This window comes from Novosphingobium marinum (genome assembly GCF_013408095.1).
In the GTDB taxonomy this organism is placed as follows: domain Bacteria; phylum Pseudomonadota; class Alphaproteobacteria; order Sphingomonadales; family Sphingomonadaceae; genus Novosphingobium; species Novosphingobium marinum.
The window spans coordinates 1-51,848 of sequence record NZ_JACBZF010000010.1 but is presented as its reverse complement, the minus strand read 5'-3'; the positions used below and the strand labels follow the sequence as shown (position 1 = coordinate 51,848).

Genomic DNA, 51,848 nt, shown 5'->3' with positions numbered 1-51,848 from the left:
TGGGGCTTAGCGACCTCCGGCGGTAACGGCCATCATGCGGTTCTTGAAATGTTCTCGCTTAGCGTTGTCTGGCGTACCTTCCACGCGATGCCCTCAAGAGGTTCTCGATATCGGCTGTGGCTGGGGCGGAATGGCGATCTACCTCGCCCGAAGAATGGATCTGAGCGTCACGGGCATCACGCTCAGCGAGGAACAGCTTGGCTTGGCACGTACACGCGCCGATGAAGCAGGCGTCTCCGATCGCGTGAAGTTCGAACTGATCGACTATCGTGACCTCGCCGCCAGCGGGCAGCGTTTCGATCGGATCGTCGGTGGGCATGTTCGAGCACGTCGGACGCCCGCAATTCGAGACATTCTTCCGCAGCTGCGCCAATATGCTTGCGGACGACGGGGTGATGCTGCTCCATACGATCGGCCGGATCGGCACACCGGGTACAACCGACGCTTTCACGCGCAAATACATCTTTCCCGGTGGCTACATCCCGGCTCTTTCGGAGACGGTAGCGGCGAGCGAAAAATATCGTCTCATTGCCAGTGACGTCGAAATGCTGCGGCTGCATTACGCCAGAACGCTGCGCGCATGGTATGCCAATTGCGAAGCCAACCGCGAGAGGATCGAGGTAATGTTCGATGCGCGGTTCTATCGCATGTGGATCTTCTACCTGGCCGGCGCCACGGCGGCTTTCGAAAATGGCGGAATGTGCAATTACCAGATTCAGTATTGCCGCGATCGGCGGGCTTTGCCTTTGACCCGCGGGTATATCGGCGAGGGGGAAGAGGCGTTGCGGGGCAGGTGAGAGCAGCCCACACGGGTCTCGCGCAACCGGTTTCGATCGAACAGGAAACCGTGCGGACACTAAGCCAGCTTATTCTATGCGACAGGTCTCGAAGATCTCTTTGGAGGGTTCGCAACCCTCAAACGATCAGCGGCGGAGAAGAACCCGGCGACCGGCAGGGATCGGCGGTGCCTGCTGAAATCCCGCTGCTCCGCCTTCCAAGCCAGCTTCGGGTAAGGATATCGCTGGCGATTTGAACGAGGAGAAATGCAAGCCACAGGAACCCTAAAATAACGGACATAGGTTGCCAAATGGCCCTATATGGCCAATACGATGCCATATAGGAGTATTATGATGACTGCATTTCAGCCTGTCGACACCGCAATTCGCGATTTTCGGCCCGTGCCGATTACCGATGACGAGGCCGCTGCGATGTTTCGTGCGGTGGTAAACCTGTTCGGAAAATGGGATGTGACCGACGAACAGGCGTCCACACTGCTCGACGTCCCCGTGCGGTCTTACCGCCGCTGGAAAGCGGACGGTGAACCCGGCCGGATCGACCGCGACGGCAAGGCGCGATTGTCCAACCTGATCGGTATTCACAAGGCGCTGCGCTATATGTTTCGTGAGACACGGCGCGCCCATGACTGGATCAAGGCACCCAATAGCGCATTCCAGGGTCGCTCCGCGCTCGATATCATGCTGGGCGGCGAACTGACCGATCTGATGCGGGTTCGCCGCTATCTCGACGCCGAGCGTGGCGGGTGGTGATCGATCCCGAAACGGTCCCGGTTTCCACTATCGAATGGCAAAGCGCGGTCCGTATCATCCGCAGCATCCACCCGCCGATCGATCTGTTCGAGGATATTGCCGATCCCGCCGACTGGCCGCTCCTCATATCGGCGGAGCAAAAGACCAATCCGCGATTGATGGAGAATATCGGCAATCTCGACCTCGTACCGCAAGAGCGGCGTGTCGGCGGACCGGGGGCGACGTATCTTATGGCACCGTTCACCCATGTCAGCCACGACCGCCCGACGCGATTCAGTGACGGCAGCTATGGCGTGCTCTATGCGGGCAACAGCTTCGAGGTCGCGCTGCTCGAAACCATTCATCATCATAGCCGCTTCATGGCGCGCACGAACGAAGCACCAGGCTGGACTTCGCAATTCCGCGAGGTCGTGATGGACATCAATGCGCGGCTCCATGATCTCCGCGCGGATGAGGGACGATTTAGTGAAGCCGCGGACCCGAATGACTATTCGGCAAGTCAAACGCTGGGAGGGCAATTACAGGCAGCCGGGTCGAACGGGGTGACCTATCCAAGTGTGCGCCGCGAAGGCGGCGAGTGTGCTGGCCTCTTCTATCCCTACCTCGCCTCAAATGCGATCCAGGGCCGCCATCTTGATTATCATTGGGATGGGGCGCGGGTTGATCTCTACCGCGATACCGGGACAGGGGAAGTGTTTCGGATCGTGTGACATGTGAGATGCAAATTTTCGGCAGAGATTTCAAAGGGAAGCGGCGCTGACCATACGCCGACAGTTCTGGTTTAATATTGCTGTGAGCGGCCTGTCGATATCCCCGCGACTGCCTGCTCCATCATCAAGCGTGTCGAACGCAAAGCGCAATTCAACAAAATGCAATCTTCTTGAGTGCAGCCGATATAAATTCGCGCGTCTTCGGGAGCGACAAGCATATCGATCAGAGCGGTTTCGTCGCCGCTTCGATCGCCATCTTCGCCGGCAACAATGGATCGTTTCATAGCCGCTTCGCAAAGAGTCATCAGGCTATCAAAAACCGGGACGAGAATTTCAAGCCGATGCCGCGCCAGCGTCTGGTATATGTAGGGCTGAACCGCTTCGCCATGATCCTTGGCATCGCGCCAGCATCGCATGACGTCCAGAATTATGCCTTCCGGCATATCCAATGCTTCATCGAAGCGGACCGCGTGAGCCTCCGCCATTGTCTAAAGCCTCTCTAGTCTCTCGAACAGAGTCTTGGATCAGGACGCGCGGAACCAATTCCTTGTATCACATACCGAGCGTTCGCCTAAATCGACAAAGCTCCAGTACGGCGATACCGGCGATCAATCATCCTTGTCGGCGTGCTCGGGTTTCCCCTGGCGCTCGCCCTTGGCGAAATCCTCAAGTTCGTCCTCGCTCATCGAGTCATACATGTCTTTCGAAGCGCCTTGCAGATCGCTCACCTTGGTATCGCCGCGCTTCGCGGACAGAGCTGCTCCTGCGGCCTTTTGCTGGGCTTTCGATTTTGCCGGCATGGTATCTGCTCCTTGCCTCCACTCAATATGCTTCTCGGCACTGCGTGCGCGCGAAGTGCGTGGCTTCCGTCACCAGTAAGGTGTGACCGCCCAATAGTCGTACGACCGCGTCTGGTAGTCGCGGTCATAAGCGGTGTCGCGCTCGCTTTCCTTATAGGTCGGCGCGCCCTTCAACTGATCCTCGGTCACGTCGAGCTGATAGCCACCCAGATCGGTATTGTAGTCGAACTTCTCCCAAGGAAGGCTGTGCAACTCGCCGCCCATACCAAGGAAGCTTCCAACCGAAATCTCGACATCGCGGGCCTGCCCGCCGCGCTTTTCGATCAGGACACGTTCGACAGTACCGATCTTGTCGCCATCTGAGCCATACACTGCGGTACCTTCGACGCGGTCGCTGCCAATCAGATCGCTGTTCCTTACGTTTTCATGCGACATCGTGAGAACTCCTTTCCGACTGAAATTGACCAGGAGAGACTTGGTCACAGCGGGGTAACGCTCGCACCGCGATGATAGTTTCTCCGCTCGTCGCAAAAATCTGCTTTGATAACAAAGGTTAGTCACTGAAGCAGTAGGCTGATCGTCAATTTATATGAGCAAGGCGCTCGAACGGCGCGCCGGTTTTCTCGTCGAGAATGGTCTGGCAGCGCGGCAGGGAACCGCGTCAAGTTTGCGCGCAACTTGCTGGGGGCGCTGCGCGATCACATTATGGCGGCGCTGCGAATCCCTTTATCGGTAATCCGCGCACAAGCGTTCTCAGGAAGGGTGCTGAAAGGCAGGCCGAGTTGATCCGCTAGAGCGATAATACATCTTATGTTAAATCAAATACTTATCGTTAGCATGTATGAGTGCAGGTAAAGTTCGCTGACGCAAGAGCGTCAGCCTTAGAAGACCGAAGGCCCTGTTAGCAGTGCCGGGTTCCATCTGCCGGTTGACCTCGGCAAACCATCTGGTGACGTGTTCTTCATTGGGCTCGTCGATGCAGAGACCCGGAAAAGCGTCCTGCAAGTAGACCCGCCGGTAGCAGCCATTGATGTCCTTGGTCTTTGGGACACCAGCGCATTGCCCATTTCTCCCAGAACTCGTCGAGGAACTGGGTGAGCAGAAGGATTTCGGCGAACTGATCGACATCTGCGAAAGTGGCGGGAGCGCGGCGTAATGACCGCTGGCACACTTTCACGCACTGAGAAAATTGTCCGGCTCAATGACCGGGCGCGGCAGGCGATCGGGCTGGCCGGTGTTGCCGTGGCGACAGAGGGATTCCGGGCCTTGCCCGAGGCAGATCGGTCTCGGGTGCGTGAGTTGATCGAGACCTTCGACGCCTTCGTGCCGGACAACGATCCGTAAGGCGAGCGTGATTTCGGAACGATCTATCAGGGCGGCGATGGAAATTGGACGAGCATGCGACCGGCACAACTTGCCGAAACCGTGTTCTGGAAGATCGATTCCTACGACCGCGATTTGCGGTTCGGCAGCGAGAACCCGGCCAACCTAGCGACTGCCCGTCGAGTGCTGACGATCATGGTTGCCAGCGAATATTGAGGGGTGGAGCATGACCAGGCGCAATCCACCGGTCCGCATCGCCGGACCCGACCCCGACCAGATCATCATGCCGGGCGTGCGCCCGGTCACTCTGGGCGAGAAGCTGCAATGCGGCGCCGACATGCCGATGCTGCCGCGCCGAAACCAGAAGCCGCGCGATATCGGCTTCTGGGATCCGCTGCGCGATAAGCTCGATCTGTTCTGACTGGTGAAGTTGGTTGCGCGGCCCGCCCACGGGCGGGCCGCTGCAATTACTGAACGGGTTGCTTCATGCCGCGAGGTGCTCGGGCCGTGCAGCAACCGATACCTTGACGCGAACATCGCGGTCGAGCCGGTCGAGGATGCGCATCAGCCGGTCCACGGTGAAGCGGTCGAGCTTGACCTGGCGGATGCGCGAAAAATCGGCCGCCGCAATACCGGTGCGGGCCTCGGCATCGCGGACGGTCAGTTTTTCCTTGTCGAGCGTCTTGACCACTTCGGCGGCGAGGATCGCGCGGAGCTGACGCAGGCTCGCATCGGCCACGTCGAAATCGGCAAAGACATTGCCTGACCCGCGCACCAGTTCGATGTCGTCCTTCTGTTCGGTCATTCCAGCATCTCCTTCAATCGTCTGATCCGCTCGCGCACGAGGTCGATCTCGCGCTGCGGCGTCGATATTCCCTACGTCGACTTCTTCTGGAAGGCATGCACCACCCAGATATCGTCATCCAGTTGCAGGGCGTAGACGACACGGTAGGCATCGCCGCGCTCCTTGATCGCCAGCTCCCAAACACCGGAGCCGAGACCAGCGAGCGGCTTGGCGATGTCCGGCGCCCCGCCATCGGCCACGATCGTCAGCGCATCGAGCGCCTTGTCGATCGCACGGGCCGGGAACGCCCCGAAATCCTTGCGCGCTGCCTTGATCCACGAAATCGGTCGAAGCGTTGGGGCGCGACATGATCCTATGTAGTCATATCTGACAACACTTGTCAATCGGGTATGTCGGGATGTTTGCCAGCGTGATCGAAGCGAAGCTTTCGTCTAACCATGTTTTCGGATTCATCCTGGTAGGACGTTCCCCACCTTCCCTGACCGCCCTCGTGCCGTGCGGAGATCAAAACCGAAGCCTTCCATCCGGCTCCGCAGACGCCCTTGGCGATGCCGAACGGCAGCCAAAGGCGCTGCCAATTCCTGCGGTGAATATAGACGTCAATCTCCGCATCGCCCAATATATTCACGGCAGTTCGTGTGGAGATTGGGGAGTCTATTCTCCGCCAACCGCATGGAACCAGAGCGACCGGATGCGAAAAGTCGGTCGCTTAAGCCTTTTCAACCGACCGATATGCCACTCCGATCCGGTGCTTGGCGCTTTCGCGTCGACGACGAACTGCATCGACAAAACGCCGCGCCGACGCCGCATTCGGAAAGCTGTCGCGCGCGCCCTTTCCTTTACAACCTATGCGACCCCAGTGACGATCGACGACGGTCCAGCCAAACAGGTCAAGCGTGACCGTGAGCTGATAATCGCGTGCGATGTTGCGCGCAGTATCGACAGCCCGCCAGTGCTCGCGGCATTCGAAGTGCTTTGCCATGAATAAACATTACTCACACCGAAACCCGCAAATCCAACGCAGAAACTGAATCACCGCCCTGCCCTGTGATTCAAATCTTCGATTAAGCATCGCAGGGGTCCTGCTATCCGAGCTTGGGCCACGCGGCCTGACATTTTCCGCAAGGACCTAAAGCATGCGGCGGAGGCCGCGCTTTCGCCGTCGATGCGACAAAATGATGACAACGTGGGCTATCTGAAGTTGATATCATCCCACTCGTTGAGGGTTGGCTTGACCCAGGATCTGATCGCGTTGGGCGCTGACGGTGTCGCGATCTTGAATGCAATGCGCTGGGATTCTGCATCGACGGTGCTGCGATACGGCAGGAAGCTGCAGGCATACTCGAGCGCAACCGCACGGTTTCTGGGAAACGATCCGCAATAAGACCAGGGTTTGATTCCGGACAACGAAGTTTCGATACTAGCTTTATTGAAACAGCATCTTCTCGAGTGCATCCGCCAGTTCACATCGCTTCTTGGCAGGGAGCCGGTCCAGATTGCGTTGCTTCCACAGGACGGCAGACAGGTGCCAAGCTTCCGGTATGCCGAGAAGTTGCCAGTCCGGCTCTCCGCGTTTGAAGCCGACCAGAAACCGCCGATGCGCATCGGGCATGTCGGCAACCATCGCAGCGATGATCGCCTCGCGCGCTTCTTCAAGATCGGCCAGCGCGATCGGCTCATGCGTCATTCCGACAAAACCGCGCTCGAATTCCTCCATAAGCGGTTTTCGTGTCGGGGCAAGAACTTCGCCAATCGGGCGATGGTGACTGATGACGTAGACAAGGAATGCGCGCCGCAGCTCGTCGCCTATACCTTCGTGCGCCAGGAGATCGCGCACGTCGAAAAGATCGCGAGGGTGCTGGCGGTCGAGCGCCGCGACGATCTTGCCCGCATAAAGGTCGCCGAAGGATACGACCTGCAATTCGGCAAAGCCAAAGGCGTCTTCGACTGTTGGCACAACGCTCTTCACGGCAGGATCGTAGACGGTGCCGCGCAGTACCGGCGTCACCTCAATCTTGATCTGCACGCCTCCGGCGCGGACGACCAGCTTGGTGACGATTTTCTCGTCGGCCGAGCGCGAAGCATGGACCTTCGCATCCGGTATTCCGCGTTCGATCCGTTTCGCTATTCGCAGCATGGCCGCGTCGATCGCGGCAAGTGACCTGGTGCGATCCTCGACCGGCAGATAGGTCAGGTCGATGTCCACCGACAGGCGCGGCATGTCGCGCACGAACAGGTTGATCGCGGTACCGCCTTTGAGGGCGAAGGCTTCTTCCTGCGCCACGAAAGGAATGGTGCGGATGAGAAGGGCGACCTGTTGCCGGTAAGGGTCGAGAAAGGCCATGATGCCCGCTACCCCGCCAGATCGGACGGTACGGTTATGTGGTAGCCGGGGTCGAGCGTGCCACCTCTGACCAGGACGCGCTTCCCCGATCCAAGATCGACACGGGTCACATCGAGCCGGGATCGCCAGGCATGCCGGTGGCGGTCCGCGAAGAACAGGAATAGCCGTTTTACCTTCACGCTGGCACACGTCTCCAGCAGGGTTTGCAGGCGACGCGGGCTGAGATCGCTCAGCCCTTCCATCAGGGCATCGACTTGATGGAAACTCTCATGCTTGGGCAACTCGTCGAGCAGCTCGAGCACGGCGCGTTCCTTGCTGGCATAGCGGATGGGCAAGCTTAGGCCAGCGGCGCTGACCATGACCGGGCTGGGTTCCGGCGGCGCGCCGGCATCGCCGGGAAACAGACGCAGACTGTTGTGCCAGCGGAAGGCTACGTCGAGCGGCAAGCTGTCCAGCCATGTCGGCGGTCGCTTCGGCCCGTAGAGGTGAACCTCGCGCATCTCCGCCGAAAGGTAATGGGCATAGCCTAGCTGTTCGAGTGCGGTGCGCCCGCCGACGGTCAGCGGCAGGTCCAGCACGGTCTGGAGCGAGATAACCACCTGCGGCCATGTCAACGGCGCGCGCGAGCGACGATAGACCCGCCGCGCCGGACTTTCGAGCCAGCCAGCGCGGACATACTGGCTGCGCAGCGCCGATGAATAGCCGTGAGCCTCCATCCACGCGGCATCGGCCAGGAGTCCCTCGGGGAGTTCCCGCTGGAGCCGGTTTAGCTTGCCGTCCGAACGCTTAGTCATGCTTCGTGTTTTGGCATACCTTCAAACCAAAATCCAGTTTGAAGCTTTCCGCTTTTGCCAAGCCAAGCTTGGTGTTTGGCGAAGTCTACAAACCTTAGCTCGGACTCAGGGCCCAAACCTGCGGTCGAACTCACGCCTCAGCCGCGAGATCTCGGACGTCTAGTCTGCGAGGTATCCGCGCTGACAATGTTTCGGCATCCCGCTCAAAAGCAGACCAGTTCTCTTAATCTCCGCATTGCGCAATACATTCGCGACAGTACATGCGGAGATTGGAAAGCCTATTTTCCCAAACTGCCTGAAACCATGGCTACGGGATGTGAAAGGTCGCTCGCCTATGTTTCTTCAACGGACCGATATGCCACTCCGATCCGGCGCTTGGCGCTTCCGCGTCGACGACGAGCTGCATCGACAAAACGCCGAGCCGACGCCGAATTCGGAAAGCTGTCGCGCGCGCCCTTCCCGTTACAACCTATGCGACCCCAGTGACGTTCGACGACGGTCCAGCCAAACAGGTCGAGCGTGACCGTGAGTTGATAGTCGCGTGCGATATTGCGCACGGTGTCGACAGCCCGCCAGTGCTCGCGGCATTCGAAGTGCTTTGCCATGGAAAAACATTGCTCACACCGAAGCCCTCAAATCCAACGCAGAAACTGAATCACCGCCCTGCCCTGTGATTCAAATCTTCGATTAAGCATGCAATGTGTGCACTGCCTTCCAACCCTGTCCCATGCGCAGGTTTGGAATTGCCCGCAAGGACCTCGATCAAAGGACTCCGTAACGGACCGCCCGTCCTGATTTGAACGCAGCATTCCGCCAGTTATTGTTTTTAATGACCTAGAATGCTATGCCCAGACAGGAGCGAATGATGGAAACCTTTGATCCATACGCAAATGACGGACCGATCGAGTACGTCGTTAAGACCGGTGACCCATCGCGTGGCGCATCGATGCGAGATGAACGAATCCTCCTCGATGATGGCTTTGATGCTTCTTACAGTTCTGGCGAAACAAGCTCTGGCTCTCTGACCGCTCTCGTTTTAGCTATCCTTTTCATGATCGTAGCTTTCGCCAGCATGTAGGCTGGCCGGGTTTCTCTAAAAAGGCTCGGTTTCATCTTTGATCCCGATCATAGAATCTCCGGTCAAAGCGTTCCTCCGATCCATCGGGCGATCTCTGATCCTCATCAAATTCACGTCGGCGCTGACCATATCGCTGGGTATTCGCATCGAGCCGCTGTCCTAGCGAGGTGCCTCCGTCGTCGATTCTCTTGCCAATCGAACCGTCGGACGAGCCACTTGCCAAGTTGCGCGCTCCCCCATGTGAACGACGCGGCGCGGACCCACGAAGGTCGGCTTCGGAAAATTCCCCAGGAACAGAAACATTTCCGATGATTGACCCACTCTGGGGGATCAAATCCTTATACGGGGCGACGCGCTGATCGTAATAATCGGAGATGATTTCGCGGGCCACCAGATCGTAAGCAGCCTGTTCCTGAGGGGAGTAGTCTGTGCGGGCAAGACTGGGCGCCGTAATGCCCATTTCAGCGGCTTTCTCCTGATAACGACCTGCCACGATCTGGCTCATGTCGAAGTTCACGATCGCGCCGACGCCATCCCGCGTGGATGTGTTACTGCTAAGAGAAAGCGCAGTTTCATCGATCTCCGCAATGCGCCCATCAATCCTTCGGATCTGTTCGAGCGCCTGCTCACGAGAATGGGAGTTGTCGGTGTATGCTTCGCTTCGGTTAAAACTGCCGCTCTGCGAATATGTGCCGCTGTCCTGCGTAACATTCGATCCGTTCGAGCGGTTGTCCGATGTCGATGAGTCGAAGCCATTCGACTGATCGCGACGACCTCCGCGATCGACACTGTCCACATAGACGCCCTGGCCCGAAACTCCTGCCTGTACTCCGCCGCTGATACCGGGTCGCCCACCGCCTCCACGTTGATTGCTACCGCCTCGGCCACCACCGGCGCCGACGCCGATACTTCCTCCCCGGCTAGTTTCCAGCCTATCGGTTTGCGTCTGCTGCTTCCCGGAAGTGGTCGTGATGCGTTCACTTTCGTTGACGCCGTCTCGGGCATCCACCGACTGGTTATCGAAGCGCTGAATATTCTCGCCAGAACGATAACCGGCCGAACTCTCCGACCCACTCGAATTTCGAACACCACTGGTTTGCCTGGTCGAGGTGCGATCAAGAAAAGAAACTGCGCGCGAACGTTCCTGGGTCAATGTATTTCGCGCCGTCTCCAGCTCCGAAAGCGTCTGCTGCCTTTCCGCGTTGTTGAAAGAACTGAGCGACGAGCCGAACGCAAGGCGGCTCATACCCGGAGAGGTGTCGAAGACCGACGAACCATCGGCCATTGTTTTGGTGAACGTTCCGTTCGAATTCACCATCGACTGGACCGCGGCTCCACCCGTGAACGAAGGCGCGGTGTTCCACTGGTTGGCTTGCCGGTTGGAGCTCGACAGGTTCATGTAGCTCTCGTTCCCGTAGGAATAGTTACCGGTCGTTCGCTCGACAGCCGCCGCTTCCGCTGCAGCCTGTGCTGGCGCGAGCATCGACGTCGCTTGCGATGATACGGCCATCGCTCCCCGCGCCATGCCGGCAGCAAGGAACGGAATCGACATCATCAGGAAGCCTGCAATCGTCGCGGTATCGGCGTTGACAGCATCGATACCGGCCATGCCTGCCATCGTGATGCCGCCCGGCGCGGTCGCATTCAACGAGTCCGACGCGCGATCCATGATGAACATGTGCAAGACCACATAGAGTGGGCCCCATGCGGCCAGATAGAAGAAGCCGGTGAAATAACCTTTCAGCGCGGTCACCCCTGTGCGCGGAAGAAGGAAGAGCGGAAAGAGGACCGGGAACATCGCATAGAAGACGACGGTCAGCACGATGTTGAGAAGCGGGACCCACGTCATCGCTTGCTGTGTGATCGACGTGTAGGTGTTGCGCGCCTGTTCCTCGGCGCGGAGCATGGCGAATGTATCGCCATCAGCCGCACCGAGATTGGCGCGCGCTTCGAGGAAGGCACTCACCAGCGAGCGTTGATGGAAAATCTGTTGCGCGGTCTGACTGCTACCGTGGAACTGATTGGCGATGACTGGGAGGTCGGCGATCAGTTTGGCGCGAGCAGCCGCGGGCGTGAGGCCTGGAAAGAGCTTGCGGCCCTCCTCCTCGAGCTGCGCATCGGTATAGGTGACAATTCCGCTCTGAAGGCTCGTGTATCCTGCCTGGCAAGTCACGATCGTCGGGGTGCCCGTGGCAGGGATCCACTTCATACCTCGCGCCGGCGAGCCGGGGCCCATATCGGTCAGGATGTCGTTCGAGTTCGCGATCGTGTCGAAAGACGCATGGCCGAGCAAGATGTCATAGAAGAGGCACTGCTTGAAATACTCCTCGAGATTGGCGCTGATGCGGGGGTCGCGGATCTGGAAGTCCCGGGTGCGATCCCAGAGCCTCGCTCCATAGATCATACCGTTGTTCGACATCTGCAGGGTGCCAGGCATCGTGAAGACGGTCTCGGCCGTGCGCGTCAACCAGTCGCCGGCAGTCGAGCTGACCGACGCGATGAGGGCCAGACCAACCGGGACGTTGCCGACCGTCGAGGGTGCCAGACTGGGATTGAGGCGATCGGTGACCTGCACGGTGGTCGTCGGAACGATGAGTGCCCCGTAAATGAGTGTCGCACCCAGGAACCAGTTGAGCCAGGCGCGCCAGTTCAAACTGAAGGCGACGATCAGAAGCGTGTATATGAAACCCATCACCATCACGACCCGGAGAAGCGAACGGAAGCCCCCTCCCCCCGTCCATGCGGAGACCGCGTTGAGGACGTTGACGATGTATTCCCCGCCCCCAATCGTGAAGATCTCCATCATGGTCCCTGATCCTTACTGGACGCCTTGGTTCGACAGCGACGTGCTGAAGGACAGCGCCGCCGACATCTGCGGGGAGAGATTGTTGCGCAGCGTGCCCTCCAGGAAGACCGCGCGCTGGATGACGTGCTGCGTTCGATCGAGGCGCAGGTTCATGCCTTGGGAATATCCATCGAGGACGTGGCGCACGGAGACGATCTGGTCACGCCATTGCGACAGCGCTTCCTCGTTCGCGTTCTGGAACGTCCCGACTCCCCGCGATGCGTAGCCGTAATATTGCTGCGCAAGCGCATCGAGCAGATCCATCGACACAATCTCGGCCAGATCGTTCATGTCATTGGCTGTCATTCCGCCAAGCGTCGCCGCCGCGTTGACCGAAATGATCTTGTATAGCGGGATCGTGGTCGCGCCGAGCAGTCCGATCTCGTCCGACGTCAGCGCGGTGTTCGACCGGATCTTGGCATTCATGCTCTCGATCATCGCACGGACGCGAGGCTTCAATGCCTGCGCCTGGTCGACCGACATGGTCTGAGTCGTCGGATTGAGACACTTGTCGATCGTATCGCACTTCAGCATCGTGACCGAGTTCGTGCCGTCGAGAAGCGCCGTCAGGAGCGCGCGATCGCCTTGCCCGAAGAACTGGTAGCCGCGCCTTCCGCTCCCATCGCCATCCTGATAATAGATGACGGTCCCCACGAACGTCATGAGGTACTCGCGGAATTGGGGAGAGAAGCTCGGATAGCTCTGCTTCAGCATATCCCACGTGAAGTTGTAGCTTTCCGACGGAATGTTCGGATCGCTGTTCGCAGCGATCGTCGACTCCCGCTGACCGCCGGTCCCGCATTCGTGACGGCCTTTCGCCCAGTCCGAAAAGAGCCCCTGGCTGTTGCCGATCGACTTGCAGATCTCCGACGACATGCGGTCCGACTTTCCCCACAAACCGCCGACGAGATTTTGAGCGGTTTCGCAGCTGTTCATGTTGAACTGGTTCATCTGCTGAGCCTTCTGCGCCATCTCTTCGATCGTCGAGGCGATCTGCGGGCTGATCGACTTGATGGCGAGCTGGAAGGCGAAGCCGAGCGCATTGTTGGCGGTCGCCTTCATCATCGCGACGATCTCGTCGGTGTTGATGAAGGAGAAGCTGCCCGAGAAGACGTCGATGCCGCCGCAACCCGCCTTGATCGAGGGCAGTTGCAGATTGACCGGGTTCACGCTCTTCTGCGGAAACCGTGTCCAGATGTTCCCACCCGAATAATAGCCCGCGGATTGGCCCTGATAGGCGGTCGGCCCGGTCGCGTTGGCCGCCGCACCCATGTCGTTGAAGAAATCGTTGAGCTCGGCCCCAACCTGCGCGCTGACCGGCGCAGCGGCCATGCCTGTCGTCGCCACCGCGCAGAGAGCGACACCGGCGCGTTTTGCGAAACGGGCGGCGATGCCGCCTCTCGTCCGAGTAGACATCAGTAATCGCTCCCTGGCTCGATCTGCGTGAGGTAGAAGATGCGCTGCATGACTTCGTCGGCCGCCATGACGCCGTAGCCGATCGGGATCGGCTGCTTGGTTTGCGTGTCGAACAGGACGATCGCCGGCACGGTGCCTCCCTGAAGACCCATTCGCTGGTACTGTCCGCTGTCGATCACGTAATTCGGGAAGAGCTCATTCGGACCACCGTCCATTGATACAGCCAGCACTTCGAGGCCGTAGTTGTCGGACAACGCGCGCATGACCGGCGAGAACGTCCGGCACGCCGAGCAGCTCGAAGAGTAGAAGTAGAAGACGCCGTAGCGCTGCGTGAGCGCCTGCATCGATCCCTCGCGCTGGTCGCGGCGGTCCGTGAGCCAGGTCTGCTTGGCCAAGGTGCCCACTGGCCGTTCGAGTGTGTAGTCGAGCTCGGGGTTCTGCCAGATCGACCTGCTCCACGTATCGGCGAAGGTCGACGCACGATCGAGCTGCTCACGCTGAAAGCGGATGTAGTTGACGATGTTCTCGGAGGTCGGTTCGAGGATCGCGAGCGCCTTGAGTTCGTCGAGCTGCTTGGTGATCGCCGCCATTCGCTCCACGGCGGGTACGGTTTGGGCGGGCTGTTGCTCCCTCTCCTTCGCCTCGCGCTTCACCTTCTCGGAATTGCAGTAGAACCACGACCCGAGCTTGCGCTCGTGGCAGTAGAAGGCATCGCGCTGGGACGCCGTGTCCGCCGTCTGCGCCAAACTGGGGGCCGTGGCTGCGGCGACTACTGCCGCAAGGCTGAGCAAAGCGAGCTTGTTCATGAGCGTTTCCCTTTGTCGAGGTCGAGCATCTGCAGGAGGAAGGCGGTCTTGAGGTGACCCCGACCACGGTCGATCATCCGGATCATTCCGCCGGACAGGGTCGTCGCGCCGTCGATGCCGGCGTCGGTGAGGCAGAAATCGAAGGCGCTCTCGCCCGCCCGGGAGATCCAACCGCGTTCGAGCAATCGGCCGATAGCGGCCACGAGCTCCGCCCTTGATGCTGGCCGCAGGAACCAGTCGTGGATGCGCGAGAACATCTCCTCCTCGCTGGCAGCAAGGTTGCGTCCGATCGCGACGCTGATTGCGAGATCGAGCACCTCGGCAGCTGGGAACGGATCCCCTTTCTGAAACGCAATGACTTCGCCGCCCGACACTTCAAGTCCCTCCATTCAGAGTGTAGTAGTCTTCAATCTTGGTCTGGATCTGGAGCGACATTTCGATCTCGTCGGGCAGCTTGGCCGCATCGACGAACTCAGCGTAAACCTCGCGGAAATCCATCCGGCTGAGGTCGAGCTGCTGGAACTGGGCAATGAGGAAACCCTCGCAGTCGGGCTCCTTGGCCTTGCCCCATCGCATCCCTAGCTGAGCCTTGCCTTGCTCGTTGAGGATGCGGACCAGCTTGCTCCCGTAGCAGCAGTAGGATTGCTTGCGCGTCACGCAGACGCCGAGGATCTTGTCCGAGCAGTAGGTGCCGACATAATGGCAGAGCCCGGCGTCATCCTTCTTGTCGACGTCCCGGTCCTGGCTGTTGCAGAGCCACGGCGTGAGAAGGGGAACGCCCTTCCCGCTGCAGCAATTGGACAGCCCGAACACCTTCTTCGTGCATTTGAGGTTCTCGCCGCTGAAGATCTTGAGCTGGTTCGGGTCGAACTCGTCCCTGAGTTCGCCCAGGACGTTCATGGCGACCATTGCGTCCTTGAACTCGGTCGACGCCTCGCGCGTGACACTCGTGCATTCGCCGTCGATGCAGTAGAGGTCGCCAGCACAGACGTAGGCAGGCGGCGGAGGCGCGCCCGTGTCCGGTGTCGTGCACTGGAACCAGCGATCATAGACGTTGCAGGTGATGCCATCGGCGTCGTAGCTCAGACATTCGTCATGGCTGAGCGAGCATTCCGGACGTGCCTCGAGCGCAGCACAGTCGTTCGCCGGAAGCAAACCCTGGCACTGATACGTGCGGCTCCACTCCCAGCACGGGCGGGTTACGGGCAAGCCATTGATGACGCGCGTCTCGCTGGGAGCCGTGCAGGTCTCGCCTTGGAGCGAGCACGTCGCTCCACCGATCGTGGCTTCGCATTGTGTTTCGTCGACGGACTCGCTGACAATCGAAATCGTGTTCCGCTCAATGCCGCCGGAGACCGCAGTTTGCGCGGGGCAAGAATAGGTCAGACGGTAAATTGGGTCGCCGGGTTCGGAGCAGTAGCGAGTGCGTCCATTGTCGTACCACTGAAGGCACCCTTGGCCTATCCGGACCCGGTTGATCTCCTGACAACCGCCGGCATCGAGCTGGCCTTGAATGGCGGCGCATTGCCGCGCGCCTAGATTGACATCCCTGTCGAACCCCTCATCGCAGGTGTACTCCCAATACCGGGAACCCTGTGTCTGAATTGTCAGGAGAGCCCTGCACGTCCGCGCTTCGTCGAAAGGCTGCGAGCCCTGGTTGCAACTCTCGAGATAGGTGGTCGAGCCACCGCCCCCGGGAGGCAGTGGATTGCATGAACCGCTCGATCCACCCGGGCTAGCGCCGGGACCAAGATAGGCGTCGGGATCGCTTTCGATGGCGGATGCCGCGGAGAGATCGATCGTCGCAGGATCGACGACCTTGCGGTATGGATCTACGACGATGCGATAGTCCTGCTGATAGCGCTGCGCTTCGCCGGCCGTCGTCAGGCCGACCGCATCGTCAGCATACTCGAGCGATGGAAAATCGGTCCCTCCGTATGTCGGGACGTTCGCTTGCGCACCATCGGCGAGGATGGACCCGTTGGTGGCATCGCGGACGCCCTCCCCGATCGCCTCGCCCTCTGCGCGCGCATCGGCCGAAGTCATCTGGGCATGGGCGAGCTGACCCGTCGCAACGAGAACGGCGCAAGCAAGAACGAGGCCGCGGATGTTCACCGCGCAGACCTGTAGTTGGCGAGCGCAACCCGCGAGACCGGCGAGCCGGGGCCGTTGGCGTTCGAGAAGGTCTCTAGCACGTAGCCAACGCTGACGTTGCCGGCGATCCGGTCGTGCGGAGGCGGCGTGGTCACGCAGTCGAGCTGGTCGCAGGGTTCGAAATCGCTCGAAAGCGCGACGTAGGTCGGTACCCGGTCGACCCGAAACGACCGGAACAGCCGCGGATCGATCGCGACGTTGCTCGCGCCAGCCTGGTCCACAACATTGCGGATGCCGGTGATGAACGCCTGCGGGTTTCCGGCCGAGAAGCCACGGAACACGACGACGCCACCAGCTTTGGTCGTGTCCTCGATCATCTTCGCGAGAGATTCCTCGGGCATCGAAAGGCTCGCGAATGCGATGAACAGTGGAGCACCTTCGGGATTGGCCATGCCCGCTTTCGCGCCGGCGACCATTTCGTCGAAGTCGAAAGGCCCGTCACCGCCCGCAATATCGGACACATCGAGACCTTCGATCGAAGCGTAACCCTCATTGACGATCGTCTGCGCCTCTTCCTGATGTTCCTCGCCATTGGAGGTCACGTAGTCGAAGAGTTCCTGGGCATCCTCTTGGAACTCTCCCGCGCGCGCCTCGATAGCTTGGGGGTCGAACCCGTCAGCGCTCTGCGCGAAGACCGCCGTTACACAGCCGATGAGGCTGAAGCCGGTGAGCGACATAGCGATTTTTCGGTTCACGGCGAGCCTCCGTCCTACAGCACGCAGCAATTGCGTTTACGCCAAAGGAGGAAGCCGACGTCCTCTCCCTTGACCGGGTAAACCTGTCCGGATTTGGGCAGGATGGTTGTCGCCCCGATCGGCGAGCAGCTTTCGCGTCCGCTGACCATCGGCGTGGGGTTGACCTGCTGAAGCCGATACTGGCTCTTCTTGAGGATCGGCATGATGTATTTGGAGCAAAGGGCCTTCGAGCCGCTGGTTCCCCAGGCGAGGCCCTGACGATGCATCTTGTAGATCATTCTCTCGGCCGCGAGCCGCGCCGACTGCTTGATTCCGACATTGGCTCCGATATTGCCGTTCATCGGATACATCGGCCCTTGGCAACCCGAACACCAGAACAGCTCGTCGATCGGCAGTTTGGCGGTCGAGGCGATGCAGTCGGCCGAACACGCGGCCTGCGCGATCGGCGAGGTGAAGAGCGCCGCTTCCGGGTTTAACAGCGTCGTCAGCTCGTCGTCCTGCCAGAGCGGATCGATCTCGCTCATATAGGCAATGTCGAAGGAGCTCGCCTCAAGGCACAGGAAGTCGGTTACGACCTCCAGCCAATAGAGAAGCGGATAGATGTAATAATGAACGTGATATTTGGCGGTGTTCTGCGATTGTCCTCCGATCTGCGAAGAGTTCGACGCATAGCCGTTACCGATCGGGAAGCCAGGGTCGAGCTTGATGCCTCCGAGATTTGGAAAGCACCACGGTTTTGTCGAGACATCGACAAGGCGCACGGGTTCCCAGAATCCCATCGCAAGCCCGACGCGCGGCACGGGCGTTCCGCACGCGCAGATCGGCAGATCCGGATTCTTGGTATCGGCGCGCGAGGATGGCCAGATCTTGAGCGATCCGAGCGAAAGTGGAAACATGCAGCCCCAGCACACATCCGTGATCGGATTGACAAACGATCCGGAACAACGCCCCGGACCGGAGGGCAGTCCTTGGGCGGACGCCGGCGCGACAAGAGCAAGGGCGGCAAGCGCCGCAACAACGGTAAGCCACCTACGCAACATCGTCGGTCTCCCTGAAGAGCCAGGCATCGTCCGCGGCGTTCTTCAGCCTGGCCCATGCCCAGCCCTGAACGGCCATGAAGGTGAAGGCCGCGGCCAGGCTCGGGAGAGCGGCGGACCCGATCAGCTGGCGAAGCTCGCCAAGGAACAGAAGTGCGACCGCGAGAACCAGGCAGGCTGCGATGACGCGGAAGCGCGCAGCCCGCAGCTCCTTGGTTTCCGGAGCGGCCAGCGGAACCGGGATCATATCGCGCCAGGACGTCACGATTGCCTCCGGGGGATAGCTTTTTCGGTAACCAGCAGGAGATCGCCCTTTGCCTCGACGAGCGCGGGCGTGCGGGTGATGCCGAAATGACTGGTGAGCTTGCCCTCCTGGTCGAAGTAGAACCGACGCTGGTGAGTTTTCATGGATTCGAAGGGCGAACCGTCGACGAAAATGATCTTGGCGCGTTCATCGGGTCCGTGCCCGAGCGCCCATTCAACCTCGGCGGGATCGTCGCCGTCCACGAAGACGAGCTTCTTGGATAGCCCCGAAGTCGTTAGCGGATTGACCCGCTGACCACGCGCCGCGATCAGATTGCCTTGGTGGTCGCGAATGTCGTTCTCGACCACGATCGCGGGATCGAATTCCCACGAACGCGTCTCTTCGGCACGCGCCATTCCCGGAACGGGAACCGGACGCATGACGCGATCCTTCACTTTCGCGGCGAACTGCTGGTTCATCTCGTCGAGCTTGCCGGTCGCCTGCGCATGATCGAGACGCGCCTTGATGACGGACAGGAGGTCGGGCTCGATGACGGGCCAGGTCTGACCCATCTGGCCATGATCCTGCGCCTGCGCCTGCGCAGTCGGCATCGACGGCGCCGTCGCAGCCGCGGTGACGGCGGCGCATGAGAGGATGACGAGACGATACCTCACAGGATCGCCACTCCCGTTCCAACGAGGCGGTCGCGGCACACGAAGCCGATGTGCGAATAGCGGCTGTCGAAGCCATCCTTGTGGTGAGTGGCCGCGAACACGCAGCCTTCCGGAACGACGCCGAGAGGACCTTCGGTCAGGGGATCGCCCCGTTTGGTGAGCGGCTTGATCGATGCGATGCGCTCGCCATTGACCAGCACGTCGCGGCCTTCGCGGGTCACGAAATCGCCGGGCAGACCGAAGGCGATCTTGGCGAAGGCGCCAGGCTCTTCGCCGAAATACTTCTGGGTGACCGGATCATGGCCCGGGTGGAATATCACGTAATCCCCGCGGTCGGGAAAGCGGCCACTTTCGACAAGGAACGCCCAGTTCGGCAGCGAATCCGTTGCGTTAATCATGAAGGCATGGGTCTCGCTCCATTGCTGCAGGGACGTCACCGCCGTTCCGACGCCGAAAAGCGCGGCGATCGCGAGTAGCTTGCCCTTGGTCGACAGCCGCTTGGCTCTATTGTTGAACACCGCCCTGCCCTCCCCCGTTCGCGGCCATGAACGCCTGCATTTCCTGCTCGACACGCGCGTCTTGCGTTTGTTGCATGTCGATCGAAGCCTGGGCGATTTGCGGGCGCGGCACCTTCGCGTAGACAGCCGCCTTTACGCTCTGGGTGACATCCGGAACCTCGCCGCCGATCACAGCCTCGTGCACGAGAACGACCTTCCCGCTCTTCGACAGGCCGGCGACGGTCCGATCGAGTGTAGCCATGAAAACGGCCGTTTCCTGGGCGGCGGTCTGTTCGTCGGAACTCGATCGCGCCTGGGCCTGCAGATATTCGCCGATGATGCCTTGCAGCTGAAGCTGCACGAACTCCTGGCGTCCCCCATCTTCAGAGACGAGGTTCTTGGTGACCCAGGCTCCCCAGATGAAGATGGCGGCGGCGGCAGCGAGCAGCGCGATCTCCCGGGGTGAAAGACCCGCGAAAGCGCGTTTGGCAGCCACTGTCTTGGGCCTGCGAACTTCGCCGGTCGCCGCACGATCGGCATTCTCGAACAGATCAGTCATTGTCACCTCCAGCGACTTCGAAAACGGAGCGAAGGCTCGCGCGGCGAAAGAAAGCGATGAGAACCCAGGTGCCGCCGAGGACCGTGAATACGATCGTTTGGAATTGCGCCTGTCGAGCCGCGTCGGCCGCGAGGAAGCGCGCGGTCAAATTGTCCAGCTGAAGCATCGTCCCAGAAAGGGTGAAGCTGCCGAGGAGGACGAAGAACAAGGTCGCGACGCCAAGGGTCGCGAGGCCCGTCGTGGCGAACCACCCGATCAGGCGGAGCGCAACGGCCATTGCGTCTTGGCCGCGTGCGATCCGGGTGTGCGGGGATCCGGCGTGTGCAAATGCGTTCATTCCGCGGCCTCCAGCATCTGATGGGTTTCGGGAAAGGCTACCGCCTCGATCGCATCGTGCATCGGGAAGCCACGGTGGACGTATTCCTCGATGTCCGCGAAGACGTCGGGGCTCGAGGAGTAGAGGGTCGCCGAATAGCGGTCGAGAACGAGCCGCCCGATGCTCTCGGTGTCGGGGCCCCGGATGAAAACATCCGAGTAGTCCACGCCGTTTCGCTTCAAGGACCGCAAGAGCGCCTCGGTCATGTTGTCCATCTCGAAGCGATCCGAATTGCGGAAATCGGAGATCGTCTCGCCCTTCTGCTGAAGGATGAGGAACCAGTCGGAGTTCTCGAGCGCGGCGCGCGACCCCTCCGACTTGTAGTAGTCGTGAATCGATTGCGTCGCCGTGATGAGCGAACCGCCGTATTTGCGGCAGGTGCGCGAATAGGTCTCGACGAAGTCTGCCATCGCCCCGCCCTTCAGCATCTGCCAGGCCTCATCGATGATAAGCGGCTTGGGGATCGAGCGGTCCATCCGGCGCATCACCTGCGAAGCGATGAACATCACGGATGTCAGCACCACGCCGCGCAACTCCTCGCGCGTCGCCAGATCGGAAAGCTCGAAGATGGTGAGGTCGGCCGACAGGTCCAGATTGGCATCGCCGAGGAAGAAGCGACCGAATGTCCCGGTCGAGGCGAACGGCAGCAACGAGGTCGCAAGATCGTAGGCGAAGGGATGTTCGGGCTGCTTGAGCGCCTCGATGATGTGGTCCACCGTTCCATCGCGACCCTCTGCTTCCCAGACGGCGTTGACGGCCTGGTCGATGAGCCCGCGCTCGGTGTCGTTCAGTCGGGTCTCGTTTCGCGCCATCTGCGAAATGATCGACTTCAACATGGCGAGGCAGTCGACCAGATAGTCGTCGTCGCCCTGGGCCAGCTCTTGGTCGATCATCCGGAAGGGGTTGATCGAAATGCCCGAAGAGAGCTTGAATTCGGTGAAGGTGCCGCCGAGCGCCTTCGCCATGTGCTCGAAACTGCGACCGTCATCGATCACGATCGTCTTCGCGCCGACGCCGGCGAAGCTCGCCGTCAGATCCTGAAGGAGCACCGATTTCCCCGAACCCGACTTGCCCGCGATCGCCACGTTGTGGTTGCCGGCACCGTTCTGGAACGGCGACCAGAATTGCGGTTGTCCCCGGCGCCCGATAAACAGCAGATGCGGAATGTTGCCGCCGACATATTCACCCTGGATCGGTGCGATGGCCGCGACGTTCGTGGAGCGCATGGTGCGCAGCCGCTTCATGCGCTTGTAATCGGAATCGAGCCCGTCCGCGAGCATGAGCGGGAAATGGGCCATGAAGGCGGGCAGCTGGATATGGGTCTCGTCGATCAGGTCCCACCCGCTCGCCTTGTAGAGCGCCTTGAGCGTTCGCTCGCAGGGCTCGCCACGTCCCTTGGGCGCGAGGATCGAAACCGCATAATAGCATGAGACCAGCTTTTCGCCCTGCTTCACACGGTCTTGGACGAACTGCCATTCGGCGGCCTCTGTGCGAAGCTTCGGGACGAGCTTGACGCCCTTTCCCTCCGCCAGCGAGCTCGTGCGCGCGAACTTGTATCCCGCCTTGCTTTCCGAAGACTCCTGCCCGGGGATGACCCCGCATACGGTCTGGAGGACCGGGCACGGCAAGTTCAGCTTGGGATTGAAGATATCGCCGATGATCTTCTGCGTGTCCCACGGAGCCCAGCGATCGGGGAAATTGCGCACCGCCATCGTCCTTATGTCGAAGCGCTCGGGGACGAAATCCTTCATCTCCGGCACGCCCTCGACGGAGGCACCCGTTGGGCGGAGCGACTGCGCATGAAGGATAAGGCGATCCTTCTCGACATGCGTGACGAGATCGCGGCGGACGCATTGTTCGTTGATTGGATCGAACCGGTTGTAACCCGGAACCTCGTCTCCAGCTCCGGTCGACGGAGCCAGGATCTCGTCGAAAAAGCGGATCAGATCGGTGGGCTCGAATTGCTTGATTGGAACGTCGATCGATTCCAGCGCCGAAATGATCCCGTCGCGCATCGTCACCAGATCATCGGTCGTCAGCCCGGAGCCTTGACTGACGCCGACCGACATGACGACACGGTAATTGCGGACGAAGAAAGGGCCGTCGCTCGCGAGGGTCGACCACGCGCCGTTGCGGAGCTTGTCGAGACGATGTCGGGCAAGGGTCTGGAAGACGCCCGAGGCGCTGAAGCGCGGCAGCGCCCAGTCCTGCAGCTTCTCCGCGACGCGCGGAGAGGAATAATTGGTTACGCTGAATTTGGTCCCGGGCAGGAGGATATCCGAGAACAGCGAGCTTATGATGTCGTTGACGCGATCATTGGCCCCGACCAGCGGTGCAAGCTCGAGGATGAAGCCTTTCGAGCGGACCTGGTGGAAGACCCGCTTTTCTTCGTCGTAGGAGCGATAGCCCAGATAGTGCGAAAGCATCGGCACCTGCGGCGGGTTCGATTTCTGCTCGGGTTTCCGGCTGTCGCCGACCACCAGGTCCACGATGTTGCTGAATGCTCTCATCATCGCGGTTCACTCCACCACGCCGGGAAACGATGCGGCCTGCCGCCGCGGCTTCGCCTGCTGGCCTGCAAGGCGTTCGGATACCTGCGCCTCGATCGCCGCGATGGGATCGGTCCCTGTCGCGACGGCGACTTCCTGCGGCTTTGCCGTAGGATCAGCCGCGGGCGGGAGGATATCGGGGGTGATCGCGAGGAACGGCGGGGCACTCTCCGCAGCCGCAAGCAGCCCCTGGTTGCGCGTGGGATGGCGCCCGCGCATCGCCATCGCGTCCATCGCATCACCGCGACCGGGCAAGACGGCCTCGGTCCTGACGGTCCGCCGTGCGTGGATCATGCCCGTCGCATCGGTGTAGCCCGGAAAGACAACGGCAAGCTCGTAACTGGGGGCACTGGTCGCCGTCATGGGAACGGACGCGAGAACGGTGCTGTGGACCGGAGCATCGATCCCGTCATCCATCTGGTAGGGACCGGTGGGATTGAGCAGATCGGTGGAGCTCGTTTCCTCGATCCGCGATATCGCGTTGTCGTCGATCACGGTGGAGGGGGCGCACACACCGTCGGGAGCATCGCACCGGAAACTGCCGCTCACATTGGTGCCCAGTGTGGTGCAGGCCGAGAGCGCGCCGCCAAGCGCGGCGATGGCGAGAATGGCTCTGCTGTTCACGATGCACTCCCTTGGATCCAGCTTTCGAGGAATTCGCGGGGGCGGTAGCCGTGAACGACGGCACCATCCTCGCGGACGATTACGGGGGTTCCATTGAAGCCATGCCGGTGCGCGAAAGCTTCGTTGGCATCGAGCCCCGACGTGTCGCATTCCGATCCGGTGGTAATCGACCCGCCATCATACGCCTGATTCACGGCACGGCGCTTGTCGGGGGAGCAGATCACGGCTTCGGAAATCGGGCGTGTGCCGAGCACCGAGATTGGGCGCTCGACGACTTTCACGTTGAGCGTCTCGAGGGTCTCGTGAAGCCGCTTGCAATAGCCACAGCGGAAGTCGCTGAAGACGGTGACCGTCTTCGTCCCCCGGCCCATCACGACCGCGCCGTTCTGCGGCAACGCAGCCAATGCGCGAGGGTCGATCTGATCGTCGATCGAGCCGCGCGTGGCATCGCCTGCGGCGGTCGCTTGCATGTCGGCGCCGGGCGAGGCCGACTCTCCGCCCCCTCGCCCGATCAGCATGTCGGGGTTAATCTCGAGCAGCCGCGCCGCCGTCAGATCCTGCTTGGTCTCCATGTCGTAGACGCGGCCGATAATGAGATAGCGAGCGCCGTGATCGATGTAGAAGAGGTTCTGCCGAGCCTGCACCTCGCATACGCCCTCGATCTTCTCGCAGTCGATCGCCGTGATCTCGGTTTTGGGCAGGCGTTCGGCGAGGGCCTGTTGCACGGCGGAGTCCGAGGAACTCTGCGCGAGAGCCTGGGCTCCGAGGGCAAGAACGCCTCCCGCGCCAAGGATCCCGACCGCTTGAACGGTCCGGACGAGAGAGGCTTTATGATCGCCGTGCATGAGCCGCTTGAGGGTCAAATTCTTCAGCATGATTGCCTCTCAGTTCCTGATGAAGGTGCCGTCGAGGAACACGACCTCGACACTTGCGCCGGTGGGCATCTCGACGACGGGCTGATATTGCTCCGCGCGCTCGATGAGATATTCGGAGAGGGTCGTGCCGGCCTGTTCGGCACCGCCGCCAAGAGCGCGCAGTCCGACCTCACTTGCATCCGGGTCTTCGCGACCCCCCGAGATGATGGGCGCGTTGAACGAGCCGTTGAGGGCGCTGCCGGCGCTGCTGACGAGACCAGCGAGGAAGGCCTGAGTCGTCAGAGACCCTTCGCGGCTGACCACCCGGCCGCGAACGCCGACCTTGCCGCCGAAGGCGATGAAGCCCTTCACCTCCGACACCGCGAAGCGGCCGCCAGGCTGCGCGCAGGTCATGCGCTGGAGCTTTACGTAGACCTTCTCCGAGGAAAGGTCGCCGTAAGCCGCGCCGTTCACCATGCAGCCCTGTACGCGAGTGGCGAGAAGCCGGCCCTCGCTGTAGACCGAGCGCGCTGGTCCGGTGATGCGGAGAAGGACCGGGAGCGGATCGCTCTGGCTGCGTGTGTTGGTGGTGGCGTCGACCCCGACGACCACCGTCGCCTTCGCGATCGAGTTGGGAGGCAAGTAGTTCGGAGAGTCTGTGTAGATGGCGGGCGACTTGGAAGCGTCGATCCGCGAACCCGTGCCATTCGCCGTGAACGAGACCATCTGCACATCGTTGGCGCGCCGCGGCGGCTGCGGCGTCGCCGCGACAGGCGATGAGGAGGGGGCGACTCCCAAAGCCTGTGCGGCGGCGACCGGACCCGGAGCACTCGGTCGGGCGTTGCCGCGGCTCGCCTGCTGGCGTAGCTGCTCGTTCTCGCGCTCGTATGCTTCCAGAACACGCTGGCCATCGCGGGCCATCGCGGCGTTCTCGTTGCGCAGGCTCTCGACCTGCGACTGAAGCTCCATCATCTGGCCGGCCTGCGCCTCGACGCCCTTCAGCCGCTGCCCCTGGGAGTTGATCTCGCCCTCGTACATGGCGACCCATTCCTGGTCGACACGCTGGCGGTTCATGAGAGCGTCGGTCGAAACCGTGGTCTCAGTACCGTCGTCCATCGCCTGTTCGATGGTATCGTCAGTATCGAGGACGTACATCGACCCCGCGATCGCGATGAGGCCCACCAGCCCGTACATCAGCATCTTCTGACGCTTCTGGGTCTGGTCGTTCTCCGCGATCGAACCCCTCTCGTCGAGCTCATCGTGCTCGTCATATCCGGCGGCATCCAGATCCTTGGGTTTGCGCTTCAGGAGATCCATCTCAATTACCTTCCTGTGGGGACGACGACATAGACGGCAGTCGCCTGCCCACTCGCGAGGTCACGGTTTGAAATGCTGACGGCGATCGCACCGTCGCCGGCGATGAGCTCTTCCTGCAGCGTCATGGGAGCGGCTCCGGTGTTCTCGATCCGAAGAACCTTGCCCGTCATGGTCGGGCTGCGATATTCGCTGACCAGCTGGACCTTGATGTCGCCGACGTTCACCGGCGCGCGAGCGGCGTCGCTGATTTCGAAGCCCGTCACGGGACGCTGTTCGAACATCGCCCGAACGAGGCCCACCGCACGATCGTCGAGCGAAGCAGCTTGCAGCGTTTCGGCCTGCGGCTGCGGATGCTCGATATCCGCGTTGGCCACGAAGACCTGCAACGCGCCGTCACCCGACACCTGACAGTCGAACTTGTAGACGTATCCCTTCTGCGTTGTGCCGAAGAAGGAAATGTTCGGCTTGGTGTAGCCTCCCGGCACCGACAGATAGATGTCGCCGCGCGTGGGTTCGTGGACAATCGAGAAGTCCTCTGCCTCGATACCGCTCTGGACGCGCGACACGGCGACGAACTGATCGTCCTTGAGCGCGATCCGGGTAAGGTCTGATTTCGACGCCTGACAACGTACCTCGCCGTTGTCGACGGCGAGAATGTGTTCCTGCGCGAGTGCGGGCGCAGCCGACATGACGAACGCGCCTGCGATAAGCGCCGCGCCGCTCAAGCGCGTAAGGTAGCAGTCGAGGCGCGAGGCCAACAGCCCGCCGGAGACGATCATGAGCGAAGAAATGACGGGGTTCATTCTTCCTCTCCTTCTTTCACGACGACGCCGAAGCCCTTCAGGCGGAGCGAGACGCCGGTATATTTCCAGTGGAACTCGAAGACCTTGTGTTCGCGGCGGACGTCGCGCGAACCGACGATCGTATGGAGGACGCCGCCGACCTGGCTCGTGAGTTCGTCGGGGTTGGTCCTGATCCAGTCGATGGTAACGAACTGCGTGACCTGCGAGCCTTCCTGCTCGGCCATGATCTCCATCAGCTTGGCTTTGAGCGCGCCGCGCGATTCCGGCGCGGCGATCGCGACGATCCCGTCGAGCCAGTACTGGAGGGTTTCAGGCGAGCGATTGAGCGCGAGCTGCGCGGTGTCGCGCGTTACCGCCTCGAGATACTCGGGCGTGACCGACGAGGAGCTCAGCGTCATTTCGCTAGGGAGGATCGGCTGAAGGACGACCTCCCGATCGCGCGTCGAGGCGGCCGTGAACATCACAACCACAAGGATGCCGAGAACGATACAGATGAGCGCGAGGAGATTGCGCTGTTTCAGCGTCCGTTGCGACGCCTCGTGAGCAAGAGAGAGTTCCATTTCAGCCCGCCATCACACGAAGATGAGAAGGCGGAGCGACCTTCAGACCAAAGAACCCACCCGGCAGATGCCAATAGGCAAAATGCAGGACCCAATACATCGAACGCCCGGCTTTTAATTTGCGATAGAAAAACCATGCAGCGGCGCTGAAGAAAAGTCCGATAACGATGTGCTGCGCTAGAATTCCCCATCCGAATGGAATCAACATTATGAGGAATTCATCAAGCGTCCAGAACCCGATCAACTCGGGATCGTCGAGGTGTCTTGGGATTGAATACTGGTCCAAAGGTCGTCTCCGCCAATTTGGGGGCGGCTGCGTATCGCGAGGCAATCAGCAGGCCGCATCCCGTGGTGAGAGTCCGATCGAAAAATCAGACCGTACCGGTAATCGTCGAGGTGACGATCGGCACGCCCGTGCCGGCACCGACGCCCACACCAACCGGGATCGCGACCTGGCCAAGCGAAAAGCGACCGGAGGCAAGCGCCACGATGCCGCCGGCAAGCGACAGGACGGTGATGATCTTACCGCCCGAGCCTTCGAGGAAATTGGTGAACTGCGTCAGCGCGGTATCGAACGTGGAGTCGGTACCGGCCATCGCGGCGTCGATTCCGAATACGCTCATCCCGGCTACTGCAGCCAAAGCGACGGCAAGGTTCGCGCCGCCCTTCTTGAGGTCGAGTGCTTTCATTGTCTTTCCCTTCTGGTTTGACGAATGGCGCGATGCGCCAAGGCCAGAAGGGGAGATCGGGAACCATTTCTCAACTATTGCGTCGGTATCTTTAGCTTTACCCGACTTCGAATCACCGTTTGCATGGCCACCCGGCATCGAAATTCGTCCCGGCCGGGTGCAAAAACGAAGCCATTTGGCTACGCCAGTGTGCCTGCCTGGCAAGAAATCGGACCCACGATGGCCCGAATACAGAGCCAGCTGGCCTGTATGCAGCGCCACCTCCCCCATCTAAACAAAAAATCTGATTCTCTGACCTTTCGAGCCGCTGACAGGGCGCGCCCGCACAAAGATTTGAGGGGGCGAGGAGGTTCTATGTCAGACGACAGCGAGGTTGTGCATGAGTTGCTGATGGGCGAGCAGCCCTTCGCGATAATCGCGGACGCGATCCGAATCCTCACGGTTGAAAGGTTGAAGTTTCAGCGCCTGAAAGACGTTATTATTGAGGCCATTAACTCCCGCCCGAAACCTACCAAGGAACAGCTCAAGCTTTTCGCGGGGCAGCTCCCGCTGGACGGCCGAGTGCGGATCTATCTTCGCCTTTCGCGCCCACTCAACGCCAGATTGGACGAGATAAAGACTGATTTGAGTGAGCGTCTCGGTGGCCCATGCGGTGTCCGGGAGACGGTTGTTTTCTGCGCGCTCGTCATTTCTCAACGATAAAGTTTAACTTGCCAAACATCGCTACCCTCTTCCAAGGTATGCGTATGCATAGGGCGGGGCATCGGAGGAACTATGTCCGAGGGGTCACAGCGAGCTGAGATAAAAAGCTGCAGTCAGCTTCAGGAGGAATATTCGGTCCTCATCAGAGATCAGATGCAGAAGCGCGGCGTGAGCGTGCGGAAGCTGGTCAACGAAGGAGTCATCCGACGTAGCCATCGCAACCGTTTCTTCGAACGCATTGCCGAAGGATCGCTCCCGATCGCTGTGTTCCATGCCGTGTCTGCACGACTCGAAATCGATCCGATCCGCGCTGCGATCACAGTTCAGTGTTTCTCGGACCCAGCTTCCTATGAAGATCCGTGCTGCGAGACCTCGGCTCTCGTTGCGATCGCGATGGCCACCCATCTGCCAGGCGAGCTCGCTGCCTGCGAAGGCACCTTCGAGACCATTCGCGACGAACTCTGCAACGGAATTGCAAAAAACACGTCTTCCGCAATCGCCAAATACCACCGCAAGCTCGAAGACCGACGCAACGGTGGAGACTTCGATTTCGCCTACGGTTGAGCGTTGCTCGGACTACCTGGCTGGTCTCTGCTGGGCATCCGGCGCCCCTGATGTCGCAACATAGCGCTCTCATTGCCGAACAGCGATCTGGCGCAGAATGAAATACGGAAAGCAGCGGAGGTCTAAATGAAAGCCCTCGTCGCCAATCAAGCGAAAAACGGCGATGTCAATTTCAAGCATACGCGGTTCGGACGGAACGAGGCGATGTTCGGTGAGCTGGATCGGACGGCTTCGGGCTCGGTCACCATATGCAAGAGGCACGCTGGTAGCCAGGAGTCATGAAGCAAGAAGCTCTCATCGCCTGGACGTCGCTCTACATTGCCGTCGGTATCATGGCGCTGATGTGCGCTGTCCTCGCCGTTCTGGTAACCGCACACGATTGGCGCACCGGAAGGTGGCGTCCCGCCCTCGCCACCCGTCTCGACAAGACGCTGCTTCTGCCAAAGATCTGGCTTCGCTGGCAGATCAACTATCTCAAAGGCGCACCGGTCATCGTCGGGGTAGCTTTGTATTACGCCTGGAGCGTGGGGTTCTCAGTTTTCTGGGATCTTTGACGCTCGAGAGAACGTAACGAGCTGGATCCTCCTGAACGGGTTTGGAGCGAGTAACCGCCGAGACGGCACTTCGGGAGCCGCTCCGCCATCAAGCGTCGACATGATCGCTCGCACATAATTGCGGGTCTCCCGGAAAGGCGGGATCCCGTCATACTGCTCAATGCGGCCCGGACCAGCGTTATAAGCCGCCAGCGCAAGTTCCCACGAACCAAACCGATCGAGCTGCTCGCGCAGATAACGCGCGCCACCAGTTAGATTCTCACGCACGTCCCAAGGGTTGCGGACATTCAGATAGCGCGCGGTCCCTGGCATGAGTTGCGTGATTCCCATCGCGCCTGCATGACTTCGCGCGTGGGGACGATACCGGCTCTCTTGCGCAACCAATGCATCGAAAAGCCTTACGGGAACACCCGCTTCGCAGGCTGCTGTAAGGATGTCGTGAAAATAAAGGCGTCGGCGCGATTGGGCGTCCGCGCTGATGCCGTACCGAGGAAAGTATCCTTTCGTGAGGCAATCCGGATCAGGAAAGTATGCTCTGCGGCGATAGACGCTATAGTCGAATTTCGGGCGCCCTCCCCTCATCCAATCCGGCACGAAGGTCGCTGCCGGAACAAGGTCGAGTGACGGCTCGGCCCCGGGCTCCATAGTCGCGTCGAGGTTCGCGAAGTCGGCCTCGAGTGCGGAAGCTCGTGATGGCAGAGCCTGGGAATCGTTCAAAGGCGAAGCCGCCGATGGAACACCCGGTATGAGCATTACAAACGCGGACGAGCGTTCTGGCGAGAAAGTTTGCAATTGCGCTTGCTGCGCGGATGCCGGGACAGACAGGAAGAGGATTGCAACCAGTAGATTTTTCATAACCATACCTTTCGGCATGGTTTTTCTATCGCTTCGCTCTTCTAGATGCGCCCAGACTGATAGGCAATACTCCGCAATCGATCCGCTCTCATATCACGGGTGAAGCCGCGTATCGAGCGCGAAGCGTTCCTGCTCGACCAGTTCATAAGCACCGGCTGCTTTCACGGGATCGAACATCAAGTTCCAGCTTTTTGACGACACGGCGCTCGGTATCAGCAAGAATGCATGGTTCTCGAGTAGTGCGTTGCCGAACGTCTGCTGCCCTGCACTCGGTATCCCTGGTGACAGCCAGTTGGGATTGGGTACGTCGCCCGGTTGCACGATCTTTACCGTCAAGGGATCCTTAACGCGCAACGCAGTCAATACGTGTGGAACGGTATCAAGCACGCGGAAGGTCTTATGGACCGCAACCTCAAGAATAGCGGTAGACGGATCTATCGCGCAGTAAACCACTCTCTTGCCTGGAGCATTCCACCGGCCTCCGACGCGATAAGCGCCTTCGCCGCTATTCCATGTCGCTCTGAAATCGTCGTGGTCGAGACGCCAGGCGTGGATGTCCTCAGACCCCAGCCCTCCCGGTAGCGGCGTCACGCGTATACGCCATATTTCAGTCGTTCAAGGTGGGTTTCGACTAGCTCCGTGCCTGCCGGCGTGCTGAGAAGATCGATCGGCAGACGCTGATTCAGCCCCAAGGCTGGGCGGTTGAAGAATGCCTCCGCGTCCTCTTGATTTCCGAACACCTCGATTGCTTCCTCGAGCAGCTCAGCGAATTTCCACGCCCGTCCGCTTTGTTCAAGGCTCAATCGCTTCGGCGAATCCTCCCTTTTTCGACGCTGCAGGGTACGAAGACTGATACCCATCGCCTTCTCGAAAGCGCCGGGCTGCTGCAACAAGGCAACGTTCTCGGACAAAAAGATCAGTGCTCCGCCGGGGAAACCCTTTTCGATCACCTCGTGCGCGTCGAGACGATTGCGGAGCGGCCGCTTGAAGGTTGATTTGCCCCCAAGCCGGCGGCCCGCTCGGGTAACGATCGCATCATCCTCTCGTTCAATCACTGTCGCCATATGTCACCTGTCGTTTGTAGAGCGACATATGGCATCGAGAGCGATCTTGTCAATTCACTGTGAGCCCCAAGAGACTGATGCGTGCAGGCGATTTGGCGGGGTTTCAGTCTCGCTCAGTGCCTCACACGGCCGGGTGCGGAATAGCTGGCGTCAGGCTTTTCGTTTCATAAAGCTGACTTCCACCACTGCGTCCGGTGTGCCTGTCAAGTTCCCAATTGCGCGGACGTCTCCGGTAGCTCGCCAGTTCCGCTCAATAGATTGAATTTACGCGATTATTTTCGGAGCGAGAGCAAATGGGGTTTGCTGGGACAACGCGAGATTTCGGTCGAAAAATGCCCTGGGCTACAAGCTGGCCTTGGCTTGGCGGAAATTGCGCTCTTTGAACCGTAACCTGCCGGACTCTGCAACCGGCTCGAAACACATGACAAAATCCCAGGTTTAAACGCCCAAGCACTGATGATCCGAGGGCAGCTTCCAAAGCTCAAAGGGTACGATTGCTCACGCTACTGGCATTGCGGTGGGGACCAGATGGCCATCGAGAGACGCGATGCTGTCGGATGCTTGATGCATTCCCAATCGCGCTGCGATTTCAAGACTTCTCTCTGCGAATTGGTCACCCAACTCGCCCCTGCGAACAACAAAAAATGGGCAGGAACCGTTGCCGGTCCCTGCCCTGTTCGTGCGGTCAGAACTCGTCTGACATCGCCCCGTGGATTGTGTGCACCACGCGCGCTGCAAGGTGTGCCGGAAGAGCATTGTAGTCACCCTCGTCCAGGGCAAAGTATCCAAGACGTTTGTCCTCGACGATGTGTTGATCGAAGAAGCTGTGCAGTGCCCGTCGCTCTGCAATAGCCAGCGCGGCAAAGTAGCGATCCGAGTTCGAATTGATCCGAGCAATTGAAGCCATTGTATCCTCCTGATGTCTGCCGTTGACGGCAGGAGCAGGACGGATGGGCGTGCGGCCGGCGGGTCAGGGATCGCCCACTTGGGCGACCGCGAAGCGGCGGTAGGGGTAACGATTTTGTCGGACCGTAGCGTAGCGAAGGGGAGTCAAAATGGTGGGACCCTGCCGTCCTTGACGCGCCTGTTGCACGGCCATCAGAATGGGAGAACGTGAGCCAGGCCCCTCCCCTCCGGTCCCAAGCTAGATAGCTCCCGAGACCTTCTGCGCGACCTCTGTCAGCGTCGCCTGCAGGCGGTTGATCTCCGATAGGCTGGTCCCGCTGGGCACGTATCGCGTCACAAGAAATTCGCGCGACTGCGACATGGCATGCAGGTGTTCCCGCGTCCGCTTCCGCAGCACCAGCCCAAGCTCGACTGCGAGGTCCGCCCTTGCCGCGAGGTTGTGCTGGAGACCCCGGACCTCGCCCGCGCTGTGACCCGATCGGAGAAGGAATGCGTTGAGGTAAAGCTCGACCGCATGAATCGCGACCATGCGAAACGGCGCCCGCGACCTGGGTTCTCCGGGCCGTCCATTCTGCACGAGAAGCTGGGCCGCGATCCGATACTCATTTGCAAGTGCCACAACCTCGGCTGCAGTCGCGGCCTCACCCGGATAGCAAACGATCGCCTGGTCAGTCATGGCGCTCTTCGTAGCACCGCTTTTGCAAACGATTACTGAAAGTTCTTCGGCGTTCCATACGCGAGGAAGGGGCCCTGTCCGGCTGGGACAGGACCCCTTCGGGAGGCGAGATCGAGGTGAGAGTTCAGTCGATCTCGGGAGCGTCCTGGTTGTCGTGATCGTCACCGCTGCCGTTGCCGCGCGAGAGGAAGTCGACCTTGTCGGCGAGGATCTCGGTGCCGTAGCGCGTGCCCCCGTCCTTGTCCTCCCACTGGGTGTAGTGGATGCGGCCCTGAACACTGACCAGCTGGCCCTTGGAACAGTACTGGCCGACGGTCTTGGCGAGGCCGTTGAAGCAGGTAACCCGGTGGAACTCGCTTTCCTTGGCGGTGTAGCCGTTCTCGTCCTTGTAGGTCTTGCCGTCCTTGTCCCGCGCAGGGCGATCGGTGACGACAGTGATCCCGGTGACATTGGTGCCGCCCTTGGTCTCGCGGGTGTCGGGATCGCGGGCGATGCGGCCGGTAATGATGGCGATATTGGTCATGATGGTAGTCCTTCAGTTCCTTAAACCGGAGACCATCTCCGGCTTGCGAACATCCAGAAGAAGCAGGGCATGGGAGGACTGCACCGCAGGGGCAAAGCTCCAAGGGAAACCTGTTCATGACGGGTGGTGCGGGCAGGCAGCGCAGCTGCCAACACGGCCGGAAAGGAACGGGTTGCCGTCCTCAGCTGACCTGGTTCAGGACTGTTCGCGACTAAAGCCGGATGGGTATCGGGTGTGGGTCTGCAGGCTCACTTGACCTTTCCTGCAATCAGCTAACGCCATCGCCCTCCGATGCCTCCAGGAGATCCATGAAGTTGCAGGCTGCTTCTCGGTCTTGCTCGTTCTCGAACGCCACATCGAGATCGGGGGCTGACCCGAACATGTGCAGGAACGATCACAGGGCAAAGTGCTCAGCGGCAGCGTAATTTGAGGCAGATAAGTCCGTACTGCGCCCTCTAGGTAGCCTTTCGACATGGCTCGCATCGTCCTTAAAAGTGGTCGTCCGTCGGGCCGATGGACCGCAGTGCAGGAGCAGGATCAAAACGCCGTCGCTGCTGGTGAATCGGAAGTCGCGGTTGGCACGCGCATCGCTGCATAGTTGAACGATGACCTGGGGCTCGTACTAGCGGCCTGTCCAACATGCGCTGCCACTTGATCACATGGCTACCGCGCTGGCCCCGAAAAGCGCCTCGATTTTGGCCTGGGCCCCAACCCCGAGGTCAGCCACAATCAGCTTGTCTTTGGCGCGCGAGCAACAAACATAGAAGAGGTGGCGGGTTCTCCGCTCCCGGCTTTCGCTGGTGTCGGTTCCTGCCAGCAGCTTGCCAAACGAGTATTGGTTCCAGTTCGCGCCAGCGTCATCCAAAACCACGATCACGTTCTGAAATTCATCGCCTTTCACGCCGTGTTTGGTTGAGAACGGCATGCTGTTTTCCAGCACGGCGCGGTAACGACTGACTTCCAGATAGGGCACCGCCAGAAGAAGATCCAGAAAGGCCTGATGCGCTGCCTCGGGCGATCCTGCCTCGGCAGCCACCACAGGGCCTGCCACGGCCGCTTCCAAGTCATCAAGGAGTGTGACCAATTGCGCTGCCCGCAGATGCATTAAGATTGCTTCAATCGTTCCTCCGGCATCAATTAGTTTGATGAGGTCATCTAGGGCCGCCTTCACTCGCGCCTTCTCGGCTGGCCCCGCGATCGGGATCGGGCGTTCCTTCAATGAACTGATAGCGCGCCCCACCCGCCCTTCACGCCAAGCAGTAATAAATGGCTCGACTTTTTTAAGGAAGAAGGCTGCAATCGGGTCTTCGCCGCTCTGAAACTTATCTTGCGTAAAGCTTCCCCGACTGGCGAAGGCTGCCAATAGATCGGCATATCCGGCCTTGCGGGCGATAAGGCGGTGAGTGAGGAATAGAACCTTCAACTCGCCCTGTACACTCCAGCCGAAGACATCCTGCGCTTTCTGGACGGCGAGTTCGGCAATGTCCGCGTCCGGAGCCGTGCCGGTGAGACTGACATACACCGCGCCCCCCGGTAAATTGGCACCCGCTGGCTCCTGCTGAATGTCAGTTCGGACCTTGTTGAGAACGTCGATCACCGCCTTGGAGCACCGATAGTTCTCCTCCTTCTTGATTTGAACCAGCTGTGCCTGCTGATCGGCCGACAATTCGCCGACCCCTCCCGAATAGATGTTCTGCATCTTGTCGCCAAAGAAACCGATCAGCGGGGGATGCTCTGTCTTAAGAAGATGATCCAACAGGGCGGAGACAACCAGCGGATCAGTGTCCTGGTATTCGTCTACAAATATGAACGGGAATCGAGCGGCGACCACTTTCGATAAAAGCGGATGGTCGTGGAACATAATGTGAGCCACGCCCAAAAGGTCGTCGTGAAAAATTCGGCCTTCCAAGAAGTTTGCGCCGCGATCGGAGTAGGCGATCGTCGGTACCGTCTTTAAAGCTTCTGCCAATTCCTCCTGATCTTGCTTTCTGCGGCTGCTTGCAGGCAACCGGTCATTGAACGCAAGAAGGGCGGGCCTCAGCTCTTTCTGAAAGTTTTTGATCGAGGCCCATAAGAAGTCGTGGATCGTTGAGACCACAAACAAGGGGTCGTGCTCTGTACGCTCGATGATCTCATTCTTTGCTACATTCGTGAAAGTAATGCAGGCCACACGCTGGCCTTCCCCGATAACGCTCGAACGGTCCGGTCCTCGAATGAAATCAAGAGCGCGAATGAGGGACGATGTTTTGCCCGAGCCCGCCCCGGCGTCGATCAGGAAGCTCTGTCGCGTGTGCAGACAATCCAGGATTTTTTCGTCCGCTTCCGTCATCATTTTGCGGGATGCTCGGCCAGCCATTGGAGGCCTTGTTGAATATAGAGGGGAATCTCCCAGCCTGGTGCGCCCATCAGATCGAGGGCGAAATCGACCTTCCCGAGCTTGCCGCTCAACTCCCACGCTTGTGCTGTCAGGCCTGCGTCTATCGCTTTCTTGACGGCAGCCTTAGTCGTGCTGAGCTTGGCATGATTGTCAGTCAGCCAAGTGATGTTGGCGTAGATGAATGCTTCCTCGAATGAACGACCACAATGCCCGTCCTGGGTGACCTGATAGGCAACCCGAATGCAGCCTTGCGTCTTGGCCGCATTATCGCAGGCTTGCAATTCTTCGACGGTTTCCTTCTCGGGAATCCATTTGCGGAGACAGGCGTTGCTAGTGCTTTTCCCCGTCGCGACCGGGCATTTTTTTCCTCCGTCATCGACCGAGTCCAGGTCGGTAATGATCAGGCTCGGAATGCCAAGAAAGTCGATGATCGGCTTAAACTTATGGGCGTGCCCCCCGCCCACCTCAGAAATGCTGACATACTGACTTCCGAGCGTCTCGCAGCCAGCCACCTTGGCTTGCTCCTCAATCATCATTGGGAGCAGCAGCCGCTCGACCTGGCCTTCCACGAAGATGGCCTTGTCCGCGAAAAACAGATCGCAATGAGTCAGTCGAACATAGCGGCGCAGGAAGTCGAGAAGGTCGGGGTTGTGTGGTGGCAGCGGTAGCTGCGAAAGGTCCTGCATGACGACCTGACGGCCAACCCTGCGGAAATAGCGCACGGGCTCGAACTCAGAATGAGCGATCATGTGGGACGAGTGTGTGGAGAGCAGAACTTGTGCTGTCGTCCCTCCGTCCGTTTCCAAAACCTTCGAAATCTCGCTGATGAAAACCGTCTGCATCTGCGGGTGCAGGTGCGCCTCGGGTTCTTCAATCGCGATTATATGAACGCGCGGCTTGTCGCCCATCGTCGCGTCGATCGCAGCGCGGAAGGACTCCAGCTGCAGGACAATGTAAATCAGGTTTTTGTAGCCGAGCCCGTTATATTTTTCGGGCAGCTCGAACTCCTCCATTACTCCTTCTTTTTCGGCGTGTTCGCTGGCATAATATATTCGCGCATTGTCACGGTAAATTGTTTCTGCGCTCAGTTCAGCACGTACCCTCAGGTCCGGCGCTTTTTGGCCTGGCGGATAGCCAAAACTCTGAAGGCGCTTCGTCAAACGGCCAAAGGCTTTGCCGTACATCCCCGTAAGGTCGCCTGCGCTCGCCGTGAGTGCATCTTCGATCGCTTGATAACCGGCAGCGTCATCGACCCGATAGAAGCGTTCGTAATGATCGTGGAGAAGTTTTGAGAGCTTCGCGGACCGGCTTCCCTCATCGTCATCGACGTGCCGCTGAGCGGGCACGATGTCGATGCGCAGTAGGGATTTCAGCAAATTGCCGTCTTCGAGTTGTTCCACTTCTTTGCCGTCAGGGGACACTTTGAAGAAAACGCGTTTGAAATGATCTCTGAACGTCTCTTTCAGATAGTCGCACAGCGAGACGTCTTTGCGAGGCCTGGCCCCAAACTCGTCGAGAAGCTTTTTCGCGTTCTCCAGTCGATAGTCGATCCGCATGCGCACTCTGCTTGTGCCAGGCGTAAGGTCCATCAAAAGCTTGGTGGCTGCAACGAGGTCGGCGGGATCTTCGCCATAGGAAAAGGTCAGATCGAGCCGCATACGCGGTGTAAGCCGCCTAAGCAGCTCAATCTTCTTTTCTGGATCAGCTTCAGCCGCAACCTTTCGCTCGATCCGCTTCAGGTCCCGGTGGCGAAGCTGAGAGAGGTCGTGGAAGGAGATTTTAGGAGCCTCGGCTCCTTGCCCGATAAACAGCCGGAGAGCCTCCATTACTGAGGTTTTCCCGCTATTGTTCGGCCCCACCAAAATGGTCGTCGTTTTGTCCTGGGCGAGATCGATTGAGAGTCGGCGCAGCAACCTGAAGTTTCGGATCTTAATGTTCTCAAGGCGCATGCGGTCATTATCTCAAATGGCTCGAAGATCTCGAAGGTGACTGTAGGGCCATCCTGACACAAGGGGGAAGTAGTTTGCTATCGAATTGAACCGGAATCGCCTGTCACTCGATCCCGGGTGGCTTGATGAATTCCGTGATCAGCCGGCGAGCGCGGTGCACTGATCGCTAAACGGGTCACCTGGCTACGGTCCGCTTTCGGTCCAAGGCGTGGCATATCCCGCTCGGGCTCCTTTCCTCTGGGCTTCGAGGCAGACCTTGGGCGTGGGACGCGGTCGTTCATTGTGCATGACAATCACAGTTTGGGTGTAAGTCGATGTAAGTTCGGCTACTCCACTCAAGGTATGGAGGGTCTTAGTGTTCCAAGGCGCATTGTTCACTCGTGATTGGCTGAAGCAAGGGGTCACCGAATCCCCTGAGTGGCAGAATCTCGAAATTAGTGAAGTTGAGCAGCTCTACGAAAGCGCCCAGCATTTGCTGCATGAACATTCAGGCCACAAGAAGCCAACCGAAGCAGAAACCGAAGACCAACTTATTTATCCGCTGCTCGAATTGCTGGGCTGGCAACACAAATCCGTTCAACAGAACATGACGACAAAGGGACGCAAGGACGTTCCCGATGCCTTGCTTTTCGCCGATGGCGACGCCGCAGAAAAGGCGAAGACACTCGAGCCATGGCAACGCTTCCGTCATGGCGCTGCTCTTGTCGAAGCGAAGCGCTGGAACCGCCCGCTCGATCGCGAAGGGCAAGGCGACCAGGGTGTTCCGTCGACCCAAATCATGCATTATCTGCGCCGCGCTGCCGTCGTGGCAGATGGAAAGATGCCGTGGGGCATTCTGACTAACGGACGGCACTGGCGGCTCTACTACCAAAACGCTCTTTCTGTCGCTGAGGACTTCTTCGAAATTGACCTGGGCAAGGTCTTTGGTCTGCCCGGATGCGAACCGGATCTACTCGACGAACCGATCGATCCAGATTACGCATTCCGATTGTTCGTGCTGATTTTTGGTCGCGAAGCGTTTCGTCCGAGCGAGCAGGGCCGCAGCTTTCACCTGATCGCGATCGAGGATGCGCGCCGGTGGGAGGAAAGGGTCCGCAAGGATCTGGCAGATACGGTGTTCGAAACCGTCTTTCCCGAACTGATTACTGCCATCTCGTTGGCAGACCCGGATCGCCCCGAGACGCTCGATGATGGCTACGCCGAGCAGGTTCGCCAAGCGGCCATGTTCCTTCTCTATCGTCTATTGTTTGTGCTTTATGCCGAAGATCGGAATCTGCTCCCCGACGAGCGCGGTCCCTACGCGGACTATTGCCTGACCCGTCTTCGAGAGGAGATCAAGGAACGGCATGTGCAAAGGCAAGCACAGCTCGCCCGCAGCACTGCCTACTGGTCGCGCCTCGAGACAATTTTCGGCGCAATTTCCGAAGGCGACGATGATCTTGGCATTCCGCCCTACAACGGCGGCCTGTTCGCAGCGGAAGGCAATTCGCTACTCAGTCGCATCAAGCTGTCGGACGAGACGCTAGCCAAGGCTATATTACCGCTCTCACACCGCGAGGAAGAAGGGCGGCTTCGCTACATCAACTACCGCGACCTTTCGGTTCAGCAGCTCGGCTCGATCTATGAATCGATCCTCGAATACGGTGTCGAGATCGAGGAAACCGGGACCGTCCGACCGCGCTCGGACAACGAGGCACGGCACCGCTCGGGTTCGTATTACACACCAGAACCGCTCGTATCGCTGATCATCGAAAAAACGGTCGGCCCGGTCGTCGAAGAGAAGCGCGAGGCATTCGAAGCCGCTCTAGCAAGCGGCGCAAAGGGTGATGACCTTCGCGCACACGATCCGGCCATGGCACTGCTTTCGCTCCGCATCGTCGACCCCGCAATGGGAAGCGGGCATTTCCTCGTCAGCTTGGTCGATTGGCTTTCGGACAAGGTCTTGACCGCAGTCGGCGATGCCGAAAGCATGGCCGAGGGCGATTATACTTCTCCTCTCGTGAAGCTCATTGCCGAGTTGCGAGAGGGGATCGTCGCCAACGCGCGGGAGCATTACTGGCCGATCGTCGAAGACCAGCTGGATGACCGCCATATCGTGCGCCGCATGGTACTCAAGCGCTGCGTCCACGGGGTCGATCTCAACCCGATGGCCGTGGAGCTCGCCAAGGTCGCGCTCTGGTTGCACAGCTTCACCGTAGGTGCGCCGTTGTCGTTCCTCGACCATCATTTGCGGTGCGGTAACAGCGTGCTTGGCGCGTGGGTGCGCCCGACGATGGACTGGATGCAAGAACGCGGTGCCCTTATTTCCAACCGCCACCTCGCCCCGCTCGCCAACATCGTGCGCGAGATGGAAAAGATCGAAGGGCTGACCGACACCGACATTGCTCAGGTTGACCAGTCGAAAAGCCTCTTCACCACCGTCTCCGAAGCCAGCGCTCCGCTCGAAGCGATCCTCGATCTGGCAAAGGCGGATGATCTGATGGGCGTTCTGGAAACGAATGTCCGCCGACCCCGCGAACCGGCTGATGCCATTCGCAAGGATGGTGACAAACGCCTCGCCGACATGCGCAAGGCGCTGGCCGACAGCACCGACGAAGCAAAGGCGGAAAAGGCGCGGGTCGCGCTCGAAAAGGAATCTGCGAAGATTGACCGCGCGGTCGCCAAGGCGCGCGAAGCCGAACGCAAGTTCGACCGGGCTGAAGCGATGAAGCTGGTCCACGAAGGAACCTTCGGCGATCCCAGCCGGATCGCAAGCGGTGAAATCGAAGTGCTCGCAGCCGACGCGCGAACCGAGCTAAGCTTGGATGCACCAGAGCCGGTCCAAGGCAGTCTGATGCCGAGCCATAGGCCCGATGATCGCCGCCGCGCGCTGGCAGACAGCCTAGTGCGCGAGGCGCGCGCAATCGCGGCTGAACAGCGGTTCTTCCACTGGGAAGTGGCCTTCCCCGGCGTATGGCGCGACTTGTCCTCTTCGGGTCGGTCAGGCGGGTTCGATGCGGTCATTGGCAACCCGCCTTACGTCCGGCAGGAAGAAATCTCCCCGATCAAGCCCGCCCTGTCGAAAGCCTTCGACACCTATGCCGGCACCGCCGATCTCTACGTCTATTTCTACGAACAGGGGACCAAGCTGCTCAGGCCCGGCGGGCGAATGGGCTATGTCGTCACCAACAAGTGGTTGAAGGCTGGCTATGCAGAGAAGCTTCGGCGGATGTTCGCCGAGGATGTGTGGGTCGAATTTCTGGCCGATTTCGGCCACGCGCGCCATTTGTTCCCGGATGCCGACGTCTTTCCATGCGTCATCGCAGTGCAGAAGCCCGATGCAGACGCTGTGCCCGAGCAATACGATCTTGCGGTAATCCCGCGTGACGATGTTCCGCGTGAGGGTCTGTCGGCAGCAGTCCACGCCGCGACCTATCGTGCCGAACGCTCCGACCTGACCGAAGAAGCATGGGTGCTGGAGCCGCCAGACGTAGCCGCCCTGCTCAAGAAGATTCGTGAGCGCGGCGTATCGCTTGAGGAATATGCCGGGGCTAGTCCGCTTTACGGCGTGAAGACGGGCTTCAATGAGGCATTTCTGATCGACACCGCCACACGCGATCAGCTTGTTGGCGATGACCCGAAAGCAGCCGACATCATCAAGCCCTACCTGCGCGGTCAGGACATTGGCCGCTGGCTGCCGGAGTGGAACGGGCTCTGGATGATCTTCGCTCGGCGAGGTATCGACATTGAAGAATATCCGAGCGTACTTCGGCATCTCGAGTCTTTCCGAACACAGCTAGAACCCAAACCAGCTAATTGGCAGCCTCCGAAGAAGGATGCGAAATGGCCAGGTCGGAAGGCCGGAAGTTATCGCTGGTATGAGATTCAGGATGCTGTCGACTACTTTGAGGATTTTGACCGCCCGAAGGTCCTTTTGCGGCGCATCGCTTTCTATGCCCAAGTCTGCACTGACCAAGGCCAATACATGGTCAATGACTCAGCTTTGATACTGCCGACCGTTGATGAATGGATCGTCGCCTGCCTCAACTCACCGATCGGCTGGTATTTCCAATTCAAAAAGTTCCCGCACAAGAAGGATGAGGCGCTCGCTTTTGATATTCCTTATATCCGTGAGTTCCCAATTCCGCAGCTTGAACACGGAAAGCGGGAAGCGTTCCAAGATAATGTTGAGTGCATTAAGACGAACACCGCCATCGTGGAAAAAGCGGATCGAGCCATTGCTGACTGGCTTGGGTTCGAGTTCCCAAGAGTTACTAGCACCGCCCTTTCCGAGGCCAGCAAGCTCGACAGCGACGGCTTTGTCTCAGCGGTCCGCGCCGCCCTGCCCAAACGTGAAGGCTTGACCCCGACCCAACTCCGTCGGCTGCGCGAAGCGTTTGCCGAGACCGCCGAGCCTGCCCGGCAGGCACGGATCGAATTGCTGGCCCATGAGCGCAGCCTCGCTGCCATGGTCGAGCGCGCCTATGGCCTGACCGACGAGGAAGTTGCTCTCATGTGGCGCACGGCCCCGCCCCGCATGCCGCTGGCCCCTCCACCCGGGTTAGATCTAAGCGATGACACTGGTGACTGAACTACTCTAGGTTTTTGCTGTCACTGCTAAAGTCCGCAACCGGCGCACTTCCTGACCTTTCCGCAACCGAACTCCATTGGCTGACTGTGGGCCGGAAGCAGAATGGCGGCTCTAGAGCGGCCAAACCCAAAAAGCGGACTTAGGATGCGCCGACTTACACGCACACTGTTGGAAAAGTTCGTCAGTGCTCGCTATCGGGCTCTATGGCCACGACACCAACAGCAACAAACGCAACGAAGAAGGGGCACTGTCCCACCTGCGATGGCGAGCGCACCTGCGAAATCCACGGCTCGATCTACAAGGCTTGGGACTGGGAGGACAAGCAATATGGCCATTCGGTCAACGGCGGTGTCGACCACTCTCTGCTCGAATGTCAAGGGTGCGAGACGGTCTTCTACGAAACTTCCAGCTGGAACAGCGAAGACACCGATCACTACTACGATGCGGCGGGGCAGGAGCAGTATGAGCATCCGAGGGAGATACAAACTTATCCGAAGCCAGAGGCCAAGACGAAGCCGGTATGGTTCGACGCCATGCAAAAGGCTGACCCCCAGCTGCGCAATATCCTGAGCCAGATGTACGTAGCGCACGACAACCAGGCACACATCCTCACGGCGATAGGACTCAGAACGGCACTGGACCGTGCAACCGAAGTCATCGGCATCGACCCGGCCAAGACATTTGATGAGAAACTGAACGAGCTGCGCAACGGAGGGTGGATCGGGCAAACTGAGCGGGACATCCTCGGCGTTGTTACGGATGCGGGTAATGCGGCTGCGCATCGCGGCTGGGAGCCCGACAGTCAGGAGGTTTCCGAACTGCTCTCATCGCTAGAGGTGTTCCTCCATCGCGCTTTTATCGTCGGCCAGAAGGCATTAGGCATCAAGAAAAGTATTCCCGCAAAACCCGAGCGGCTGCTCGCCGTTGGGAAGAAGACTACTCCCTGACCACAATTGGGGCCGGAAGCGGAAAGGCAGCTTTTATATCTTTGAGCGGATTAAGCGGACAGCGACTGCTGACCGAATCGCAAGCCGGTGCATTAGAGAATGGTCTGGAGAAACCCCTCTTGGAATAGACTTTTGCCGTCGTTAAAACGCACTTGCAGGACAGCCAACACGGAGCCGAGAGCCACAAAGTAAATCGGTTTACTATTTAGCGCGCCTTTCCTACCATCCAGTGATGGCGAGAGAAACCTTTACGATTGAGGGCGCAGGCGCAATTTCTCTTACAGCCGAGGCTGAGGGGGATGCCTACGCCATACCCGTCCTTCTTGCGCACGGCGGCGGGCAGACACGGCGCGCGTGGAGAAGGGTGGTCAGCGAGCTGGCTCAAGCCGGCTTTCGCGCAATCGCCTTCGACATGCGCGGTCACGGAGACAGCGATTGGTCGCCATGCGGAGCTTATGAAATGCGCGACTTCGCGGCGGATCTGGTCGCTGCAGCGTCGCGCCTGGACCAGAAGCCAGCGCTGGTCGGCGCTTCACTGGGCGGGCTCGCCGGACTGATTGCCGCAGGGGAGCTTGCTCCAGGTAGCTTTGCTTCACTCACATTGGTCGACATTGCCCCGCGCATGGAGCCTAGCGGTGTGATGCGCGTGGTTGGTTTCATGGAAGAGCATGTCGATAGCGGCTTCGCCTCACCAGAGGAGGCGGCCGACGTGATCGCTCGCTACATGCCGCATCGTCCCAGGCGGGGCGCGAGCGATGGTCTGAAAAACTATCTGAGGCAGAAGCCGGATGGGCGCTTCTATTGGCACTGGGACCCTGTGTTTATCCGTAATATAATGTCAGCCAGACAAGGCGACCCAGACAGCCAAGAACGTCAATCGGCAATGCTGAGCCAAGCTGCGGCGAATCTCACGCTTCCGCTTCACCTCATCCGAGGCGGCTCTAGCGATCTTGTTTCCGAAGAGGCCGTTTTGCATCTGCGACAACTCGTCCCCCATGCAGAATACACCGATATTGCCGATGCCACGCACATGGTCGTGGGCGATGCGAACGATGCCTTTTCCGCCGCTATCGTCGATTTCCTAGGGCGCCATCACTCTCGCGATACGGCTCAGCCACAGGGGACGAGGGAGCTATGATCGATCGAGAGCGCTTGCAGGAAATGCTGCATATAGCGCCGTTTCACCGATGGCTTGGGCTGGAGATTGCAACATGCTCCGACCAGGGAATCGCGATCACCATGCCATGGCGCGAAGAGATCGTGTCGAACCCTATGATTGGGTCGGCGCATGGAGGGATCCTGGCTTCACTGGTCGACCTCACCGGGCTTTATACTCTGCTTGCGGCGGGCGTCGCGGCGAGAGCGACGGCCGATCTGCATGTCAATTACCACCGTTCTGCAACCTCAGGACCTCTCACTGCTCACGGACAGATCGTGAAGCTCGGGCGACAGATTTCGGTGGCGGAAACCCGGGTTCTCGAGCCCGACGGCAAGTTGGTCGCCAGCGGCAGGGGCGCCTACTTCTCGTCAACCGGATCAATTGATCAGCGCGGCGGGACTATTGATCTCGAACAGGCTCTTGCCACCCAAGGCCCAGCGACTTCTGCAGCGCAATCCACGCCAGCGTAAGGGCGCCTTTTGCCCGGACGAGGTCTGCTGAGGCCTGCTGCTGTTCTCGCAGGGCCCGGTTGAGGTCAGCCTTCGAGATCGCTCCTGCAGCAAAACGTTGGCGGTTCAGGTCCGCCGCGACGTCAGCCTGCTTCTTGATTTGCATACTGGCAGCGAGCGCAACACGCTGCTGGCCGAAGCGAGCCAAGGCACGTTCGGCGTCTTGCAGTGCCAGAAGCACCGTCTGCTGGTAATTGGCGACTGCTTCGTTGCGCGCCGCCCCGGTTTGGTCGATCGCAGCGTCTACCCTGCCGAAATCCAGAAAATTCCACTGGAGGCGCGGGATCGCGAGTGCGGAGAATTCGCCGACATCGACAACGTCGTCCAACGAGGATCCGCCGAGGCCCAGGATCCCTGTGAAGGACAATTTCGGGAACCGCGCCGCCTCGGCCACCCCGATCCGCGCCGTCGACGCGGCAAGAGACCGTTCGGCCGCCCTTATGTCAGGCCGACGCGCCACCAGGCTTGCCGGATCGCCAATCGCGACCTGCTCTGGCGGCATGGGAATGGAGCGCACAGTCGTGAGCGCTGCATCAGCTGATCCCGGCACCTGTCCGGTCAGTATAGCGAGCGCATCAGACAGGACTGCGATATCCGCTTCAGCTTCGGCAAGTTGTGACTTGAGCACCTCCAGTTCGGCATTCGCGGTGCCTACCGGGAAAAGCGGCAATGCACCGCGCTGATAGCGTTGGTATGTCAGCGCCAGGATCTCTTCCTGCAACGAAATCTGCGCCTCAAATTGCTCTGCGCGGAATTGGGCCTCCCGCAAATTGACGTAGGTGCTGGCCACTTGGGCACTCAACTGGACCTTAGCGTCCTCTGCATTGGCCACCGTTGCAGCAGCTTGGGCATTGCTGGCCTCAATGCGCCTGCGCGAGCCACCGGCAAACTCCAGCTCCCAGTTGGCGTTAAGGCCCACATTGTAAAAGCTGAGCGAGTCATCGGTTTCTGCGTCGGAATTGGTTTGCTCTGACGGGGGGGGCGCCCCGCCTTGAAGGTCGAGACCAGGAAGCCGGCCCTGCACGGTGGTGGCCTGTGCCCCAAGCGATGGCATTCGACCCGCACGGTCTTGCCTGATGGATGCCCGTGCCTGAGCAATGCGCGCCTGCGCTGCGGCGAGCGAGGGATTGCCGGACAGCGCAGCCTCCACCAGCCGCGTCAACTCGGGATCGCCGAGCAGCAGCCACCATCGAGCGACAACCGGATCAGATGCGCTCACATCACTGCCAGCGCGCACAAAGCGAGTGCCCGTGTCTGCTGACATAACTTCCGGGGGGCCTGCATAATCGGGCCCTGCCGTGCATCCAGCTAGCAAGGCGATAGTGACAAGCGGAGGTAGCAAGTGGCGCATCGTGTAGGGCTCAGTGCATCGAAAGGGAGACATTTTTTGGAAGCGGCCTCAGGAAGAGGACCAGCGGAACCGTCGCGAGGGTCAGAATCCCCATAACCAGGAACACATCATTGTAGGTCATTATGAACGCCTCGCGTTGGAGGGTGCGGCTCAGGACGGCCATCGCCCCCTCCATGCCGCCGAAGTTTCGCGCCAGCCCTTCGAGATAGGCCTGTAGCGAAACGCTGTTCGCATTCAGGGTCTCTTCCATCCGCCGGCTATGATGCCAGATCCGCTGGTCCTGGAACGATGCCAGAGCCGAAAGAGCGAAAGAGCCACCGAGATTGCGGGCCGCGTTGAAAATGCCCGAGGCATCGCCCGCGTCTTCCTTGGCCACCGACGCAACCGTTGCCTGATTCAGGAACATCATCGCAAGTATCGTTCCGGCCCCGCGGATAAGCTGACTTTCAGTGAAGACTGCGCCGCCGGATTCCGCGGTCAGACTCGTGCTGACAAAGCAGCTGATCGCCATCAGCAGCATTCCGGTGCCGACGGCAATGCGGATGTCCACCTTGCGGATCATCAGGGGCAGAACCGGCATCAGGAGAAAGGCCGGGACACCCATCCAGAAGATGACCAGTCCCGTCTGAAAAGCATTATAGTCAGAGATGATCGCGAGGAACTGGGGGATAACGTAGGTTGAACCATACATCACCATGCCCAGGGCGAGAGCCATGATCGCGACGCTGGCGAACTGTCGATTGAACAGGAGCTGCAACTTCAAGACCGGCTTGCGTGCTTTCACTTGTCCGTAAATCAAACAGGCAAAGCCGATAATGGTCACCACCGTTAGCCAGCGAATGAGTGAGGACTCGAACCATTCTTCACGGTGCCCTTCCTCGAGTACAACAGTCAGACCGCCCAGTCCGAGGATCAGCCCGAGAATGCCAGCCCAATCGGCGTCCGTGAGATATTCCCACTTGGGCTTCTCGTGAGGCAGCCCGATAAACAGCAGGAGCAGCAGGATTGCGCAGACTGGCACATTGACGAAAAAGGCATAGTGCCAGCTCAGGTTCTCGGTCAGCCAGCCGCCGATCAATGGCCCCATCACGGGGCCAAGAACCACAGTCATGCCGAACAGGGCCATTCCGATGGGCTGTTGGTGCGGCGGCAATCGTTTAGCCACAATAGTCATTGCGGTCGGAATGAGGACTCCGCCCATGAAGCCCTGGCCCGTTCGGCCGATGATCATGGTCGTAAGGTCGGTGGCTACACCGCATAGCACCGAAAATGCGGTGAACGCGCTGACAGCGATGATGAGGAGGGTTCGCAGACCGAACAGCCGTTCCAGCCAAGCGCTCAGCGGAATGACGACGATTTCAGCAACGAGAAATGACGTAGCAATCCAGGTGCCTTCGGCGCCTGTGGCACCGATCTCGCCCTGAATGACGGGGAGTGCGGAATTGACGATTGATATGTCCAGCGTCGCGAGCATGGCGCCGAGCGCGCCCGCGGCCACAGCGACCCAGGCAGTCACGTCTGCGTTCTTTCGGCTCCCGGCCGGCCCGATCGAAGTGTCCTGCGCTGCCAGTATCTCGGTCATTGAGTCCGACTCGAGATCTCTTCCAATTCGCCGGCAGCATTCCGGGTGTCGACCGTAGCCACTACCGACATGCCGGGAACGAGCAGACGCCGCACTTCAGGGGGAGCATCGATAGCGATGCGGACGGGTATCCGTTGAACGATCTTGGTAAAGTTGCCGGTGGCATTTTCGGGGGGGAGGATGGAAAATTCCGCGCCCGTTCCCGGCGATATGCTGACCACTCGTCCCGCGATCTCAAGGCCTGGCAGGGCGTCAACTTCGAGCCTGACGCTCTGGCCGGCCCGGATGAGGCCGACCTGCGTTTCTTTGAAGTTCGCGGTCACGTAGATCGCGCTCACCGGAACCACCGTCATCAAACGTTGACCCGGTTGCACGAACTGGCCCACCCTCACCGAGAGATCGCCGACGCGGCCGGCCTTGCTGGCGCGCAGCAAGGTCGATTCAACCGTAAGGTCGGCTGTTTCCAGCTGAGCGCGGGCAGCGTCCGCCTGCGCCTGGGTCTGGCTGATCTGCTCGAACAGGGTCCCCCGGCGAGCGGTCGCGGCAGCCACCGCCGCCTGCGCAGCGGCGAGTTCGGCCCGCGCCTGCCGCGCCTGCGCCTCATACTGGTCTAGCTTTTCCCGCGGTTCGGCTCCTGTCGCGGCAAGGGGCCGATATCGCGCCACCTGGTCGTTCGCGAGGTCCAGTGCTGCGCGCGCGGCGGCGAGTTGGGCCCGCGCCTGGCGAATGGCTGCATCCTGTTCGGCTACCTGAGAACGGATTGTGTCGGCACCGGCCAGGGTCGCAGCGATCTGCGCGCGCGCCTGTTGCGCTTGCGCCTGATAATCCCGCAAATCCAGTTGTACGAGGGCTCCGCCGCGAGCAACCTGCTCGTTCTCCCCCACGAAGACCTCTTCGACGTATCCCGCTACCTTGGAAGAGATAACGACGCTGTCGGCAGCGACATAGGCGTTATCGGTCGACTGCATGTACTGTCCGTAGGTTACGTGCCGGTAGTACCACCAGATCCCGCCAAGCAGCACGGCAAGACCAACGATGATTAGCACGATGCGCAAGCCACGCCGCGATTGCGGTTTCGTTGGGGTTGTGCCCTCCTGCTCCGGTTGGTTGGAGTTATCGGTCATCTGACTCTTTCGGCAGCCTCAGTAAAAGGTGAACGCGTCTCGCGCCCTATGAGCCGTGAGTCAAATAGTAAAGGCATTTAGCAGTTTGCATTTGGGCATCCGAGGCTATCCGACTACACAGCGCTATGGATGAAAAACCAGATACCATGTCACGGTCTCAGCGTCGGCAGAAGGTCATCACCGATAATGACCGCATTCTCTATCTTATGGACGAGATCAGTCGCGGCGCGCGCAGAGTGTACGATGCGAGGGTCGCCAGGATCGGTCTCAATCAGACACAGTGGAGGATCATCGGACAACTTCTTCGCGATCCTGCCCTTACGCAGGCTGAAATCGCCAAGAAACTGGAACTGGAATCGGCGACCATCGGCCAGGCGGTTGCAGGTCTTTGCGCACGCGGGCTGATGAAAAGGCTTCGAGCTGAGACGGATCGGCGAGCGTGGCAGCTCATCCTCACGGAGCAGCTTGACGATCTGCTGCCCGAACTGAGAGGCTCCGCGGATAGGCTTCATGATCTGCTTTGGCGCGACATTGCCGCCGACGAGAAGCGAACGCTGCAGCAGATTCTTGAAAGGGTATCGGAAAATCTGGACCAACACCGTGCCGAGGCTGAATAAAATCATGGCATCGCCCCCGGAAAAGCCTATCGGCAGCATCGCTCGCGCCGCGGAGATTGGCCGAATCCTAATGAGGCACGGAGCGAAGAATCTCGCCGGAGCCCTCGGGTTTATTCCCTCTTCGAACAATGTCATCGACCCTCGCGAATTTCGCCCGGCCGCAGTTGTCGCGTTCCTCCGTGACATCGGGCCAGTCGGCATAAAACTGGGGCAGCTCCTCGCCACCCGAAGCGATCTGTTCACCGAACACTGGATCACGGCATTCTCAACCCTGCACGATCAGGTGTCGCCAGTGCGCTTCGCAGATATCGAGCCCGTACTTGCTTCAAGCTGGGGTGAGGACTGGCGGAACGACTTTGCGCAGTTCGACGAAAAGCCTTTGGCGTCCGCCTCGATTGCACAGACCTATTCCGCCGAGCTAAGGGACGGTAGCAAGGTCATCGTGAAGGTTCGACGCCCGGGCACCGCCGCGCGGATGGAAGCCGATGTGCGTCTGCTTGTGCGTCTTGCCGAGATCGCAGAAGCACGCTCTCCTGACATCGCGCGTTACCGGCCAGTCGAGTTTCTGCGGACCTTCGGCCGCAATCTTGCCTGGGAGATGGACCTCGCTGCGGAATCCCGAGCCTGCGAGCGGATCGGCGCATATCTCGATACCATCGGCGTCAGGACCCCGGCCATCCATTGGGAACTGACCGGGCTGCGGGTGAACGTTCAGGAACGCCTGTACGGCAGGCCCGCGTCTTCGCTGGGCAGCCCATCGGGCGACCCGCGGGTGGCGGCTTTCGCTAAAAGCTATGCCAACGCTGTCCTGCGGATGATCATCCTGAACGGCGAATTTCACGGCGACCCCCATCCGGGTAACGTCTTCCTGATCGGCGAGCAGGATGTCGGCTTCATCGACTTCGGATCAGTCGGGACGCTCACCAAGGCCAGGCGCGACGAGATCGTCCGCCTCGTGCTTGCGATTGCTGGTGAGAAAACCAGCGATGTCGCGAATGTCCTGCTCGCATGGGCGGGGGAGCCGAAGGTGGATCGCGATGCGCTCGCGGTGGATCTGGATCAGTTGATCGGAGAGTTCAGGGGAACCGTGCTATCTGGCATCGAGTTCTCGCAGATTTTTTCCCGCGTTTTCGACCTGTTGCGGGATTATCGACTGGTTCTGCCACCTGATCTGGCCATTCTTCTGCGTACCTTGCTTACGGCAGAGGGTGTCGTCCGATCACTGGCACCCGACTATAACATTGCCGAGGACACCCGGCCGATCATGACGGAGCTTTTCGCCGAGCGGTTCTCGCTCGCTAGCGCTCGGTCGGGTTTGAAGAAACTTCGCGGTCAGCTGCTGGGGTTGTCGGCGTCCTTGCCCGACATACTTGCCACTGCGAACTCGATCGCAAAGTCAGGATATGTGCCGGTTCAGCTCGATCCGCTCAGTATCGAGCAACTCGCAGGACTTCGCAATGAGCGTCAGTCCTTGAAAGGCCCTCTAGCTGCCGCATTGATCGTGGCTAGCGCATTGCTTGTCGATCAATCCTGGCTTCTGGCTGGCGGCGCGCTTGTGATTGCTGGGGTGGTGCTCATCCGAAAATCATAATGAAGGAGCAACTTAATTCGTGCACGGTCACGTGTAAGCGTGGCGTGAAGACCGCAGGTCAGGCTGCTTGGGCGATTGGAGCCGTTTCTGAAGACTTCCAGTTCCATGGCATGAGCTCGTCCCAGCGC

At 59.8% G+C, this 51,848-nt stretch carries 55 protein-coding genes and 2 pseudogenes; 17 read left to right on the top strand and 40 right to left on the bottom strand.

Annotation, left to right across the window (positions count from 1 at the left end; translation table 11 throughout):
• Positions 1-94: 94 nt before the first annotated feature.
• From FHS75_RS16760 to FHS75_RS16750, 3 genes and pseudogenes are all read left to right on the top strand, one after another.
• A pseudogene (locus FHS75_RS16760) lies at positions 95-797 on the top strand (class I SAM-dependent methyltransferase); the annotation flags it as partial.
• 333 nt (positions 798-1,130) lie between these two features.
• On the top strand, positions 1,131-1,547 hold the full coding sequence (locus tag FHS75_RS16755; protein ID WP_050599403.1) for an MbcA/ParS/Xre antitoxin family protein: 417 nt from the start codon (positions 1,131-1,133) through the stop codon (positions 1,545-1,547).
• The gene (locus tag FHS75_RS16750) at positions 1,544-2,257 is read left to right on the top strand and encodes an RES family NAD+ phosphorylase (RefSeq protein ID WP_179408792.1); all 714 of its coding nucleotides are present in this window, start codon (positions 1,544-1,546) and stop codon (positions 2,255-2,257) included. Before FHS75_RS16755 ends, FHS75_RS16750 begins: the two co-directional genes overlap by 4 nt.
• Positions 2,258-2,328: 71 nt before the next feature.
• Here the strand turns inward: FHS75_RS16750 and FHS75_RS16745 are convergent, their stop codons facing one another.
• From FHS75_RS16745 to FHS75_RS16735, 3 genes are all read right to left on the bottom strand, one after another.
• On the bottom strand, positions 2,329-2,742 hold the full coding sequence (locus FHS75_RS16745) for a hypothetical protein (protein WP_179408791.1): 414 nt from the start codon (positions 2,740-2,742) through the stop codon (positions 2,329-2,331).
• A 123-nt stretch (positions 2,743-2,865) separates the two neighbouring features.
• Positions 2,866-3,057, bottom strand: a complete 192-nt coding sequence (locus tag FHS75_RS16740) for a DUF3008 family protein (RefSeq protein WP_050599382.1) — start codon at positions 3,055-3,057, stop codon at positions 2,866-2,868.
• A 69-nt stretch (positions 3,058-3,126) separates the two neighbouring features.
• Positions 3,127-3,492 carry a PRC-barrel domain-containing protein gene (locus FHS75_RS16735; protein ID WP_050599381.1) on the bottom strand — a complete coding sequence of 122 codons (366 nt, stop codon included), beginning with the start codon at positions 3,490-3,492 and terminating at the stop codon, positions 3,127-3,129.
• Between the two features lie 595 nt (positions 3,493-4,087).
• On the opposite strand from FHS75_RS16735, the gene FHS75_RS18150 reads away from it, so the two are divergent.
• The 4 genes and pseudogenes from FHS75_RS18150 to FHS75_RS16720 all read left to right on the top strand — a co-directional run bounded on the left by FHS75_RS18150 (position 4,088) and on the right by FHS75_RS16720 (position 4,801).
• Positions 4,088-4,213 (top strand): hypothetical protein, encoded by a 126-nt coding sequence (locus FHS75_RS18150; RefSeq protein WP_268234557.1) that lies wholly within the window; start codon positions 4,088-4,090, stop codon positions 4,211-4,213.
• A complete protein-coding gene (locus FHS75_RS16730; RefSeq protein ID WP_160729012.1) occupies positions 4,213-4,401 on the top strand; it encodes a hypothetical protein in 189 nt (62 codons plus the stop codon). The genes FHS75_RS18150 and FHS75_RS16730 overlap by 1 nt, the downstream gene beginning before the upstream one ends.
• Positions 4,402-4,413: 12 nt before the next feature.
• A pseudogene (locus tag FHS75_RS16725) lies at positions 4,414-4,596 on the top strand (DUF3768 domain-containing protein); the annotation flags it as partial.
• A gap of 10 nt (positions 4,597-4,606) precedes the next feature.
• Positions 4,607-4,801 (top strand): hypothetical protein, encoded by a 195-nt coding sequence (locus FHS75_RS16720; RefSeq protein WP_160729013.1) that lies wholly within the window; start codon positions 4,607-4,609, stop codon positions 4,799-4,801.
• 63 nt (positions 4,802-4,864) lie between these two features.
• On the opposite strand, the gene FHS75_RS16715 is transcribed toward FHS75_RS16720, so the two are convergent.
• The 6 genes from FHS75_RS16715 to FHS75_RS16690 form a co-directional block, all read right to left on the bottom strand.
• Positions 4,865-5,185, bottom strand: coding sequence for a helix-turn-helix domain-containing protein (locus tag FHS75_RS16715; protein WP_179408790.1), 321 nt, complete (start codon positions 5,183-5,185; stop codon positions 4,865-4,867).
• Positions 5,186-5,256: 71 nt separating this feature from the next.
• Complete coding sequence (locus tag FHS75_RS16710; RefSeq protein WP_218845312.1) at positions 5,257-5,568, bottom strand: type II toxin-antitoxin system RelE/ParE family toxin; 312 nt, start codon at positions 5,566-5,568, stop codon at positions 5,257-5,259.
• A gap of 326 nt (positions 5,569-5,894) precedes the next feature.
• On the bottom strand, positions 5,895-6,167 hold the full coding sequence (locus tag FHS75_RS16705; protein ID WP_067502382.1) for a WGR domain-containing protein: 273 nt from the start codon (positions 6,165-6,167) through the stop codon (positions 5,895-5,897).
• Between the two features lie 444 nt (positions 6,168-6,611).
• Positions 6,612-7,529: a nucleotidyl transferase AbiEii/AbiGii toxin family protein gene (locus FHS75_RS16700; RefSeq protein ID WP_179408789.1), complete on the bottom strand. Its 918-nt coding sequence runs from the start codon at positions 7,527-7,529 to the stop codon at positions 6,612-6,614.
• 8 nt (positions 7,530-7,537) lie between these two features.
• Positions 7,538-8,323 carry a type IV toxin-antitoxin system AbiEi family antitoxin gene (locus FHS75_RS16695; RefSeq protein ID WP_094744547.1) on the bottom strand — a complete coding sequence of 262 codons (786 nt, stop codon included), beginning with the start codon at positions 8,321-8,323 and terminating at the stop codon, positions 7,538-7,540.
• A gap of 332 nt (positions 8,324-8,655) precedes the next feature.
• Entirely contained in the window at positions 8,656-8,928 is a 273-nt protein-coding gene (locus FHS75_RS16690; RefSeq protein ID WP_067501020.1) for a WGR domain-containing protein, read from the bottom strand.
• A 257-nt stretch (positions 8,929-9,185) separates the two neighbouring features.
• Between FHS75_RS16690 and FHS75_RS16685 the strand changes: the two genes are divergently transcribed.
• On the top strand, positions 9,186-9,401 hold the full coding sequence (locus tag FHS75_RS16685; RefSeq protein WP_179408788.1) for a hypothetical protein: 216 nt from the start codon (positions 9,186-9,188) through the stop codon (positions 9,399-9,401).
• 31 nt (positions 9,402-9,432) lie between these two features.
• On the opposite strand, the gene FHS75_RS18145 is transcribed toward FHS75_RS16685, so the two are convergent.
• From FHS75_RS18145 to FHS75_RS16585, 20 genes are all read right to left on the bottom strand, one after another.
• A complete protein-coding gene (locus FHS75_RS18145) occupies positions 9,433-12,207 on the bottom strand; it encodes a conjugal transfer protein TraG N-terminal domain-containing protein (RefSeq protein WP_179408787.1) in 2,775 nt (924 codons plus the stop codon).
• 12 nt (positions 12,208-12,219) lie between these two features.
• Positions 12,220-13,662, bottom strand: a complete 1,443-nt coding sequence (locus FHS75_RS16675) for a conjugal transfer protein TraH (protein ID WP_179408786.1) — start codon at positions 13,660-13,662, stop codon at positions 12,220-12,222.
• Complete coding sequence (gene traF, locus FHS75_RS16670; protein WP_160729019.1) at positions 13,662-14,468, bottom strand: conjugal transfer protein TraF; 807 nt, start codon at positions 14,466-14,468, stop codon at positions 13,662-13,664. The genes FHS75_RS16675 and traF overlap by 1 nt, the downstream gene beginning before the upstream one ends.
• Positions 14,465-14,842, bottom strand: coding sequence for a hypothetical protein (locus FHS75_RS16665; protein WP_179408785.1), 378 nt, complete (start codon positions 14,840-14,842; stop codon positions 14,465-14,467). Before FHS75_RS16665 ends, traF begins: the two co-directional genes overlap by 4 nt.
• A gap of 1 nt (position 14,843) precedes the next feature.
• On the bottom strand, positions 14,844-16,583 hold the full coding sequence (locus tag FHS75_RS16660; protein ID WP_179408784.1) for a conjugal transfer protein TraN: 1,740 nt from the start codon (positions 16,581-16,583) through the stop codon (positions 14,844-14,846).
• Positions 16,580-17,317: a type-F conjugative transfer system pilin assembly protein TrbC gene (trbC, locus tag FHS75_RS16655; RefSeq protein WP_229735713.1), complete on the bottom strand. Its 738-nt coding sequence runs from the start codon at positions 17,315-17,317 to the stop codon at positions 16,580-16,582. The genes FHS75_RS16660 and trbC overlap by 4 nt, the downstream gene beginning before the upstream one ends.
• A gap of 14 nt (positions 17,318-17,331) precedes the next feature.
• Complete coding sequence (traU, locus tag FHS75_RS16650) at positions 17,332-18,384, bottom strand: conjugal transfer pilus assembly protein TraU (RefSeq protein ID WP_373285051.1); 1,053 nt, start codon at positions 18,382-18,384, stop codon at positions 17,332-17,334.
• Positions 18,347-18,619, bottom strand: a complete 273-nt coding sequence (locus FHS75_RS16645; protein WP_160729023.1) for a hypothetical protein — start codon at positions 18,617-18,619, stop codon at positions 18,347-18,349. Before FHS75_RS16645 ends, traU begins: the two co-directional genes overlap by 38 nt.
• Entirely contained in the window at positions 18,616-19,272 is a 657-nt protein-coding gene (gene traW / locus FHS75_RS16640; RefSeq protein WP_229735712.1) for a type-F conjugative transfer system protein TraW, read from the bottom strand. The genes FHS75_RS16645 and traW overlap by 4 nt, the downstream gene beginning before the upstream one ends.
• Positions 19,269-19,790, bottom strand: coding sequence for a S26 family signal peptidase (locus FHS75_RS16635; protein WP_229735711.1), 522 nt, complete (start codon positions 19,788-19,790; stop codon positions 19,269-19,271). Before FHS75_RS16635 ends, traW begins: the two co-directional genes overlap by 4 nt.
• Positions 19,777-20,328 carry a TrbI F-type domain-containing protein gene (locus tag FHS75_RS16630; RefSeq protein ID WP_179408783.1) on the bottom strand — a complete coding sequence of 184 codons (552 nt, stop codon included), beginning with the start codon at positions 20,326-20,328 and terminating at the stop codon, positions 19,777-19,779. The genes FHS75_RS16635 and FHS75_RS16630 overlap by 14 nt, the downstream gene beginning before the upstream one ends.
• The gene (locus tag FHS75_RS16625) at positions 20,321-20,605 is read right to left on the bottom strand and encodes a hypothetical protein (protein WP_147367021.1); all 285 of its coding nucleotides are present in this window, start codon (positions 20,603-20,605) and stop codon (positions 20,321-20,323) included. The genes FHS75_RS16630 and FHS75_RS16625 overlap by 8 nt, the downstream gene beginning before the upstream one ends.
• A gap of 56 nt (positions 20,606-20,661) precedes the next feature.
• Positions 20,662-23,214 carry a type IV secretion system protein TraC gene (gene traC / locus FHS75_RS16620; RefSeq protein WP_179408796.1) on the bottom strand — a complete coding sequence of 851 codons (2,553 nt, stop codon included), beginning with the start codon at positions 23,212-23,214 and terminating at the stop codon, positions 20,662-20,664.
• 9 nt (positions 23,215-23,223) lie between these two features.
• A complete protein-coding gene (locus FHS75_RS16615) occupies positions 23,224-23,877 on the bottom strand; it encodes a hypothetical protein (protein WP_179408782.1) in 654 nt (217 codons plus the stop codon).
• The gene (locus FHS75_RS16610) at positions 23,874-24,752 is read right to left on the bottom strand and encodes a DsbC family protein (protein WP_229735710.1); all 879 of its coding nucleotides are present in this window, start codon (positions 24,750-24,752) and stop codon (positions 23,874-23,876) included. The genes FHS75_RS16615 and FHS75_RS16610 overlap by 4 nt, the downstream gene beginning before the upstream one ends.
• 9 nt (positions 24,753-24,761) lie before the next feature.
• On the bottom strand, positions 24,762-26,048 hold the full coding sequence (locus FHS75_RS16605; RefSeq protein WP_179408781.1) for a TrbI/VirB10 family protein: 1,287 nt from the start codon (positions 26,046-26,048) through the stop codon (positions 24,762-24,764).
• Between the two features lie 5 nt (positions 26,049-26,053).
• Positions 26,054-26,851, bottom strand: coding sequence for a type-F conjugative transfer system secretin TraK (locus FHS75_RS16600; RefSeq protein WP_179408780.1), 798 nt, complete (start codon positions 26,849-26,851; stop codon positions 26,054-26,056).
• Positions 26,848-27,411, bottom strand: coding sequence for a type IV conjugative transfer system protein TraE (locus tag FHS75_RS16595; protein WP_179408779.1), 564 nt, complete (start codon positions 27,409-27,411; stop codon positions 26,848-26,850). The genes FHS75_RS16600 and FHS75_RS16595 overlap by 4 nt, the downstream gene beginning before the upstream one ends.
• 1 nt (position 27,412) lies before the next feature.
• Positions 27,413-27,697 (bottom strand): type IV conjugative transfer system protein TraL, encoded by a 285-nt coding sequence (gene traL / locus FHS75_RS16590; RefSeq protein ID WP_179408778.1) that lies wholly within the window; start codon positions 27,695-27,697, stop codon positions 27,413-27,415.
• Positions 27,698-27,782: 85 nt separating this feature from the next.
• Complete coding sequence (locus FHS75_RS16585; protein ID WP_179408777.1) at positions 27,783-28,100, bottom strand: hypothetical protein; 318 nt, start codon at positions 28,098-28,100, stop codon at positions 27,783-27,785.
• A gap of 354 nt (positions 28,101-28,454) precedes the next feature.
• Between FHS75_RS16585 and FHS75_RS16580 the strand changes: the two genes are divergently transcribed.
• The 3 genes from FHS75_RS16580 to FHS75_RS16570 all read left to right on the top strand — a co-directional run bounded on the left by FHS75_RS16580 (position 28,455) and on the right by FHS75_RS16570 (position 29,920).
• Positions 28,455-28,802 (top strand): hypothetical protein, encoded by a 348-nt coding sequence (locus FHS75_RS16580; RefSeq protein WP_160729026.1) that lies wholly within the window; start codon positions 28,455-28,457, stop codon positions 28,800-28,802.
• A 153-nt stretch (positions 28,803-28,955) separates the two neighbouring features.
• Positions 28,956-29,366, top strand: coding sequence for a hypothetical protein (locus tag FHS75_RS16575; protein ID WP_179408776.1), 411 nt, complete (start codon positions 28,956-28,958; stop codon positions 29,364-29,366).
• 278 nt (positions 29,367-29,644) lie between these two features.
• Positions 29,645-29,920, top strand: coding sequence for a hypothetical protein (locus FHS75_RS16570; protein WP_179408775.1), 276 nt, complete (start codon positions 29,645-29,647; stop codon positions 29,918-29,920).
• Here the strand turns inward: FHS75_RS16570 and FHS75_RS16565 are convergent.
• The 8 genes from FHS75_RS16565 to FHS75_RS16530 form a co-directional block, all read right to left on the bottom strand.
• Positions 29,900-30,775 carry a lytic transglycosylase domain-containing protein gene (locus FHS75_RS16565; protein WP_244959132.1) on the bottom strand — a complete coding sequence of 292 codons (876 nt, stop codon included), beginning with the start codon at positions 30,773-30,775 and terminating at the stop codon, positions 29,900-29,902. The genes FHS75_RS16570 and FHS75_RS16565 overlap by 21 nt on opposite strands.
• 93 nt (positions 30,776-30,868) lie before the next feature.
• A complete protein-coding gene (locus FHS75_RS16560; protein WP_179408774.1) occupies positions 30,869-31,366 on the bottom strand; it encodes an RES family NAD+ phosphorylase in 498 nt (165 codons plus the stop codon).
• Entirely contained in the window at positions 31,363-31,839 is a 477-nt protein-coding gene (gene parS / locus FHS75_RS16555; protein ID WP_063612609.1) for a type II RES/Xre toxin-antitoxin system antitoxin, read from the bottom strand. Before parS ends, FHS75_RS16560 begins: the two co-directional genes overlap by 4 nt.
• Positions 31,840-32,524: 685 nt before the next feature.
• Complete coding sequence (locus FHS75_RS16550; RefSeq protein ID WP_179408773.1) at positions 32,525-32,746, bottom strand: hypothetical protein; 222 nt, start codon at positions 32,744-32,746, stop codon at positions 32,525-32,527.
• 237 nt (positions 32,747-32,983) lie between these two features.
• Positions 32,984-33,421: a hypothetical protein gene (locus FHS75_RS16545; protein WP_054527753.1), complete on the bottom strand. Its 438-nt coding sequence runs from the start codon at positions 33,419-33,421 to the stop codon at positions 32,984-32,986.
• Positions 33,422-33,545: 124 nt separating this feature from the next.
• A complete protein-coding gene (locus FHS75_RS16540; RefSeq protein ID WP_054527752.1) occupies positions 33,546-33,944 on the bottom strand; it encodes a single-stranded DNA-binding protein in 399 nt (132 codons plus the stop codon).
• Positions 33,945-34,599: 655 nt separating this feature from the next.
• Positions 34,600-36,276, bottom strand: a complete 1,677-nt coding sequence (locus tag FHS75_RS16535; RefSeq protein ID WP_179408772.1) for a UvrD-helicase domain-containing protein — start codon at positions 36,274-36,276, stop codon at positions 34,600-34,602.
• Positions 36,273-38,270: an ATP-dependent nuclease gene (locus FHS75_RS16530; protein WP_054525567.1), complete on the bottom strand. Its 1,998-nt coding sequence runs from the start codon at positions 38,268-38,270 to the stop codon at positions 36,273-36,275. Before FHS75_RS16530 ends, FHS75_RS16535 begins: the two co-directional genes overlap by 4 nt.
• 355 nt (positions 38,271-38,625) lie before the next feature.
• On the opposite strand from FHS75_RS16530, the gene FHS75_RS18210 reads away from it, so the two are divergent.
• From FHS75_RS18210 to FHS75_RS16510, 4 genes are all read left to right on the top strand, one after another.
• Positions 38,626-42,840 carry an Eco57I restriction-modification methylase domain-containing protein gene (locus FHS75_RS18210; RefSeq protein WP_138619423.1) on the top strand — a complete coding sequence of 1,405 codons (4,215 nt, stop codon included), beginning with the start codon at positions 38,626-38,628 and terminating at the stop codon, positions 42,838-42,840.
• Between the two features lie 203 nt (positions 42,841-43,043).
• On the top strand, positions 43,044-43,787 hold the full coding sequence (locus FHS75_RS16520; protein ID WP_054522875.1) for a DUF4145 domain-containing protein: 744 nt from the start codon (positions 43,044-43,046) through the stop codon (positions 43,785-43,787).
• 232 nt (positions 43,788-44,019) lie between these two features.
• Positions 44,020-44,925 carry an alpha/beta fold hydrolase gene (locus FHS75_RS16515; RefSeq protein ID WP_054525565.1) on the top strand — a complete coding sequence of 302 codons (906 nt, stop codon included), beginning with the start codon at positions 44,020-44,022 and terminating at the stop codon, positions 44,923-44,925.
• A complete protein-coding gene (locus FHS75_RS16510; protein ID WP_082379178.1) occupies positions 44,922-45,416 on the top strand; it encodes a hotdog fold thioesterase in 495 nt (164 codons plus the stop codon). The genes FHS75_RS16515 and FHS75_RS16510 overlap by 4 nt, the downstream gene beginning before the upstream one ends.
• Here FHS75_RS16510 and FHS75_RS16505 read toward each other — a convergent pair.
• From FHS75_RS16505 to FHS75_RS16495, 3 genes are read right to left on the bottom strand one after another with little or no spacing between them, the layout of a single operon-like run.
• Positions 45,346-46,806 carry an efflux transporter outer membrane subunit gene (locus FHS75_RS16505; RefSeq protein ID WP_179408771.1) on the bottom strand — a complete coding sequence of 487 codons (1,461 nt, stop codon included), beginning with the start codon at positions 46,804-46,806 and terminating at the stop codon, positions 45,346-45,348. The two genes, FHS75_RS16510 and FHS75_RS16505, sit on opposite strands and share 71 nt — an antisense overlap.
• 10 nt (positions 46,807-46,816) lie before the next feature.
• Entirely contained in the window at positions 46,817-48,388 is a 1,572-nt protein-coding gene (locus FHS75_RS16500) for an MDR family MFS transporter (protein ID WP_218845311.1), read from the bottom strand.
• Positions 48,385-49,512, bottom strand: coding sequence for an HlyD family secretion protein (locus FHS75_RS16495; protein ID WP_054522878.1), 1,128 nt, complete (start codon positions 49,510-49,512; stop codon positions 48,385-48,387). Before FHS75_RS16495 ends, FHS75_RS16500 begins: the two co-directional genes overlap by 4 nt.
• Positions 49,513-49,637: 125 nt before the next feature.
• Here FHS75_RS16495 and FHS75_RS18290 point away from each other — a divergent pair, with 125 nt between their 5' ends.
• Together FHS75_RS18290 and FHS75_RS16485 are read left to right on the top strand one after the other, a co-directional pair.
• A complete protein-coding gene (locus FHS75_RS18290; RefSeq protein ID WP_054523095.1) occupies positions 49,638-50,129 on the top strand; it encodes a MarR family winged helix-turn-helix transcriptional regulator in 492 nt (163 codons plus the stop codon).
• A gap of 4 nt (positions 50,130-50,133) precedes the next feature.
• Entirely contained in the window at positions 50,134-51,720 is a 1,587-nt protein-coding gene (locus tag FHS75_RS16485; protein ID WP_054522891.1) for an ABC1 kinase family protein, read from the top strand.
• Positions 51,721-51,848 lie beyond the last annotated feature (128 nt).

Coding starts and splice junctions, on each gene's coding strand:
- FHS75_RS18145 (WP_179408787.1), bottom strand. CDS start 12,207: ATGATGGAGATCTTCACGATTGGGGGCGGGGAATACATCGTCAACGTC.
- traF (WP_160729019.1), bottom strand. CDS start 14,468: ATGAACAAGCTCGCTTTGCTCAGCCTTGCGGCAGTAGTCGCCGCAGCC.
- FHS75_RS16740 (WP_050599382.1), bottom strand. CDS start 3,057: ATGCCGGCAAAATCGAAAGCCCAGCAAAAGGCCGCAGGAGCAGCTCTG.
- FHS75_RS16535 (WP_179408772.1), bottom strand. CDS start 36,276: ATGATGACGGAAGCGGACGAAAAAATCCTGGATTGTCTGCACACGCGA.
- traC (WP_179408796.1), bottom strand. CDS start 23,214: ATGAGAGCATTCAGCAACATCGTGGACCTGGTGGTCGGCGACAGCCGG.
- FHS75_RS16625 (WP_147367021.1), bottom strand. CDS start 20,605: ATGGCCGTTGCGCTCCGCCTGATCGGGTGGTTCGCCACGACGGGCCTC.
- parS (WP_063612609.1), bottom strand. CDS start 31,839: ATGGCGACAGTGATTGAACGAGAGGATGATGCGATCGTTACCCGAGCG.
- FHS75_RS16570 (WP_179408775.1), top strand. CDS start 29,645: ATGAAGCAAGAAGCTCTCATCGCCTGGACGTCGCTCTACATTGCCGTC.
- FHS75_RS16600 (WP_179408780.1), bottom strand. CDS start 26,851: ATGAACCCCGTCATTTCTTCGCTCATGATCGTCTCCGGCGGGCTGTTG.
- FHS75_RS16755 (WP_050599403.1), top strand. CDS start 1,131: ATGACTGCATTTCAGCCTGTCGACACCGCAATTCGCGATTTTCGGCCC.
- FHS75_RS16550 (WP_179408773.1), bottom strand. CDS start 32,746: ATGGCTTCAATTGCTCGGATCAATTCGAACTCGGATCGCTACTTTGCC.
- traU (WP_373285051.1), bottom strand. CDS start 18,384: ATGCCTGGCTCTTCAGGGAGACCGACGATGTTGCGTAGGTGGCTTACC.
- FHS75_RS16690 (WP_067501020.1), bottom strand. CDS start 8,928: ATGGCAAAGCACTTCGAATGCCGCGAGCACTGGCGGGCTGTCGACACC.
- FHS75_RS16720 (WP_160729013.1), top strand. CDS start 4,607: ATGACCAGGCGCAATCCACCGGTCCGCATCGCCGGACCCGACCCCGAC.
- FHS75_RS16580 (WP_160729026.1), top strand. CDS start 28,455: ATGTCAGACGACAGCGAGGTTGTGCATGAGTTGCTGATGGGCGAGCAG.
- FHS75_RS16685 (WP_179408788.1), top strand. CDS start 9,186: ATGATGGAAACCTTTGATCCATACGCAAATGACGGACCGATCGAGTAC.
- FHS75_RS16745 (WP_179408791.1), bottom strand. CDS start 2,742: ATGGCGGAGGCTCACGCGGTCCGCTTCGATGAAGCATTGGATATGCCG.
- FHS75_RS16730 (WP_160729012.1), top strand. CDS start 4,213: ATGACCGCTGGCACACTTTCACGCACTGAGAAAATTGTCCGGCTCAAT.
- FHS75_RS16505 (WP_179408771.1), bottom strand. CDS start 46,806: ATGCGCCACTTGCTACCTCCGCTTGTCACTATCGCCTTGCTAGCTGGA.
- FHS75_RS16705 (WP_067502382.1), bottom strand. CDS start 6,167: ATGGCAAAGCACTTCGAATGCCGCGAGCACTGGCGGGCTGTCGATACT.
- FHS75_RS16565 (WP_244959132.1), bottom strand. CDS start 30,775: ATGAAAAATCTACTGGTTGCAATCCTCTTCCTGTCTGTCCCGGCATCC.
- FHS75_RS16495 (WP_054522878.1), bottom strand. CDS start 49,512: ATGACCGATAACTCCAACCAACCGGAGCAGGAGGGCACAACCCCAACG.
- FHS75_RS16630 (WP_179408783.1), bottom strand. CDS start 20,328: ATGACTGATCTGTTCGAGAATGCCGATCGTGCGGCGACCGGCGAAGTT.
- FHS75_RS16715 (WP_179408790.1), bottom strand. CDS start 5,185: ATGACCGAACAGAAGGACGACATCGAACTGGTGCGCGGGTCAGGCAAT.
- FHS75_RS18290 (WP_054523095.1), top strand. CDS start 49,638: ATGGATGAAAAACCAGATACCATGTCACGGTCTCAGCGTCGGCAGAAG.
- FHS75_RS16520 (WP_054522875.1), top strand. CDS start 43,044: ATGGCCACGACACCAACAGCAACAAACGCAACGAAGAAGGGGCACTGT.
- FHS75_RS16595 (WP_179408779.1), bottom strand. CDS start 27,411: ATGGAACTCTCTCTTGCTCACGAGGCGTCGCAACGGACGCTGAAACAG.
- FHS75_RS16545 (WP_054527753.1), bottom strand. CDS start 33,421: ATGACTGACCAGGCGATCGTTTGCTATCCGGGTGAGGCCGCGACTGCA.
- FHS75_RS16585 (WP_179408777.1), bottom strand. CDS start 28,100: ATGAAAGCACTCGACCTCAAGAAGGGCGGCGCGAACCTTGCCGTCGCT.
- FHS75_RS16610 (WP_229735710.1), bottom strand. CDS start 24,752: ATGCTGAAGAATTTGACCCTCAAGCGGCTCATGCACGGCGATCATAAA.
- FHS75_RS16695 (WP_094744547.1), bottom strand. CDS start 8,323: ATGACTAAGCGTTCGGACGGCAAGCTAAACCGGCTCCAGCGGGAACTC.
- FHS75_RS16515 (WP_054525565.1), top strand. CDS start 44,020: ATGGCGAGAGAAACCTTTACGATTGAGGGCGCAGGCGCAATTTCTCTT.
- FHS75_RS16510 (WP_082379178.1), top strand. CDS start 44,922: ATGATCGATCGAGAGCGCTTGCAGGAAATGCTGCATATAGCGCCGTTT.
- FHS75_RS16530 (WP_054525567.1), bottom strand. CDS start 38,270: ATGCGCCTTGAGAACATTAAGATCCGAAACTTCAGGTTGCTGCGCCGA.
- FHS75_RS18150 (WP_268234557.1), top strand. CDS start 4,088: ATGTCCTTGGTCTTTGGGACACCAGCGCATTGCCCATTTCTCCCAGAA.
- FHS75_RS16700 (WP_179408789.1), bottom strand. CDS start 7,529: ATGGCCTTTCTCGACCCTTACCGGCAACAGGTCGCCCTTCTCATCCGC.
- FHS75_RS16485 (WP_054522891.1), top strand. CDS start 50,134: ATGGCATCGCCCCCGGAAAAGCCTATCGGCAGCATCGCTCGCGCCGCG.
- FHS75_RS16605 (WP_179408781.1), bottom strand. CDS start 26,048: ATGGATCTCCTGAAGCGCAAACCCAAGGATCTGGATGCCGCCGGATAT.
- FHS75_RS16540 (WP_054527752.1), bottom strand. CDS start 33,944: ATGACCAATATCGCCATCATTACCGGCCGCATCGCCCGCGATCCCGAC.
- FHS75_RS16735 (WP_050599381.1), bottom strand. CDS start 3,492: ATGTCGCATGAAAACGTAAGGAACAGCGATCTGATTGGCAGCGACCGC.
- FHS75_RS16675 (WP_179408786.1), bottom strand. CDS start 13,662: ATGTCTACTCGGACGAGAGGCGGCATCGCCGCCCGTTTCGCAAAACGC.
- FHS75_RS16500 (WP_218845311.1), bottom strand. CDS start 48,388: ATGACCGAGATACTGGCAGCGCAGGACACTTCGATCGGGCCGGCCGGG.
- FHS75_RS16575 (WP_179408776.1), top strand. CDS start 28,956: ATGCAGAAGCGCGGCGTGAGCGTGCGGAAGCTGGTCAACGAAGGAGTC.